Below are 55,783 nucleotides of genomic sequence, written 5' to 3'. Positions count from 1 at the left end.
CCATCCTCTGCGCCGCCCTGGCGATGCTTGCCGCCCAACGCCTGGAGCGCATGGCCAGCCTGAGTATCCTGGTCTCGGCCGGCATCCTCCTGTCGGCGGTGGGTTTTGCCCAGCCCAACCTGACCGCCGGCGCGCTGTTTTACCTGGTCAGCTCGACCCTGGCCCTGAGCGCGCTGTTCCTGCTGGCGGAACTGATCGAACGCTCGCGCTCGGCCAATGAGCTACCTCTGGACGATGAAATCGAAGTGTTGCCACCGCCGGTGGAATCCCTGCATCCACCCAGGGGCACCAACCTCGACGATGAGCAAAAGGCCGTAGTCGGCCAGGTCATCCCGTGGACCATGGCCTTCCTCGGCCTGAGCTTTATAGCCTGCGCCCTGCTGATCATCGGCATGCCGCCGCTGTCAGGCTTTATCGGCAAGCTCAGCCTGCTCAGTGCGCTGGTCAACCCCCTGGGCCTGGGCCATGCCGTGACGGAGCCGATCCGCCCGGCAGCCTGGGGCCTGTTCGCGCTGCTGATCTTCTCGGGCCTGGCCTCGCTGATCGCCTTTGCGCGGCTGGGCATCCAGCGCTTCTGGACCCCGGAAGAACGGCCTTCGCCGCTGCTGCGCCGCTTTGAGTGCATACCGATCTTCGTCTTGCTCGGCCTGGCGATTGGCCTGACCTTCAAGGCAGAAATGCTCATGCGCTTTACCCAGGACACCGCCAACAGCCTGAACAACCCCGAGCACTACGTGATGGCCGTCATGGCCACCCGCCCGGTGCCGGGCCCGCAAGCCCAGGCCGCCGCCGTGGAGGTGCAGCCATGAAACGCCTGTTTCCTGCCCCGTGGCTGTCATTGGCACTGTGGGTGCTGTGGCTGGTGCTGAACCTGTCGATCAGCCCCGGCAACCTGCTGCTGGGGGCGATCCTTGGCTTCCTCGCACCGCTGATGATGGCGCCGCTGCGCCCGCTGCCGGTACGGATCCGTCGCCCAGGGGTGATCATTCGCCTGTTCTTCCTGGTCGGCCGCGATGTCTTCATCTCCAACCTGCACGTGGCCTGGGGCGTCTTGACCTGCGGCTCGCGGCCGCCGCGCTCGCGCTTTGTAAAAATCCCCCTGGACCTGCGCGACGCCAACGGCCTGGCTGTGCTGTCGACGATCACCAGCGTGACCCCCGGTACCGTGTGGTCGGAACTGGCCCTGGACCGTAGCATCCTGTTGCTGCACGTGTTCGACCTGGATGACGACGCGCAGTTTATCGAGCACTTCAAGCAGGCCTACGAGCGGCCCCTGATGGAGATCTTCGAATGAGTGCCCTGCTCGCCAATGCGATCCTGCTCAGCCTGTTCCTGTTTTCCCTGGCCATGGTCCTGACCCTGGTGCGCCTGTTCAAGGGTCCTTCGGCCCAGGACCGGGTCCTGGCCCTGGATTACCTGTATATCCTGGCCATGTTGATGATGTTGGTGCTGGGCATACGCTATGCCAGTGACACCTACTTCGAAGCGGCACTGTTGATTGCGCTATTCGGCTTTGTCGGCTCGTTTGCCTTGGCCAAATTCCTGCTGCGTGGGGAGGTGATCGAATGATCAATGTCAGTGAACTGCCACTGTGGGTAGAAATCCTCGTGGCGATCCTGCTGGTGCTCAGCAGCCTGTTTGCGCTGATTGGCGCGCTAGGCCTGTTGCGCATGAAGGATTTTTTCCAGCGCATGCACCCGCCTGCACTGGCCTCGACCCTGGGCGCCTGGTGCGTGGCGCTGGCGTCGATTATCTACTTCTCGACCCTCAAGTCCGGGCCGGTGCTGCATGGCTGGCTGATCCCGATCCTGCTGTCGATCACCGTACCGGTGACCACCTTGTTGCTGGCGCGCACGTCGCTGTTCCGCAAGCGCATGGCGGGGGAAAATGTACCGGCCGAGGTCAGCAGCCGCAGGACTGACAGCGGTAGCTGATCCCTCTGAATATACGCGCCAAACAATGTGGGAGCGGGCTTGCTCGCTCCCACATTTGGCCCTGCATACCGTCAATCAGGCCCAGGCCACGACCAACAGCCCAGTCCCCAGCATCAGGCACAGCGGCGAATAGAAAAACGTATCCAGCCGCGCAAACCGCGACCCGCCGACTTTCTTGAAGAACCCCACCAGCTCCGAATCACCAATCGCCCGCGCAAACATGATCAAGGCAATCGCGCTGATCCCCCACTGCAGGGCCTGATGCCCCACCGGCTGGAAAAACAGCCCCGCCCGCAGGCTTACCAACAAGGCAATCAGCACCAACCCCACCGCCACCAGGAAGGTGCCCAGCGCTGACGGTTTGAACGCCGGTCGCGGCCCGCTGGCGAACTCGCCGGGCAGTTGCGGGATCGCCGCCGTACTGCCTAGCTTGCCGCCTGCGGCCCAGTACACATGGACCATGCTGATAAACGTAAAGACCCCGACGACCCACCTCGCAATAACAAAGCTCATGGCTGGACACCCCTGGAAAAGTGCGAAAGAGGATAGTCCCTTTCAGATTTTTTGCAGGGATTTTGTCGTCTGATGCTAAAGTGCCGGCCATGAAACTCGCCCGTGCCGACCGCTCGTTGATTGCCTGGATGCTCTATGGCTGCGTCCTGTTCAACGTGTTCGCCTGCAGTATTGGTCATGGGCAAATGGTCGGCATGCAGCTCAACGGCATTGGCGGCCAGTTCTGTACGGTAGACCCACGCACCCAGGCGCCAGCCCCCGTCAATACGGGCGATGAGTCGCTGCCCACGCTGTCCAAGGCCTTCGGTTGCCCGCTGTGTTCCACCGGCGGCATGGGCCCGGCGCTGAACTCCAGCCTTAACGTCGCGGTCCTTCCCCAGCCCCATGCGCCACCTCCGGCGGTGGTGCTCACCGCTGACATTCCCACCCGTTTTACCTGGCCTGCGGCTAATCCGCGCGCCCCGCCCGCCTACGCCTGATACCTGCGCTTTTTGATCCGCACACCGCGCAGCTTCCCCCCGGAAGCGCGGACGGCTGTGCGCTGCTTCCAAGCCCTGCTTTTCAGGATTTACCGATGAAACATTTACCTCTACTGGCGGGCCTGTTCGGCTGCCTGCCTTTCAGCGCCTGGGCCCTTGAGCTGGCCCCCACCACCATTGACGGCGCCGCCACCAACGAGCCTGGCCTGGCCCTGGACCAATCCAGCGGCATGGCCTCGCGCCTGGGCCTGAGCGTGCGGGAAACCCCGGCTTCGATCAGCATCGCCGACCGCCACGATATCGAACGCCGTGGCGCCAAAACCTTCCAGGATGCGGCCAACACCCTGCCTGGGGTCAACGCCAGTGCGCCGCCGGGGTTTGGCGGGTTTATCTCCTACCGGGGCTTTACCAGCAGCCAGATCACCCAGATGTTCAACGGCATCAACGTCGCCAGTGGCCTGGCGCGACCGGTGGATGCCTGGATTTATGACCGGGTGGAACTGGTGGGCGGCCCCTCCTCGCTGATCAACGGTGCCGGCTCCGTGGGCGGTTCGCTGAACTACGTGACCAAGCTGGCCAACCGCGAAGAACAGGCCGTCGAAGGCCAGATCAACTACGGCAGCTACGACACCACCGGCATCGCCCTGGGCCTCAACCACGCCCTAACCGAGCCCGGCGCCGAGGTCCAGCACTATGCGCGCCTGGATGTCAGCCGCAACACCAACCACACCCATATCGACCGCCAGCAACGGGAGTCCTGGAGCGTGGCGTTTTCCCTGCTCAGCGACCTGACGCCCAACCTGTCCCACACTCTGGCCCTGGAATACCAGGACGAACACGAAGACAGCCCGTACTGGGGCACCCCGGTGCTCAACCCCAAGGCCGGCGAGCTGAAGATCGACAAGCACAACCGTTTCAACAACTACAACGTCGCCGATGGCCGCTACGAACAACGCACGATCTGGGCCCGCTCGATCATCGACTATCGGATCAACGACAGCACCACCCTGCGCAACACCCTCTACCACCTGGACAGCCAGCGCGACTACCGCAACCTGGAGACCTACCAGTACAGCCCAGACAACCGCGTGGTGAACCGTTCGACGGCCTATCAGGTACGGCATCAGGGCGAACAGAACGGCAACCAGTTCGAGCTGCGCCATGACAGCAGTGTGTTCGGCCTGGCCACTACCTGGTCCGGCGGTTTCGAATACAAGGTCAACAGCACCACCAACAGCCCGTTGAACGTATCCCCCAAGAACGCGGTGGACCCTAACCACTACGATCCGGGGCATTTCTACGACCTGCCCGGCACCCGGCCCGGCTTTATCAAGGACAAGACCACCGACGTGACGACCAAGGCGCTGTTTGTCGAAAACCGCCTGGGCCTGACCGACACGCTGTCGCTGCTGACCGGCCTGCGTTATGACGCCATCGATCTGGACGTGACCAGCCACCGCGACAACCTGGGTAACGTCAAGCGCCGTTGGGAGCCGGTCACCGGGCGGGTGGGCCTGACCTACCAGTTCATCCCGTCGGCCAATGTCTACGTGCAATACAGCACCGCCGCCGAACAGCCCACCAGCACCACCCAGGTGTTTGATGTCTCCACCGGCAAGCAATGGGAAGTGGGCAGCAAGTTCGATTATCTGGACGGGCGTGGTTCAGCCACCGTGGCCGCTTACCACATCGAGCGCAAAGACTTTGCCGTGACCGATCCACAAGACCCCACCCGCAGCATTGCGGTGGGTGCGCAGTCGTCCAAGGGCATCGAGCTGGCCAGCTCATTGCGCATCACCCCCAAGCTATTGGCGGAAGGCAACTTCGCCTGGGTCGACGCGCAATACGATGACTTCAACGAGAAAACCGCCAGCGGCGCAGTGGTGTCGCGCAAGGGCAATACACCGACCAACGTACCGAAACGGGTGGGCAACCTGTGGCTGACCTATGACATCGCCCCCGCCTGGCAAGGTGGCGTAGACGCGCGGTACGTGGCGCAGGTGTATGCCGACAATGCCAATACCCTGACGGTGCCGGCGTATACCCTGTTTGGCACGTTCCTGACCTATAAGGTCGATCAACACACCTCGGTGACGGGCCGGGTGCGCAACCTGACCAATGAGGTGTATGCGCAGTTTGCCCATGTGTCGCCAGCGTATTACCTGGGCTCGCCGCGCACCTTTGAATTGGCCGTGCAGACCCAGTTCTAAGGCTGGAATGCAGTTAAAACTATAGGAGACCGGCTCTAAGGCTGGAATGCAGTTAAAACTGTGGGAGCGGGCTTGCCCGCGATGGCTGACTGTCAGTCAATACATTGGGCTGCTGAACCACCGCTATCGCGGGCAAGCCCGCTCCCACACAAGCCCGCGCCCACAGTTTGATCCTCATATGAAAGGTTATTTGAGGCTGGCCTCGACCTTTGCAGCCACCTCCTCCGTCAACCAGGCCTTCCACACCTGCGGGTGATCCTTGAGAAACGCCTGCGCCACTTCACGGGGCGGGGTGTGTTTCTCGCTCATCGTCGCCAGGGCCTGATTGAGCGGACCAATCGGAAAGTCGACTTTTTCAAAGAACTGCGCAATCTGCGGATACTGCTGCTGGAATGGCGTGGACACGCCAATGCTCAGCTTGGACGCCAACGAACGCGTGGGCTTGGGGTTGGGGTTGTCGGCATCGGTCAGGGTCTTCCAGGCCTCGGCGTCGAACGCCGGCTCCTCCAGCTGGACCAACTTGTAACGCCCCATCAAGGGGGTTGGCGACCAGTAGTAGAACAGGATCGGTTTGCCACGGCGGATCGACGAGGCAATCTCGGCATCCAGCGCCGCGCCTGAACCGCTGCGAAAGTTGACGTAGCTGTCGTCCAGGCCGTAAGCCTTGAGTTTTTGCTTATTGACCACTTCCGAGGTCCAGCCGATGGGGCTGTTGAGGAACCGCCCCTTGCCCGGGGCTTCCGGGTCCGCGAACACGTCCTTGTAGCGCGCCAGGTCCTTTACGCTGCGCAGCTCAGGTGCCAGCGGCGCAATGCCCTTGTCCGGGTCGCCCTTGACCACGTATTCCGGCACCCACCAGCCTTCGGTCGCACCCTTGACGGTATCTCCCAGGCCAACCACCTTGCCTTCGGCTTGCGCCTTGATCCACACCGGGCTGCGGCCCGCCCACTCCTCGCCAATCACCTGGATATCATTTTTCGCCAGGGCGGTTTCCAGGGTAATGGTGGTTCCGGGCAAGGTGTCGGTGGGTAAATCGTAGCCTTTCTCGACAATAAACCGCAGAACTTCGGTGATCAGGCTGCCACTTTCCCAATTCAGGTCGGCAAAGTGAATGGGCGCCTGGGCAGCCGCTACCGGTGCGGCCGCCATCGACAGGCCCAGGGTGGTAATGGACGCTGCCAACAGCGCGCGAATTGCTTTCATGCCTTTGAACCTCGTGTATGCATAGCCAGGGTGGATGGCTTTGCTGTCACGCCGCGAAAGCCTCTGAACAATTAAGTCCACTGAACTGTAGTAGAGGTTCAAACGGTTGCCGATATTCAGGGCTGCTGATGCAAACGCTGTAGTTCCCGGCGCACCATGCTGGCGTACTCGGCAGGCCGCAGGGCATACAGTTGGCTGGCCACCCAGTTCAACCAGGCACCTTGCAGATCATCTTTGCGGGCAAACAGTTCAGCAGCCTTGGCTTGGGCATCCGCCAGGTGTTGCTGGTGAAACTGTGCCCGGCCTTCGCTCATTATTCGCTGGCCTTGAACGTCACCAGCTCACCTTTGCGCCACTTGGCGGCTTTGCCGGTCACGGCCTTGAGGGTCTTGCTCAGGCCTTCCTGCAATTGTTCATTGGCGGCGAACACCAGCATTACGCTGTGACCTTCCTTGAACACAATGCCCTCGCCCTGCGCGGTGGACACAAATGCATAGTCGCCCAGGCCATAGACCGTCAACTTGATGTCGCGAAACTTCAGTTCGAACTTGCCACCTTCACGACTGGGCAGGACTGCCGCACGAAAATGATCGCCGACCTTGAGTTCCAGTCGAGGCTTGTCATCTACCACCAGCGCTGTTTCGGTATCTATTTCGGCAATGTAAATGCCTTCAGGGGTTTGTTCCGTGATGTAAACAAACCGCGACTGAAATTGTTTAACCAACTTCGCGCGCAAATCACCCAGCACGAACAATGCGTGCATATCCAGATTACTGACTGCCAAGGAAACGCCCCCACATCTAAAAAAGCGCTACCCGCCCGAGGCAGGCAGCACAAAAAAGGCCGATACGGCTCGACACATTGAAAAAACATACTGAAGTTGATTCCCGCCAGACTCGTGCAGCCGGGCATGACAGTCCTTGTACAAGGTCGTCAGGCTTTGCAGGAAATCACAGGTTTATCGGCCAGAGAATACTGGACGCCCCACTTCAGAGAATACCCCACTTGAAAGGGTGGTTTTCCGACAGCCAAAAACCAAGGAAAAACGTTGGATGGAACCGAACGTGAGCTGCCGACAACAATATTAGAACAGCAACACAGCTCAAAACCACCCGAAATGCTGCAAGCAGGTCAATAGATCGAAAGGAGCTGGTCATGCAACGAGTTCAACGCCAACCGACACAGACTTCCGGTGCCTTATCACGCAAGGATAGCGCGCTATTCTACAGCGTGTATGCCAATGGCGTGTGCGCAGATTTCGCCTTGTACCGCGTCGTCCCCGCGGGAAGGAATTTTTTCCATATCCTGGAAGTGCCCAGCGGCCGGATCAAAGGCTTTCGCAGTGATCACAACAAGGCCTGCGCCCTGGCCAAGGAATTGGAAGCCCTCCTCTGCCCCCCTGCCCGTTGAGGAGCGGCTACAGCCAAATCGAACTATGCGCGCTGGCACACCTCCCATACGAGTAGAAGCTCACTCTTTTGGAGAATGAAATGGACGCGCCAACGCACACCCTACACGACCTGTTCGAACAATTGGGCCTGGAAGCCTCGCCTGCAGCCATTGACAAATTTATCGGTGAACACCCCCTGCCAGAGGATGTGAAGCTGATCGACGCGCCTTTCTGGACCCCACAACAGGCGCAGTTCCTCAAGGAAGAGCTACGCGAAGATGCGGACTGGGCGATTGCCGTGGATGAGCTGAACCAGCGTCTGCATCAGAGCGCCTGACCGGCCCTCAGTGCAGGCGGTCTGATTGCTCGAGGTCCATCAGGGCCTGCCAGGCGGCGCGGCACTCCTGGGCTTCGTCGCGACTGGCGAAGGCCGTGCCGCGCTGTTCCCCGTTGAGCAACACCACCCAACAGGCGCGCAGGCCCAGCGCACGCAGGGTCTGTGGCACCCCACTGCCAATCATCACCGCCACATCGACTTTGTTTTGCATGGAAGCTCTCCGCCAGATTAGTTAGCCAGCTAACGATATGCCGCATCTTAAGCGGTTCCTTTCACCGGAAAAAGCGACCGGCGTAAAAGCTTCCTTGCATAACACGCAACAATCCTGGCCAGGGTCTAGCGCGCCCCAGCCTGCCCTTCAGGCTTATAGCCCAGGCGCAAACCGCCCCAATGCCGGCCGTTGACCATGATCGGCACGGACAGATCGTGCATCAACTCCCCGGTGTCGCGGGTATAGGTTTGCAACAACACAGCCTGCTGGTGGCTGCCACAGCGGATCCCGGTGCGGTCTTCAAACTTGCGCTTGGTGCGATTGTTCACGGCATCAACCTGGGCATCCCCGGTCAGTGCCTGGGAAAACGCCTTGTTGTGCGTCGGCACATAGCCCTGTGGTGTGCAGGCAATCGCGAACACCAGCCCTTCATGACGGGGCAGCAAGGCTTCCTGGATAGCGGGCAAGACCTGATCGGTGTAGCCGTCGAAGCGGCTGTGATATTTGGTCGGGTGGCTGTTGGCTATCGGCGTGTAGCTGCGATTGAACAGGTCATCGAGGCTGATGCGGTTCTGTTGGATATCCGCCTCGAACTGCGCGGCGATCTGGCTGGCGCCTTCGCGGGCGAGGTCGTAGATACGCTGGTGATAATCATCCAGACCGACTTCGGCCAGGCGCTCGCTGATGGTTTCGGCCTGCCCTTCCATTTGCACGGCGGCCTGGGCCAATTGCTGGGTCTGTTGGTCGCTGACGGTCAAGTCGCTGCGCATCTGCTCCACGGCATGGAACAGGCTGTCGAGTTGCGCACGGTTGGTCTCGGTGCCCTGGGCAATCTCGCTGACCTGGCCCTCCACACCCGCCGCCAACGTGGCAATGCTCTCCAGTTGCTCGCCGGCATGCTCCACTTGCTCGACGCCGGCCTGCAAATCCACGGACAGTTGGCGGATTTGCTCCACCACCTGGGCGGTACGCTGCTGGATGTCCGCGACCATCACCCCCACTTCATCGGTGGCGGTCGCCGTACGGCCCGCCAGGCCGCGCACTTCGTCGGCCACCACGGCAAACCCACGCCCATGCTCACCGGCGCGGGCGGCTTCAATGGCGGCATTCAAGGCCAACAGATTGGTCTGGCTGGCAATCGACTGAATCACCAGGGTCACCCGCTGGATTTCTTCGCTGCGCTGACTCAGGGCCTCGATCAATTGCCGGCTGTCGCTGGCACGCTGGCTGAGCTGATGCATGCGGCTGATGGATTCCCCCAGCACCGCACGCCCTTCGGTGCTGCGCTGATGGGCCTGGCCGGCCGCCCCCAGGGCCTCGCGGCTGAGCTGGGAAGTGACTTGCTCGGTGCCAATCATCACTTCGGCACTGCTGACGATCTGCTGGGCCGCGCTCAATTGCGATTGCAACCTGGCGGCCAGTTGCTTGACCGAATAGGCCACGCCAGCGGCCGACAGCGCATTATGGCTGGTGGTGTAGGACAGATCGCGAGTCAACGCGCCAATGGCATCCTCGCCAACATCAGGCGCTGGGCTGCGGGCCGGCCTTTTCAGGCACGGCAGCCAGATCAGCAACAGGGCCACGGGCAGGCAGAGGTAGATCGACAGGTTGGCGAACGCCAGGCCCAACAGTATCAGCACCAGGGCGATGCTTTGCAGCAGCGGAGTCACCCAGCCAGGCAGCCGGCGGTTCACCGCGTGCGGCACCACGACGGCGCCCATCAGAGATCCATCCCCGGCCATGTTTGTCACCCCACTGCTTGTCATTATTGTGTCTGCATTAAACGCCACTATCTGGCCATTATCTATGGGCCTTTGGTGTTAGGGCTTGCAGCAGATCAATAGACGGGGGGATGACACGCGGGGATCTGTAGGGGCCGGCTCGCCGGCGCCTACAACATCAAACAGATCAGGCCTGGCGCTGATGCTTGTCGATTTGCTCGTGGCGCTCTTGCGCTTCGATGCAGTACTTGGTGGTCGGGCTGATCAGCAGGCGCTTGAGGCCGATAGGCTCGCCGCTGTCGTCACACCAGCCAAAGGAATCTTCCTTGATACGGCCCAGGGCCTGTTCAAGTTGCGGCAGCATGCGCTGGTCGCGGTCGATGGCGTTGACCAACCAGGTGCGCTCTTCTTCAACCGAGGCGGCGTCAGCCGGGTCAGCCGGGGTGTCCAGGCTTTCAATGGCGATGCGGTTTTGCTCAATGCGCTCGTGGTGCTCGACTTTCATGTCTTGCAACAACTTCTCGAAAAAAGCGTGCTGCTCGGCATTCATGTAGTCATCCGCCGGCATGGCCAGCAACTTTTCCTTTGTCATTGATTTCTCTATAAAAAATACGTGCATTAAGGCGAATAAGGGAGCGTTCCGGCCAACCTCTGGAGGTCGGGGAAAGACGCCGTCCATTCCAAGCGCCACCCGGCACTCAATTTACGAGGGGCGGCAGTCTACGGCCGACTTGAGGGCGCAGCAACTGAAATGACAGGCAATTTGTCCGACATTCCCCTAAAAGGCACCAGGACGGGCTTGGCAGGCGGTTATCGGAGTGCGTTTATAGCAAGAAATTCAGTGTCATGGAGCTATATAGAAGACAAACGGTTATGTGGGAGCGGGCTTGCCCGCGATAGCGGAGGGTCAGTTGATAGAAATTTGACTGACCCATCGCTATCGCGGGCAAGCCCGCTCCCACACAAACAAGCCCCACTTTTTGATTCAAATCTCGCTCAGCGCTTGAGTTTGCGCTTGTTGCGATACTGGTCGATCACCACCGCCACCACAATGATCAGGCCCTTGATGATGTCCTGGATATAGGCATCCACCCCGACAAAGGTAAACCCACTGGCCATCACCCCGAGGATCAGCGCGCCAATCACCGTGCCGGTGATACGCCCCACCCCGCCCGCCAGGCTGGTGCCGCCGATGACCGCAGCCGCGATCGCGTCCAGCTCATAAGACATGCCCATCCCCGCCTGCCCGGTAGCCGCCCGTGCCGAGGCAACCACACCGGCCAGCCCGGCCAGCAGCCCGGCGATGCTGTAGACGATGATCAGGTGGCGCTTGACGTTGATCCCCGAGGTGCGCGCCGCCTGCATGTTGCCGCCGATGGCGTAGGTGTACTTGCCGTACTTGGTGTAGCGCAGGGCAATGTGGAAAATCACCGCCACCACCAGAAAGATGATCACCGGCATCGCGCCATGGCCGATGGCCGTGTAGGAATCCGAGAGCATGCTCACTGGCTGGCCTTCGGTGTAATAACGTGCCAGGCCACGGGCCGAGACCATCATGCCGAGGGTCGCAATAAACGGCGGGATGCCGGTTATGGCGATGATGCTGCCATTGATTGCCCCCGCCAGCAGGCCCACGCCCAGGCCGGCGACCACCGGGATCCACACCGGCAAGTCCGTCAACGATGGAAACACCGCCCGGGAAAAGTCCGAGGTCTGCGCCAGACTCGCGGCGATCATCGCCGACAACGCCAGCACCGAGCCCGAGGACAGGTCGATCCCCGTGGTGATGATCACCTGGGTCACGCCAATCGCCAGCAAACCGATGATCGACACTTGCAGGATCATCAGCACCAGGCGCTGGGAGTTCATCAAAAAGCTCTGGTCCCGTACGATCCAGCCAAACAGTTCGAACACCAGGCCGATACCGATCAGCACCAGGAAAATGCTCAGTTCGGTAGGGAACCGCCGCCGGCTCTTGACCGGTGCCGCGGCGGGCTTCTTTTCCTCGGGTTTGCTTTCCAGTATTGCGTTCATTGCCCGTCACCTTTTTATTCGTTAGTGGACTGCCGTCATACCGGAAGCCAACTGCATGACTTTTTCCTGGGTGGCCTCGGCCCGATCCAGGGTGCCCATCAAATCGCCTTCGTGCATGACCATCACCCGGTCGCTCATACCCAGCACCTCCGGCAGTTCCGAAGAAATCATGATCACCGCCATGCCTTCACTGGCCAGGAAGGCAATCAAGCGGTAGATCTCGGCCTTGGCGCCGACGTCGATACCACGGGTCGGTTCGTCAAGGATCAACAGCCGTGGATTGGTCATCAGCCAACGTGCCAGCAGGGCCTTCTGCTGATTGCCACCAGACAGGGTGTCGATGCACTGCTCAAGGGAGGGGGTTTTCACCCGCAGTTTCTTGCACATGTCTTCGCACAAGGCGCGCAGGGCTTTTTGCTGGATAAAGCCATTGCCCGAGTAATGGGGCAGCACGGCCATTTCCATGTTTTCCAGGACCGACAGGCACGGGAACAGGCCACTGAGCTTGCGGTCCTCGGTCAACAGTGCAAACCCCTGCTGGATGGCCATATGCGGGTCGCTGATACGCAACGCCTGGCCGTCGAGACGGATCTCGCCGCCGTCGCTGGGGGTAATGCCGAAGAGCGTTTCCGCCACGTTGGTGCGGCCCGAGCCCATCAGCCCGGCAATACCGAGGATTTCGCCGGCATGCAGATCAAAGGACACGCCCTGGAACACTCCGTCCAGGCGCAGGTCGCGCACCGACAGCAACAACTCGCCGATGGGCGTCTCGCGCACCGGGAACAACTGGCTCAATTCGCGCCCGACCATCATCGAGATCAGGCTGTCGCTGTCCATGCTGTCGGCCCGTTGCAGACCGATGTAGGCGCCATCGCGAAACACTGCCACTTCATCGGCGATGGCGAACACTTCATTCATTTTGTGGGTGATATAGATGATGCCTTTGCCCTGGGCCTTGAGGTCGGCAATGATCGAAAACAGGTGGGCCACTTCCTTGTCGGTAATCGCCGACGTCGGCTCATCCATGATCAGGATGTCCGAGTCGTAGGACACCGCCTTGGCAATCTCCACCATCTGCCGCTCGGCAATGCTCAGGTTGCCGACCTGCTCCTCTGGGTCCAGGTTGATCCGCAGGCGCGCCAGCAACTCGGCAGTGCGGCGATGCATGGCGCGGTGATTGACCAGGCGCAGGCCGTTGAGCTGTTCGCGGCCGATCCAGATGTTCTCGGCGATGCTCATATGGGGCATCAGGTTGAGCTCCTGGTGGATCATCGCGATGCCCGCCTGCAAAGCCGCCAGAGGCGTGTCAAACACCACCGGCTTGCCCCGCAGGCGGATTTCCCCGGCGTCGGGCTGGTAGATGCCGGCGATGATTTTCATCAGCGTCGACTTGCCGGCGCCGTTCTCTCCCATCAGTGCCAGGACCGAGCCGGGGCGCACCCGCAGTTGCACATCGGCCAGGGCCACGACGCCGGGAAAGCCTTTGCTGATATGGGCGATTTCCAACAGGTAGGGTTGTTCTACACCTGCGGGCTGCGCAGCAGTCGCTTGAGCAAGCATATCGGGGCTCCATCGGCAGGGCGGCTGTGGCCGCCCTGCCCGCTTATTGTTGTGATTGAACGCTACTTGAATGACGCGACGTTGTCCGGGGTGATCAGCTGGAAAGGCACCACGACGTTTTGCTCGACCGCCTCGCCCCTGGCCATTTTCACGGCCGCCTCCACCGAACCGATCGCCTGCCCCTTGGCATCCTGGAACACCGAGAGCGCCATCTCGCCCTTGGTGATCGCATTCAACCCGTCGGGTGTGCCATCGACGCCGCCAATCAACACGCTGCCGGGTTTCACCCCTGCGGTTTTCAAGGCCATGGCGGCGCCAATTGCCATTTCGTCGTTGTTGGCCACGACCGCATTGAACTCGCGGCCCTGGGTCAGCCAATCGTTCACCAGGGTCATGCCCTTGTCCCGCAGCCAGATCCCGGTCTGTTCCTGTTCAATCTTGATGTCCGGGTATTTGTCGAGGATCTCCTTGACGCCCTTGGTGCGATTGGTCGTCGAGTTGTTGGCCAGGTCACCCAGCAGAATCACGATTTTGCCTTTGCCGCCCAGCTTCTCGGCCACGTACTGCATTTGCAGTCTGCCGGCCTCGACGTCATTGGACGTCACCGTCACCACCCCTTTGGGCAAGTCGGCCTGATCCGGACGACGGTTGACGTAGACCAGCGGGATACCCGCCGCCACCGCCGCTTTAGTGATGCGCGCGGTGGAGGCCGTATCCACCGGGTTGACCACCATGGCATCGACTTTCTGGCTGATAAAGTTCTCGACCTGGCTCAGTTGCTTGACCACGTCGGCACGGGCGTCCTCGAATTGCAGTTGCACAGCATCGCCCTTGGGGTAGGACTTGGCTTGCTTGTCCATATCCTCACGCAGGTAGGTGAGGAAGGTGTCGTCGAACTGCGACATGCTGACGCCAATCTTGATATCGGCGGCTGAAGCCACGCCACTGCCGAGCATCATCGACAAGGCCAGCGAGGCGAAACGGATCTGGGTCTTCATGAACGGTCTGTCTCCACTTTCTTGTTGGTTTTCTGGACGTAGCGTTTATCAGAGCGAGGGGGCTGCGGCAGGCAGCCGGACCACCGGCGCTCCCGGAATGCAGCACACCAGGGCACCCTTGCTTTCCACGCAAAGGACATTGAGAAAAGAGAAATAGAAGGGCCGTGCGCGGGGCAGGAAGGCAGAACGTAACACTCGCAGTACAGCGCTGAAGATTTTCATCTGACGGTACCTGGTTGTTTTATCTTGTTTTTGTTGAGTCCCCCGGCCCCCTTATAAAGGAAGGTCGAGATGGACTTTCGGCAACCTGGAAATGACTTTATTGGAAAATAATTTCCATATCAACTCATTTTAGAATTTTATTCTATTTCCATTCTCCGCCCTCCACCGTCACCATCTCCACCACTTGCCGACGCTCGGCGCTGAGCCTGGCGGCATCCAGCACGCGCGTGGTTTCCCAAGCATCCATGGCCTGCACCGGCAGCGCGCCCTGGCCCTGGATTGCACTTTGCAACTGGCGATAGAACTGGTTCCAGGCGCCCTTTTCCGAGGGGATACGCTCGCGTTCCGCACCTTGCTCGAACCAGCCCCAGCGTCGATGTTCTTCGGCGCCCCAGTGCTCGCCTTCGGTCTTCGGACTTTTGCCGGCCAGCAGCGCTTGCTCCTGGCCGTCCAGGCCGTCGACGGTGTAGCAGCCCGCCGTGCCATTGACCCGAAAACGCGGGCCTTGGCAGTTTTGCAGGGCGCTGCCCCACAGGTGGGAAATCACCCCGTTGGCGTGGGTCAGGCTGACAAAAAAGCCATGATCGAGGGTGGGGTGCTCGGCGCTGTACTGCAATTGCGCATACACCCACTCCACCGGACCAAACAGCTGCAGGGCCTGGTCCACCAGGTGGCTGCCCAGGTCACGCAGGAACCCGCCACCGCTGGCGTTGCCCAGGGCCTGTGGGCTGTAGCGCTCCACCCGGGACTCAAAGCGGGTGATGCTGCCCAGGGCGCCGGCGTCGATCAGCTTGCGCAGGGTCAGGTAGTCCGAGTCCCAGCGCCGGTTCTGGTAGACGCTGAGTGCTACCCCCTCGCGTTCGGCGGCACTAATCAGCGCCAGGGCCTGCTCGGCATTGCTGGCGAAGGGTTTGTCGCTGACCACCGCCACACCGTACTCAATGGCCTCCAGCACCAGGGCCGGGCGCCCTTTGAGGGTGGTGGAAATCACCAGCACCTCCACCCCGGCTTCGACGATCTGCGCAATGCTGTCGAAGGCCGGCACCCCGGGATGCTCCGTCGCCAGTTGCTGGCGGCGCTCGGGGGAACGGGTCACCACGCCGACAAACGTCGCCCCGGGCAATGTGGCGATCAGCGGGGCATGAAAAAAACGGCCGCCATGGCCGTATCCAACCAGTCCGATTCGCATGAACCAACTCCTTCTTGGAATGGAAACCCAGTCAAAAAATGTGGGAGCTGGCGTGCCTGCGATAGCGGTGTTTCAGGCCCTACCTCTGTTGCTGATCCACCGCTATCGCAGGCAAGCCAGCGCCTACACTGACCGCGCTAGCCGTAGAATGCCGGGCGCTGCGACAGGCTGACCGCAACGATCTGCCCACTGCCCTGGGCCTCGATACACGCGTCCGCCGCCACCGCTGCGGCAAAGCCATCCCACGCCGAAGGCCCACCTACCTGGCCGGCCCGCACGCCATCAATAAAGGCCTGCAACTCGACGTCATAGGCCGCGATAAAGCGGTCTTTCCAATCCATCAGAATCGCATTCGACAGCTTGGCGCCGCTGCGCAATTGCACCTGGGACGGCTCTGGCAATTTGGCAATGCCGGTCTCACCCACCACCTCGCACTGGATGTCGTAGCCGTACTGGCAGTTCACAAACACTTCCACATCAATCCGCGTGCCCCTGGCGGTTTCCAGCAGCACGATCTGCGGGTCGCGCAAATGGCTCAGGGCCTTGCTGGTTTTACGCGGGAACACCACCTGCACCGACACATAGTCATCGGCCAGCAGCCAGCGCAACACGTCCAGCTCGTGGATCAAGGTGTCGGTGATGGCCATGCTGGTGTTGTAGTTCTCACCCACGCTCGGGTTGCGATGGGCGCAATGCAGCATCAACGGTTCGCCGATCTGGCCGCTGTCGAGCACCGCCTTGAGGGCCTGGTAGCCCTGGTCATACGGGCGCATAAAACCGACCTGGACCAGGCGTTTGCCGTGGGCCACTTCCGCCTCGACGATCTTGCGACAGCCCTCGGCGGTGACGGCCAGGGGTTTTTCACAGAACACCGGTTTGCCGGCCGCGATAGCCGCCAGCACAAATTCCTCATGGCTCGGCCCCCAGGAGGTGACCAGCACCGCCTCGACCTGCGCCGAATGGATCAGCGCATGACCGTCGGCGTACACCTCGGCGTTCAGTTGCAGGTCAGCCACCACCTGGGCCGCCTGCTCAAGGTTGATATCGGTGACCGCCACCACCTGGCTGTTGAGCAAGGTCTGGCTGCAGCGGCGGATATGGTCCCGGCCGATAGCGCCCGTACCGATCACACCCAGCTTCAAAGACATGGCAACACTCCTCTTATTGTCAGTACTGCCGGGCCTTGGCCAGGCGTTCATTAAGTTGTTTGGCGCAGGCGTTGGTGCGTTCGCTGGTGGAGACCTGCGCCACACCGACCCGCCACCACGACAGGTAGCCGTGAATCATGGTTTTGGGCAGCACCTTGATATCAATCAGCGTCGACACGCTTTGCGCGCGTGCATCGGCCAGCGCGGCGTGCAGTTGTTCCACGGTCGTGACCTTGTAGGTCTTGCAGCCATAGGCCGCCGCGCTCATGGCGAAATCCACCGGCACCAGGCCGCCATCGAGCTTGCCGCTGTCGGGGTTGCGGAAGCGGAACTCGGTGCCGAAGCTGTCCATGCCATTGCCCATCTGCAGGTTGTTGATGCAACCGAAGGCCATGTTGTCCAGCAGCACCACATTGATCTTGCGCCGCTCCTGGATCGAGGTCGCCAGCTCCGAATGCAGCATCATGTACGAGCCATCGCCGACCAGGGCATAGACCTCCCGCGCGGGCTCGGCCAGCTTCACGCCCAGGGCCGCATTGATCTCGTAGCCCATGCACGAATAACCGTACTCGACGTGGTAAGTGTTGACGCCCTTGCTGCGCCAGCTGCGCTGCAAATCCCCCGGCAGGCTGCCGGCGGCGGCGACAATCACCGCATCGTCGGCCAGGGTTGCGTTGAGCACGCCGAGCACCTGGCTCTGGGTCAGGCAGGAACCGGTCAGCTCGATGAATTCGCGCAGCACCGCCGGATCCATATGGTCGTTGACCTCTGGGGTGAAGTCGGCGTCGGTGTAGCGCGCCTGATGGACCCGGTCCACCTCGGCATCCCCCTGCGCACGGGCCTGGCGTGGCTGCTCGCCCCATTGCGTGGCGTAATCGCCCAGCGCGTCGGTCAATGCTTGCAGCCCGACCTTGGCATCTGCCAGAACCTGGACCCCGTCGAGTTTCAGTACATCGCCGGGGCTGATATTGAGGTTGAGAAACTGCACCTCGGGATGCTGGAACAGCGACTTGGAGGAGGTGGTGAAGTCGGTATAGCGCGTGCCAATGCCGATGATCAGGTCGGCGTCCCGAGCCAGCAGGTTGGCGGCCAGGCAGCCGGTTTCGCCGATACCGCCGACATTCAGCGGGTGGCTGGAGACGATGGCGCTCTTGCCGGCCTGGGTCTCGGCAAAGGGGATCTGAAAGCGCTCGGCAAAAGCCTGCAGTGCGGCATTCGCGCCGGAGTACTTGACCCCGCCACCGCAGATAATCAGCGGTTTGCCCTTGGACTTGAGCAGCGTGACAGCGTCGCGCAGCATCGCTTCGGTGGCCGGGCGGCGCTCCAGACGGTGCACGCGCTTTTGCAGGAAATAATCGGGGTAATCCCAGGCCTCGGCCTGCACGTCCTGGGGCAAGGCCAGGGTCACCGCGCCGGTTTCGGCCGGGTCGGTCAAGACACGCATGGCGTGGATCGCCGCACTCATCAACTGCTCGGGACGGTTGATGCGATCCCAGTACTTGCTCACCGCACGAAACGCGTCGTTGGTGCTGATGCTCAGGTCATGGAATTGTTCGATCTGCTGCAACACCGGGTCCGGCTGGCGGCAGGCATACACATCGCCGGGTAGCAGTAACAAAGGGATGCGGTTGGCCGTGGCGGTGGCGGCGGCGGTCAGCATATTCGCCGCGCCGGGGCCGACCGAAGCGGTGCAGGCGTAGACCTTGCGCCGCAAATGCTGCTTGGCAAAACCAATCGCGGCATGGGCCATGCCCTGCTCGTTGCGGCCCTGGTGCACCACCAGGTCGCCACTGTCTTGCTCCAGGGCCTGGCCCAGGCCCAGCACATTGCCGTGGCCGAAGATGGTGAACACCCCGGCGACAAACTTGCTCTGCACGCCATCGACTTCGATGTACTGGTTATCGAGGAACTTCACCAGGGCCTGGGCCATGGTCAATCGGGTGGTGGTCATGTTGGGTCCCCTCGGCGCCTACGGGTTAAAGGTCCAGCAGCCAACTGTGCTGCGGGTCATTGTGAAAGTGCCAGGCGCGCTTGGGGCCGGCCATCACATTCAAGTAATAGGACTCGTAGCCATAGGGCACGCTGACGGGGTGATAGCCCTTGGGCACCACCACCAGGTCGTGGTTTTCCACGGCCATGGCCTGGTCGATGCTGCGGTCGTCGGTGTACACCCGCTGGAACACAAAGCCCTGGGACGGGTTGATCTGGTGGTAATAGGTTTCTTCAAGAAAGCTCTGGTGCGGCAAGTCATCGGTATCGTGCTTGTGCGGCGGGTAGCTGGACGAATGTCCGGACGGCGTGCGCACCTCCACCACCAGCAGCGAATGGGCCGGCTCGCTGTCGGGCAGGATGTCGCAGACATAACGCGTGTTGGCGCCCTTGCCACGCACGCTACGCCGACACTGCTCAGGGCGGATCAGCCGGGGCGTGAAACCGCCGGCCGTGGCGCCCGGCGCGGCGCAGACGGCAATCTGCACATCGCTCAGGGCGGTCACCTGGGCAAGGGTGCCCGGTGGCAGGTAGGCGGCGAACGGCGATTTGTCTTCAAATACCGATTGGCGATCACCCAGGTTCTGCCAACTGAACCCTTCGCCCTCGATCGTGACCCGGCCACTGAGCAGCACCAGGCACAGCTCGTTGTCGTCGGCGCTGACCGGCAATGTTTGCCCCAGGCTCAGGCGGTAAGCGGCAAACCCTACATACTCCAGGCGCCCCTCTGGCAGTGCGACCATGGTTGGCCCGCGCGGGGTGCTTTTGACCAGCAGGCTCATTGTGCAGCCCTCGCATCCAGCAGCGCGCGCAAGGTATCGAAGCCTTTTTTCGCATAGATATAGCTGGGTGCCACGGCCGGATCCTGCTCGGCTTCCACCACCAGCCAGCCACGATAGCCGGCGCCCAGCAGCACATCCAGCAACTCGGCGAAGTCGATATCGCCATCGCCCGGCACGGTGAAGGTGCCATTGACGATGCAGTCGGGGAAGCTCCACAGCTGGTTGCGCGCCAGTTGCACCACCGCTTTGCGCACATCCTTGAAGTGCACATGGCACACACGCCCCAGATGCTTGCGTAGCACCTCGACCGGCTCGCCACCGCCCATATAGCAGTGCCCCGAATCGAACAGCAGGCCGACCTCCGGGCCGGTGAGGCGCATCAGGGTGTCGATGTCCTCCGGGGACTCGACGTACGCGCCCATATGATGGTGGTAGGCCAGGCGCACGCCCTGGGACAGGGTAAAACGCGCCAATTCGGTGAGTTTGTCGGCATAGGCTTGCCATGCCTGCTCGCTGTGAAAACGCGGGCGTTCGATCAGGCGGATCGGCGAGCCCTGGATCGAGTCGGCCACTTCGCCGTAGACCAGCACCGTGGCGCCGTTCTCGCGCAGCAGTTGCACATGGCTGGCGATGGCGTCGATTTCCTCGGCCACCGAGCGCCGGGCCAGGCGGCTGGAGTACCAGCCGGAGACCAGTGCCAGGTCGTAGGGGCGTAACACATCGCCCACGCCCTTGGCGTCCTTGGGGAACTTGCCGTTGAGTTCAAAACCTTCGTAGCCGATGGCCTTGCCTTCGCTGAGCGCGGTGCTCAAGGGCGTTTCGCCGCCCAGGGCCGGCAGGTCGTCGTTACTCCAGGAGATGGGGTTGATGCCAATACGGATTGCGGGCATGGCTGCACCTTTTATTGTTTTAACCTTAAGGCTGCTGATATCTGCTTCTGTGGGCGCTGGCTTGCCAGCTCCCACCTTTGAGCGTGTTTAAATTCTGGAGCTGCGCCAAGCCTGGATCAGTTGTTCGAAGGTTTGCTGCACCTGCTGGATCAGGGTTTCATCATCAATCTCCCCCGCCATCCACGCCCTGCTCGGCTCCTGGAAAATCGTCCGGCCCACGGCAAACCCGCGGCAGGTCCGGCTCTGGCTGGCCTGCTGGAATCCCTCGGCCAACGCTTGCGCCGAGGCATTCAGGCCCAGCAATACCACGCCCCGGCAATAAGGGTCGCGCTCCTCGATCAGCTCATCAAGCTGCCGCCACTGCTCGGCACTCTGCGCCTCGATCTTCCACCAGGCCGGGTAGATGCCCAGGTTGTACAGGCGCTTGAGGCTGCGATAGAGCACATCCGGGTAGTTCGAGGGATGATCCTTGGGCGGCACCACTTCCAGCAGCAGTTCATGGCCACTGGTTTGCGCGGCCTGATACAGGGCCTTGAGCTGCGCCTCCTGCTCCAGGCGCAGCAGCGGCTCGTCGTCGGGGTGAAACTGCACCAGGCACTTGATGATCTGCTCCTGGGGCCAGGCAATCAGGTTGCTGCCGATCGAGCGGCCATGTTCGAACGCCAGCGGCCGCGAACCCTGTACCTCTACCGGGCGCGCCACCCACCAATCACGGCCGGTGGCGGCGTTCAGCGCATCCTGGCCGAAACGCTGGTCGGCCAAAATGCCCACATCGGCCTCCACCCCCTGCTCGCCCAGCTTGCTCTCCACACGCTCCACTGCCTGGATAAACAGCTGCTTGATCGCGCTGACCCGCGCCGGGTCCTGGCCGCCTTTTTGCGCCAGTTCCAGCAATTGCCAGCGATGGTCAAAAGCGAACACAAACAGCTGCTTCCAGGTTTTGCGCGGCACACTGACCTGATGCAAACGCTGCAGTACCAAATCCTGATCCGGCCGGGTGATAGGCACCGGGCTGTTGAACAGATACTCAAGCTCCGCCGGAGTCGGCATTGCCGGGGCGCAGGCATGGCGCGACACCACCAACCCGCCGCAGGCATTGGCCAGTTGGCAGCAACGCGCGTCACCGGCGTCGTTCAACCAGCCACTGAGGAAGCCCGACATAAACGCATCGCCGGCGCCCAGCACATTCAGCACTTCGACGCGCACGCCGGGATAGATCGCACCGTCTTCGAGGCGCGCCGGTATATCCCCATGAATCACCGTGCACCCTTGCGGGCCGAGCTTGACCACCAGGGTCGCCGCCGTCAGTTGGCGCACGTTACGCAAAGCGCTGAGCAGGTCGTGGCTGGCACCGGCAATCAAAAATTCCTCTTCGGTGCCGACAATCAGGTCAAAGCGCGGCAGGATGCCTTGCAGGTGCTGGCTGACGTTCTGGTCGGCGACAAAACGCGTCTCGCCGTCAGCCTTGCCTGCCAGGCCCCAGAGCACTGGGCGGTAGTCGATATCCAGCACACGCTTGACGCCGTGCTGCTCGGCGTAATCCAGGGCCTGGAGGCTGGCCTGGTACACGCCGTCGGTGGAGAAATGGGTGCCGGTGATCAGCAGCGCCTTGCTGCTGGCGATAAAGGCTTCGCGAATGTCCTCGGCACGCAGGGCCATGTCGGCACAGTTTTCGCGGTAGAACACCAGGGGGAAGGTTTCGCGGTCCTTGAGGCCCAGCAGGACCATGGCAGTCAGGCGCTGCGGGTCGAGCGTGATACCGCTGACATCACAGCCCTCGCGCGCCAGGGACTCTACGAGGAAGCGCCCCATATGATCGTCGCCGACCCGGCTCAGCATCGCCGACTTAAGCCCCAGGCGCGCCGTACCGAAGGCAATATTGGCGGACGATCCACCCAGGTACTTGGCGAAACTGGTGACATCTTCCAGCCGCGCCCCGACTTGCTGCGCGTAAAGATCGACGCCCATGCGTCCAAGACAAATCAGATCCAATTGACGACCACTGGCAAAACGAGTCTGGCCCATGCTGGCTCCTGTTATTTTTATCAGCCCGCGCCTGCCATCGTGACGGCGACGCTCTTGGTGGATGCAGACTAGGACGTCCGGCGCCATCAATCAATATTTATTCTATAAATTTTTTATGTGGAATATATTTTCCATTAAGATATTTTTTGCCGCCTTCCCTGTAGACTTGTGCCCATTGACCTATTGTCAGGGGCGACGTGCCAGCCGCATGCTCCGTAAGAACAAGCCAGAAGGATTGCCTATGTCCCGCACCGATCAGCAGGCTCCCGCCGAGACCGAGGTCACCGAGGTTCTCGCCAGTCCTCCGATCAATGCCGAGCGTCTGTTGCAGTTGATCACCGATGAATACGAAAGCCTGCCCCGCCAGCTCAAGCGCATCGCCAGCTATATGAGCCAGCAGAGCGATCGGATCATGGTCGACCGCATCAGCGATATCGCCCGGGAATGCGAAGTTCACCCTTCGGCCATCGTGCGGTTTTCCCAGCGCTTTGGTTTCAGCGGCTTCAGCGAAATGCAGGCGCTGTTTCGCGAGGCGTATACCCACAAGACCACGCCGGTGCAGAACTACCAGCAGCGCATCCGCAGCATGATCGCCAACAAGTCGCAGAAAGCCAGCGGCGGCGACCTGGCCCGTGAATGCGTGAATGCCACGCTGTCGGGCATCGAGCGCCTGGGCCTGGAGCTGGACGACGCGGCCTTCGAGAAAGCCGTGGACCTGGTGGTCAACGCCGACAATATCTATGTGGTCGGCGTACGCCGCTCCTTTGCGGTGGCCGACTACCTGGTCTACAACCTGCAGCACACCAACAAGCGTATCCACCTGGTCTCGGGCCTGGGCGGCAGCTACCGCGAACAGATGCGCAGCGTGCGCGCCAATGACTTGGTGATCGCGATCAGCTTCACGCCCTACGGCAAGGAAACCCAGCACTGCCTGCGTATCGCCCAGCACCACCAGGCCAAGACGCTGATCATCACCGACAGCAACCTGTCACCGCTGGCCAAGCGCGCCAACACGGTGCTGCTGGTCAATGAAGGGTCGTCGTTCGCGTTCCGCTCGCTGAGTGCCACGCTGTGCCTGTGCCAGGCGCTGTTTATTGCGGTGGCGTACCGGCTGGAACTGAAGGTTGATGAGATTCACGAACAGGTAGGGTTTGACGACTAAAAAAGGCCGCCCTGCCATGCAGGAGCGGCCTTGATCAAGCGGGTACGCGGGTTAGTGCATGAAGATCGCGATCAGGATAATGACCGGGATCGGCACACCGAGGAACCACAGCAGTAATGAGCGCATGACGTTCTCCTTGAGTTAACGAATGGTTTCCAGATACACCACGGCGTCGCGGCGGCGACCGCCGAAGGTGGCGGCGAAACTGGCGAAGAAAGCACCGAGCAACAGTGCGACAAAGGTCCACAGCGAGGTCACGGCGGCGATTTTGCTGGCGGTGTCGGCGGCCTGCCTGGCTTTCAACTTGGCCTCTTCCAGGGCTTTGCGGGCGTCACCGTAGACCTGGTCGACACGCCGTTCGGCATCGGCCTGGCTGAGGTTGGTGCGCTGGCTGATCAACTGCGCCAGGTAGGCACGGTCCTGCGGGGCCAACTGGCCGTCATTGCCCAGGGTGCGGGCGAAGATCCGCGCCACCACACCATGCACTGCGTCATCACTGGCGGCTGCCGGGCGATCATCGCGGAACAGGCTGTCAACGTAATAGCCGAAATCGTCGCCATTGGCCGCATTGCCGGCGGCCTGGGTCAAGCCGCTGGCTGCGCCCGAGGCCACACTCGCACCGGCCTGCACCCCACCACCGACGATGCTGCTGACCGAGCCGACCACCAGGGTCGCGGTCACCAGCGTGGCCACGGCCCAGGCGAGAAAACCATGGGCGGTGTCGCGAAAGTACACCTCATCGCCATGCATATTGGCCCACTTGACCCGCAGCCGACCGGCGAGGTAACCGCCCAGTCCCGCCGCGACAATCTGGGTGAAGGCCAGCCAGACAATCGTGGAAATGCCCAGGCCCTTGGCGCTGATGCCACTGTCGGCCCACGGCGACACCGCCGAAAAGCCCAGGCCGAAGCCCAGCAGCACCAGGACCAGGGACAACGCAGCGGCGGCCGCAGCCCCGGCAAAGATCGCCCCCCAGGAAACCCCGGAGAGCGTGCTCGACTCTTGCAAAGTGGATGAGGATGTCATCATTGTTGTTGTGCTCCAGGCATTGAAAAATGGTGTTACATCTGTCGAAACGGACAGTGCAGACGCCGTGCCAGTCGCCTTGAAAATAAAAACCCATTAATTTCAATCAGATAAGCAAGTTGAACTTCCAAGAATCATGCAACTTGCAAGAACCAGGCATAGAGGGCGGGCGTTATGCACTCCCAGGACCGGCACCGCCAACCCCTGTGGGAGCGGGCTTGCCCGCGATGGCGGCGTGTCAGTCACCGAATGCTTGGGCTGATCTACCGCTATCGCGAGCACGCCGGCTCCCACATTTGACCGAGGTGACCTGGAGAATGGCCTACATGAATTTTCTTTTAGAAACCTCGCTGGCATTTCTTGGCAAAATGCCCCACTCCCGTGTGACCAGGTAACCTGTATGACCCGCATTTTGACCATCGAAGACGACGCCGTGACGGCCCGCGAGATCGTCGCTGAGTTAAGCAGTCATGGACTGGACGTGGACTGGGTCGACAACGGCCGCGAAGGTCTGACGCGGGCAGTCAGTGGCGATTACGACCTGATCACCCTCGATCGCATGCTCCCGGAGCTCGATGGCCTGGCCATTGTCACCACCTTGCGCACCCTCGGCGTGTCGACGCCGATCCTGATGATCAGCGCCCTCTCCGACGTGGATGAACGGGTACGCGGCCTGCGCGCCGGTGGCGATGACTACCTGACCAAACCCTTTGCCTCCGACGAGATGGCTGCGCGGGTCGAGGTGCTGCTGCGCCGCAACAACGCAGTCAAGGCCGCGCAAACCGCCCTGCGCGTGGCAGACCTGGAACTGAACCTGATCAGCCGCGAGGCCAGCCGTGCCGACCAGCCGCTGAGCCTGCTGCCGACCGAGTACAAGTTGCTGGAATTCCTGATGCGCAACACCGGGCAGATCCTCTCGCGGATGATGATCTTCGAGGAAGTCTGGGGTTATCACTTCGACCCGGGGACCAACCTGATCGACGTGCACATTGGCCGCCTGCGCAAGAAAATCGACCCGCCAGGCCTGACGCCGCTGATCCGCACGGTACGAGGTTCGGGCTATGTCATTGCTGAACCCGTCTAACGGCTGGCGCTCGTCCAGCAGCCGTCTGCTGGCACTGTACAGCTCGCTGTTCGTGGCCTGGAGCTGCATCCTCATGGGGGTGCTGTATTACGAGGTCTCGGGTTATCTGGGCAACCTGTCGCGCCACTCGCTGATGCAGCGCCAGCATCTGTTCCAGCGTTTCAACGGCGCGCAACTGGATGAAGCCCTGGCCACCAGCATGACCTTCGATATGAAGGGCATGGATGCCTATGGCCTGTTCGATGGGCAACAGCGCCCCCTCAGCGGCCCGCTCCAGCAGATCCCCGCAGGCTTGCCCCTGGACGGGCGCATCCATGCCTTGGCCAACTGCATCGAATCGGATGACCCGAAACTGCCCCGGGGCAGCTGCGACGCCGTGGCGACCCACACCCAGGATGGCCGCTGGCTGGTGCTGGTGCGCGACAACGGCTCGTTGCTGGGCGTGACGCGGATCATCCTGCAGGCCCTGCTCTGGGCGATCTCCCTGACCATCATCCCCGGCGTCGCCGGCTGGCATCTGCTGCGCCGGCGCCCTTTGCGGCGGATTCGCGGGATCCAGGCCAGCGCCGAAGCCATCGTCGCCGGCGACCTGACCCACCGCCTGCCGCTGTCCAACCGCCGCGATGAACTGGACATGCTCGCGGCCATCGTCAATGCCATGCTTGAGCGTATTGAAAAGCTGATGAACGAGGTCAAGGGCGTGTGCGACAACATTGCCCACGATCTGCGCACCCCACTGACCCGCTTGCGTGCGCAGCTGTACCGGATCAAGCAGCAGACCGATGAAGGTTCGCCGCAGGCCCTGCAGCTTGATGAAGTCATCAGCGAGACCGACACCCTGATGGCGCGCTTTCGCGGCCTGTTGCGCATCTCCGAGCTGGAAGACCGTCAACGACGCTCCGGTTTCCTGGTCTTCGATCCCCTGCCCTTGCTCCAGGAACTGCATGATTTCTACCTGCCACTGGCGGAAGAAGGCCAGTTGGAGCTGCTGCTGCAAGTCCCCGAATCATTGCCGCCGATCACCGGTGACCGCGCACTGTTGTTCGAGGCCCTGGCCAACCTGCTGAGCAATTCGATCAAGTTCACCCCGCCGGGCGGCGAAGTGATTCTGCGCGGGCTCGACCAGGCAGGCAGTGCGCGCATCGAGGTACTGGACTCCGGCCCGGGAATCCCGGAAACGGAACGCGCGGTGGTATTCCAGCGGTTTTACCGGGTCGACGGTGGTCAGCAGGGCAGCTTTGGCCTGGGCCTGTCGATTGTGGCGGCGATCGTCAACCTGCATGGCTTCGGCCTGGAAGTCGGCAGTAGCGAGCGTGGGGGCGCGCGGTTGACCCTGGAGTGCCGCACACAACAGCCGCTGTAGGAGCCGGCTTGCCGGCGATAGTGGCGGATCAGGCCGGGAAGTTTTTGCGCAGGGCCTCGACGCCGCCGGTGTAGACGCCGCTGAACAGCTCTTCCACCTCGGCATCCGTCACACCGGCAATCGGAGTGAACACACCGGACCAAGTGACTTTGGCCGAATGCTCACCCAACGCTTCAACCTGCAATGTCGCCAAATAGGCACTGACCGGAAACGGCGATTCGCTGATGGTGTAGCTGTAGGTGCGCGCAACGTTGTCAAAGGTCTGCAAGTGCTCGACCACCACGGCGCCATCCGCCGTTTGCAGGTGACGCACGCGCCCGCCTTCACCCGGCTCGCTCTTGGCAATCAATGGCAGCCAGTCAGGCAACGAGTTGAACCCGCCGACCAATTGCCAGACTTGATCGGCCGAGACCGGGATTTCAATGACAGCAGCTGCTTTGGCCACGATAAAACTCCACGACAGGGGAAAAAGCCAGGCAGCTTACGCTGCCTGGTGGTGTTGGCGCTATTGGCCGATCAGCCATGGGCCGACTTGGCACACTCGCAGCCGGTCGCCGATTCGCACGGCTCGCCATGGGCATGGTGCTCGGCACAACCCTGGCAGCAATAGCCCTTGCCGTCTTTGATCACAGCGTTCGGCCCCAATACACATTTGCAATGCGGGCAAGCACAGGTTGGATCTGGCATGTTAAGACTCCTTTTTCATGGTCGTCCTGGTGCAGCGAATGCTGGCACCTTAAGCAGTGACTCCCGCCCGCCACCCAAGGTTCAGCGCCGTTAATCAGCCTGGCGTGCACTGCTGCGGTACATGAACACCAGTGCCAACGCCAGGCACAGCATCGCCAGCACCCGGCTGCCGGACAGTTCGATGGCGGTGTTGCCCAGCCAGCCGAAGTTGTCGATCAGCATGCCCATGGCCAATTGGCCGACGATCACCGCGACCGTCGCCACCGCCGTGCCCACGATCGGCACCGCACCGACCATCACCATCATGTACACCACACCGAACAACGCCCCGGTCAGTTGCCACTTGGGCACCTCCAACAGGCTGACGGCCTGGGCCGGTTCGAAGAACAGGATCAGCAGGCCAGTCACCAGCGTGCCCACCGAGAACGTCACCAGGCTGCTGCGCAGCACACCGACGGTTTGCCCCAGGCGCCCATTGATCGCCGCCTGCACACTCAACACCGCGCCGGCGGCAACCACCAGCACCAACAATAGAAGCAGATTCATCGCCTTAACCCCGCGCAATCAAAACAAGAGCCACCACAATCAACAGCAGCGCAATCCAGCGTTCACCGTTGACCCGCTTGCGGGCAGTGCCGAACCAGCCAAAGTGGTCGATCAGTACACTCTTGCCGACCTGCCCGGAGAGGATCGCGATCATGGTCATGGCAATGCCGATATGGGGCGTGGCCAGGGTCAGCACCACCACATACATCGGCCCCAGGAACCCACCGATCAGCTGCCAGCGCGGCAGCTCGTTGAGGGCCGGACCTTGTTGTGGGCCGCTGAACAGCAGCAGCAACAGGAGGATCGCCGTGCCCACCGCGAAGATGCTCAAGGTCGCCCATAAGTGCCCCACCTGGGCACCCAACGGCCCCAGCAACCCGGCCTCCACCGACAGGCCCATGCCTGCCAGGATCACCAGCGGCAACAGCAGCAGCCCCAGGCGGTTTTTCGGTCGGGCCTGGGCCGCGGCCTCAAGAGAAGAACTTTGCATACAGCACCTACAGGTCAGAAGAACAATGACGCGCATTATCCGGTGGCACACCTGTGCGATAAATGGGAGCATGCCGACAACACCTTTGCGCAATACGCACAGCATGGAGTGACGATGCAGGGCTTCAACGAGCTAAGTTTCAAGGCGCTACGCCTGTTTGTCGCGGTGCTGGACCACGGCAGCTTCTCTGAAGTCGCACGCCGCGAAGGCCTGGCGCCCTCTTCCATCTCCCGGCAGATCCAGTTGATGGAACAGGCCCTGAGCCAGCAATTGCTGTATCGGCATACCCGTGCGGTCAGCCCCACGGAAGCCGGGCGCTTGCTCGGGCATCATGCGCGCTTGATGCTGCAACAGCTGGAAGAAGCCGGGCAGGCCCTGCAGGAACAGGAAAGCGAGCCCAGCGGCCTGGTGCGCATCAATGCGCCCATGGTGTTCGGCCAGCGCCACCTGTCACCCTGGCTGGCCGAGTTGTGCCAGCGATACCCCAAGCTGCAACTGGATATCCAGCAGACCGACACCTACGTCGATCCCCTGCAGGAAGGCGCCGACTTGTTGTTCCGTATCGGCGTGCTCAACGATTCCGGAATGCAGGCGCGTATTTTCGCGCCCCAGCGCTACCGGATCGCCGCCAGCCCCGACTACCTGGCGCGCTTTGGCACCCCACGCCATCCCGATGAACTGCTCAATCACCAGTGCCTGGCGTACAAGGGCGTGAACGGCCAGCAACGTTGGTTCTTCCGCCGCGCCCAGGACGACTGGACGCCCTATACAGTCAAGGGCCCGATCACCGGCAACCACGCCGACACCCTGGCGCGCGCCGCCGAACAGGGCCTGGGGTTCGTGGTGTTCCCTTCGTGGCTGATCGGCGACAGCCTGCGCGCCGGACGCTTGCAGGCGGTGCTGACCGAATATGAAGTGGCCACCACCCTGGAGCCGCAGCAGATTGCCGCGCTGTGGCCCGGCAGCCGGCGGTTGTCGGTGAAGGTGCGCACGGTCATCGACTTCTTTGTCGAACGCTTCGGCAACGTGCCCTACTGGGACCGCTGACTCAGAACAGCCACTGGCCGATCAGCCAGGCGTTGGCGCCGCTGATCACACTAAACAGGCTCCAGGCCAGGATCCTGGTGGGCAGGCGATTGACGAACGGCCCCATCAATTGCCGGTCGCCGGTCATGCGGATCAACGGGTACAGGGCAAAGGGCAACTGCAGGCTGAGCACCACCTGGCTGAGGATCAGCAACTTGCCAATGGCATCATCGCCCATCAACCACACCCCGAGAAACGCCGGGATCAGCGCCAGGCCACGGGTGATCAGGCGGCGTTGCCAGCAAGGAATGCGCAGGTTGAGGTAACCCTCCATGATCACCTGGCCGGCGATGGTGCCGGTGAAGGTCGAGCTTTGCCCGGACGCCAGCAAGGCAATGCCGAACAGGATACTGGCAAAGGCGCCGCCCACCAGCGGGTCCAGCAGATGGTAGGCGTCCTGGATTTCCACGACCTCGGTATGACCGCTCTGGTGGAATGCCGCGGCGGCCAGCACCAGGATCGCCGAGTTGACCAGCAAGGCCAGGGCCAGGGAACCGATGGTGTCGATACGCGCCAGCTTGACCGCGTCCTGGCGGCTGGCCAGGTCTTTGCCGAACAGGCGGGTTTGCACGATGGACGTGTGCAGATACAGGTTATGTGGCATCACGGTGGCCCCGAGGATGCCGATGGCCAGGTACAACGGCGCCGCATCGCTGATCGCCGAGAGCGACGGCGTGAAGCCACGCATGACATCCGGCCAATAGGGCTTGATCAACACCAGTTCGACAAAGAAACACACACCGATGGTCGCCACCAGCGCCAGCATGATCGCTTCCAGGCGCCGGAAGCCGCGGTTTTGCAGGGCCAGGATCAGCAGCGTGTCAAACGCGGTAATGACAATACCGGTGGTCAGCGATACCCCCAGCAACAGGTGGAATGCCAGGGCGCAGCCGAGGACTTCGGCCAGGTCGGTGGCGATAATCGAGATTTCCGCCAGCACCCATTGCGTGCGCGCTGAACGCCGGCTGTAGCGCTCGCGGCACAGCTGCGCCAGGTCCTTGCCGGTGGCGATGCCCAGCCGCGAACACAGGCACTGCACCGCCATCCCGGCCAGGCTGGCGAGCAACACCACAAACAGCAGGTTATAGCCATAGCGCGACCCGGCCTCGATGGCCGTGGCCCAGTTGCCGGGGTCCATGTAGCCGATGGAAATCAGCAGGCCGGGACCGGCAAACTGCAGCACCCGTTTGAAAAACGGCGCACGGGGATCGACGGGGATGGTGCCCGCCACTTCCGGAGGGCAAAACGGGGCGGTCGCAATTTTCGGCAGGCTGAATTTCACGCGGGGTACCCGGCAGACACACAAGACAAGGACGCAGCTTAGCAGTCAGGCGAGACCGTGCGCATCAGCGTTTCCCGGGGCAGATCAAGCGCCTCGACCACCTGCACCACCAGGTCCATTTCCTGATTCAACGCCTCGCGCTCCATGCGCTGGCGAATCACCCCCAGCACCAGCACCGCCAGGGTCGTGATGGAATACGCCGGCCCGGAAAACGCCCGTACCCCGCTCACCAGCAGCATGGCCGCCGCCAGCGCCTGCCCCACCACCGGAATCGCCGTGGCCGCACCGCGCCGCAGGATAAACCCGGTCAACCCGGCCAGCGCCGTTCCGCTCAAGGCGGTGGTGGCCGAGCGGCCGACATCGAAACGGTGGAAAAACCCCTGTTCCTTTTGCGCGGCGGCCCGGAGTTCGGCCTCGAACACCTGGCGGTCGGCCAGGCTGAGCTTGTCCTTGTACTGTTCGATCAGGGTCTCGGCGACCCGCTCTTCCAGGCTCACCAGGGCCACGCTGTCGATGGGCTGGTCAAACTTGATACCGACGCGCAGGGCCACGTCCTGGGCCAATTGGCGGTAACTCACGCCGTGCCCACGGGCCAGGTTCATAAAGCTGTCACCGCCCATGCGCTGCAACTCGATGGCCAACTGCAGTGGGTCGCGCACATCCGCAGCGATGGTCGCACTGCGCTTGGCGGCCATCAGCTCGGCGAGGAACTGCAACTCTGGCGCCCGGGCCTGGAGCAGCACCGGATACAGGTCCACATCCTCTTCGGCAAAGCGCACTTCGGCACTGCGCTGGTCCGCACGGATCATGCCCCGGCGCTCTTGCAGCAAGTCGGTGTACTGCACCACGGTCTGCAACTGCGGCCAGTAGGCAGCGTGGTCGAACGTGACCAGATGCACATTGGTCACTTTGCCCTTGAGGGATGGCGTCAGGGGGATGGCATAGCGGCCAATACAGCGCTCGGTATCCGGCTTGAGCGCCAGGGCCCAGTCCTTGCTGGAGTGGCAATTGATCACGCGCCCCTTGAGCGGTGCCGACACCTGCTCCCAGGGGCTGGACGTGCAAATCGCTCCGCCCATCAACAACAGGTGATTGAGGGGCAGTTCCCGGGCCAGCTCCGGGCTGGCCAACAGGCTCTTGACCAGCAGGCGTGCGCCCAGGGAGTGGCCGATCAAGTTGATCTGACGGACCTCGATCGACTCGGCGTGCAGGTAGTTGGCCAGCTCCGCCAACAGCGTCCTGGCCACCTCGTCCACCCGCGCCTCGACACTTTTGTAGTGATCGAGAAAATAACCCACCGCCTTGCCCAGACCCACGGTCGCCGCGCCCAGGCTGCCGCCGCCGAGCATCGAGGTAATGATGTCCTTGAAGGGGGCGAAGAGGTTTTCCAGGAAATGCCCGGCCGGCCAGAACAGCATCAGGTTGGTCGAACCCTCGATCCCCGCCAGCTGCGCCTGGAAACTGGCCAGTTGTTGCTGGTTGAAAAACGCAGAATAACCATGGACATAGAGATTGAGCACCTGCCCCTGGGGCTCGCCGCACAGCACGAACGAGGGCTTGCGGGTGCGGTGCATTTCATCCCACTGGTGTTGCATGAGGCGTTGGCTCCTGGTGAAAACGCAGGGCGATAGTAACAAGAATTGGCGCAGGACCTGGCCCTGTAAAGGACTGCATCCAGCACAATAGGTGGCGAAGTTGTCGATCTTGACCTGCCCGTCCGGGAACGTCGCCACAATCTCCAGCTCCCCACCCATAGCCCGGATGTAGTTGCGCAAGGTGCTGATGTACCTATCGGTACGACGCTCCATCTTGGAAACCGCCGCCTGGTTGATATCTAATGCCTTGGCCAGGCTTTCCTGGCTCAACAGGCGCTGGCGCAATGCGTCGTGCCTTGGCAAAAATTCAGATTCAACAGCGTAAAAGCGCGCTCTAATAGCGCCCTGTCGATTCGCCTCAAAGATTCTGGAGTAAGCGATGCCCCATGAAGGCAACCTGTTACAAGCGGCCGTAGTTTTCCTGTTGGCGGCGGTGCTGACCGTGCCTCTGGCCAAGCGCCTGCAATTGGGCGCGGTGCTGGGCTATCTGTTCGCCGGTGTGATCATCGGCCCCTCGGTGCTGGGGCTGGTGGGCAATCCGCAAAGTGTCGCGCAGTTCTCCGAGCTGGGGGTGGTGTTGTTGCTGTTCATCATCGGCCTGGAACTGTCGCCAAAACGCCTGTGGGTGATGCGCAAGGCGGTGTTTGGCGTGGGCCTGGCGCAGGTGCTGCTGACCGCGATGGTGATAGGTGCAGTAGCGCTCTGGGCCTTTGGTCAGTCGTGGAATAGCGCGATTGTGCTGGGCCTGGGCCTGGCGCTGTCCTCCACCGCCTTCGGCCTGCAAAGCCTGGCCGAACGCAAGGAACTGAACAGCCCCCACGGGCGCCTGGCCTTTGCGATCCTGCTGTTCCAGGACATCGCGGCAATCCCGCTGATCGCCATGGTGCCGCTGCTGGCCGGCAGCGACCACACCACCACTGCCGCCCAGGACCTGAACCACGGTTTGCAGGTACTGGGCAGCATCGCCGTGGTGATCATCGGCGGTCGCTACCTGTTGCGGCCGGTGTTTCGTATTGTCGCCAAGACCGGCCTGCGCGAAGTGTCCACCGCCACCGCGCTGCTGGTGGTGATCGGCACCGCCTGGCTGATGGAGCTGGTGGGCGTGTCCATGGCCCTCGGCGCATTCCTCGCCGGCCTGCTGCTGGCCGACTCAGAATACCGCCACGAACTGGAATCGCAGATCGAACCGTTCAAGGGCCTGCTGCTGGGGTTGTTCTTTATCAGCGTGGGCATGGGCGCCAATATCGGCCTGTTGTTCAGCACGCCCTTCGTGGTGCTGGGCCTGACCCTGCTGCTGATCGCCATCAAGTTGCCGCTGCTGTACGCAGTCGGGCAGATGGTCGGCGAGTTGAACCGCGAGAGCGCGGTGCGCCTGGGCGTGGTCCTGGCGGCCGGCGGTGAGTTTGCCTTTGTGGTGTTCAAGATCGGCCGCGACCAGGGCCTGTTTGCCCCGCACCTGTACGATGTGCTGGTACTGACCATCACCCTGTCCATGGCCCTCACCCCGCTCCTGCTATTGCTGTGCCCGAAGCTGTTCCGGCCCAAGACCAAGCCGGTGGACGTGCCGGAAGAATACCGCGCGATCGAGAGCGATGCGCCGCGCGTGGTGATCGCCGGGATGGGCCGGATGGGGCAGATCGTGGCGCGGATCCTGCGGGCGCAGAACATTTCGTTTATCGCCCTCGACACCTCGGTGGAAACCATCGATCTGACCCGCAGTTTCGGCGGCATGCCGGTGTTCTACGGCGATCCCCAGCGCCCAGAGATCCTGCACGCGGCCAAGGTCGACCAGGCCGAGTACTTCGTGATTGCCATGGATGATCCGGAAATCAACATCAAGACCGCCGAGCTGGTGCGCAATCTGTACCCGCACATGAAGATCATCGCCCGCGCCCGTAACCGCCAGCACGTACACCGCCTGGTGGACCTGGACGCGTCACCGGTGCGCGAAACCTTCTATTCCAGCCTGGAAATGAGCCGCCGCACCCTGGTCGGCCTGGGCCTGAGCGAGACCCAGGCCGATGCGCGGATCAACCGCTTCAAGCACCACGACCTGCAATTGCTGGCGGCCCAGCACGCGGTGTACGACGACGCGGCCAAGGTGATGCAGTCGGCCCAGGAAGCCCGTGCGGAACTGGCGCGGTTGTTTGAAATGGACCGCCTCGAAGAGGAGTCCGCAAAGGTCTGAGGATGGATCCGAACGAAATTGCGAATTTTCTGACAGAATATGGCGCAATTTCGTTCATCCATTGGAAGACCTCATGCTCACCCTCAGCAAAATCGCCACCCGCCTGGCCCTGGCGCTGACCGTCAGCCTGGGCGCCAGCCCGCTGTTCGCGGCAGCCAAGCCGGCCGCCGCGCCGCCGGACGACTTCCAGATCGTCTCGACCCTGGACGGCAAATTCACCTTCACCCTGCCCAAGGGCTATGTCGCCGACGCCCTGCCTGCCGGCGCGCAAGCCCAGGGCACCGCTGGCGCCAACGGCACGATGTATATCAACCAGGCCTCAAAAAGCGTGGTGGTGGTGGCCCAGACCCTGCGCAATGACGGGATCGACTTGAAGGACGACGAACCGCTGTTTCTCGACAGCGCGGTCGAGGGTTTCCTCAAGGACGTCGGCACCAGCCTGCCGGACTACAAGAAACTGGCGCAGAAGAAACTGCTGATCAAAGGCGTGGGCCTGCGCCAGATTGATGGCACGGCCACCATGGGCGGCGGCAAGACCTTGAACTCGACCTTCCTCGCAGGCTCCGGCAACCGGTTGCTGGTGATCCAGGCTATTTCCCGGGCCGAGGATGTGACCGGGCATGGGCTGCTGGTCAGGCAGATCACCAGCGGCAAGTGACATCCCCCTAAGCACCACACATCCAATGTGGGAGCGGGTTTGCCCGCGATCGCGGTGTATCAGCCAATACATAGGCTGACTGACACGCCGCCATCGCGGGCAAACCCGCTCCCACTTTGTTTATTGCATTCCCCCCTACGGCTTGCGTAGCAGGTAGGTATCCATGATCCAGCCATTGGCCTGGCGCGCCGCCTTGCGCACGCGCTCGATTTCCTCGGCCACCTCGGCCACCTTGCCGCTGATCAGGATTTCATCCGGCGTGCCCAGGTACGCGCCCCAGTAAATCTCCAGGTCCTGGTCCGCGACGCTGCGGTAGGAGTCCTCGGCGTCGAGCATCACCACCAGGGTATCGGCATCGCTGGCCTGCCCCGCCGCGAGCCGGCGCCCGGTGGTGATCTCGATGGACCGGCCAATGCGGTTCAACGGCACTTTGTGCTGGGCCGCCAGGGCCTGGACGCTGGTAATCCCGGGGATAACCTCGAACTCAAACTCACTGCCGCCACTGGCCAGGATCGCCTGCAGGATGCGGATGGTGCTGTCGTACAACGCCGGGTCGCCCCAGGCCAGGAAAGCGCCCACTTCGCCGTCGGCCATTTCCTGGTTGATCATGCGCTCGAACGTCTGTTGCTTGTCGCGATTCAGATCCTGCACGGCCGTGGTGTAGTCGACCTCGCCACGCACACGCTCGGGGCAGTCGGCTTCGACAAAGCGATAGGTGCGGTCGGCGTCGATATAGGTCTGGCAGATTTCCCGGCGCAGGTCGATCAGCTTGTCCTTGCTCTGGCCCTTGTCCATCAGGAAAAACACGTCGGTGCGGTTAAGCGCCTTCACCGCCTGCATCGTGATGTAGTCGGGGTTGCCGGCGCCAATGCCGATGATCAGGATCTTTTTCATGAAGGGGTTCTCAGTGCGGGGCTGCGATTTTGCCATGTTCGCGCGGCTCAGGTCTCGCGTGTTTCCAGGCGCAGGCGCCACACACCGTTGAAACGCAGTTCGGTGGAGGACAACGGCTCCACATCTATCCGGTTGAACATAGCCAGCGGGCCTTGCATGACGTAGAGCAACGCGGCGCGGATCACAAAGGGGTGGGTCACCGCCACGACATGGCCCGGGATCTGCTCCAGGGTGTGCAGCCACTGCCCGACCCGTTCACACACTTGTGCAACGGATTCGCCGCCATGGGGAGCGGCCGTGCTGTCCGTCAACCAGGCCTGCAAAGCCTCGGGTTCGGCTTGCTCTATCTCATCCAGGCGCTGCCCTCGCCATCGCCCGAAATCACAGTCGCGCAGGGCCTCGTCTACCTGCGGGTGCTCGCCAAACAGCAGGGCCGTCTGCCGGGCGCGCAGCTCGGGGCCGCACAGCAAACGGGGGGCGCGCTTGAAGCGCTTTGCCTGGGCCAACGGCATCTGCTGCTCCTCCGTCTCCAACGGTTCATCCAAGGCAAAACGCGAGCGTTTGCGGGCCTGGGTGCTGGCGTGGGCAATCAGGGTCAAGCGAGTGGCCGGCATACAAAGCTCCACGGGTTAAGTGATTTCTAGATGTCACAGCGATCCAGGCAAGTCGCGCCACTGTAGGCCGCCCACACGCCGTAAACCAGCCCCTGTGGATCGCACTTGAAGGCGCTTACAACCTGCAGCGGAACTGATGCTTGTCGCTCATCACCCAGTCATTGCCCTGGCCGCTGAATCACTGCGTTCAAAGAATCATCTCCCCCTTCTTTCCAAGGACGTGTCCATGAATTCTATCGAATCACGCCTACCTAGTTTTTCCAATGCCACACGCTCCTTCGCAGAACCCCCGCCGGAATCGGGCGCAGCCCGCACGTCAAGTCGATCCCGGCGCGACCCCGTGGATGTGACTGCCCACGAACTGGAGAATGCCCGGCAACTTGTGCAAGACAGTGACCGCGAACTGGCGAAACAGTACGCCCTGACCCTGGCCTTTCACGAGACATCCAACGAGCCTGCTGCAGACTTCGACCCGAGCAAAATGACCGTTAACAACATCCCGCCCTACTCCACATTCGGCAGGGCCTGGAAAAAATTCAACGACGCCTTGAAAGCAGAGCCTTTTGCAACATTTGCCAAAAACAACACCATCAATACGCAAAACTTTACCTGGACCCCCAGCTCAGCGTCGCTGGACTTCGAAATTCGCGGTGCGTCTGGCCACTTCTCGAAATACACCCCCGGGTGGGAAGCGGCATCCGCAGACGTTGCCGCTGCAGCAAGAGCACTGGAACCCAGCGCTGAGCACTCCTTCGCGCATACCGGGGAACACAGTGCTCCGCTGGCGCTGATCGGCGACTTCTACGGCCATGACGCCTACAGCACCAAAAGCCAGCGGTCAGCCTCAATCGAGCAGTTGCTGACCCAGCAATCGTTTCCCTCCCTCCTGCCGGCAAACACCAATAGCCTGCAAGCTGCACATATCGTCGAACAGCAACGCCAAACCGCAGAGGTCCTCGCCAAAGAACCCGCCTCAGTGCCTCTTGAGCAAACGCCGTCCGCGCAGGTTGATGAGGCTGACCGGGAGTTGGCGCAGAACACCGCGACAGCCCTGCTGACGCTGCGCAAAGAAACGCGCCCCGCTGCTGCCCTGCCCCCTGCCAGGCGCCTGTTTCTGGAACTGTCGCCCCTTTCGACACTGGCCCAAACATTCAAGGCATTTAACGAAGCCCTCTCCAGTGAGGCTTTTTTGGATTTCGTCGAAAAAAACAACCTGGTCGTTGCCAACCTCAGGGTGGACCCGACCACCGGCAACCTGCTGGTCCGCAGCCCCAAAGGCTCCGATGCGCCGCCCAAGATGTTCACGCACGATGACTCGTCAGGCTGGGCGCAGGTGGCCCCGGCCATAGTGGCGCTGGCGAAAAAACTGAGTGCCGGAACCGGGGCGCTCGTACCGTGCTTCAACGTTGAAACCGCAAGCCTGGGCCAGGTTCTGAGTTTCTATGGCGAGCCGCCAGCGGATCCCAGCCTGCAAGGCGTGCTCAAGCAGAGCTCGGCCCTCAATCGCAACGGTTTCAGCGCGTTGACCAACGCTGCGCACGACCCGCGATCACGGGAGGTCAAGCAAAACCAACTGGTCGTCAAACAACAACTCGATCAGCAAGCTGCCGCCGATAAACCCATCACCATCCCTCCCCGCCGCTCCCCGACCGCCGAGATTGCCAGGCAACAGTTTGCCGGCGAGCCCGGTTTGCAAGCGGTCGTGGGACGGCTGCTGACGGACGCCATAAAGAGTGCATCACCCGGGCTGGACTTCGACATCAATCAGGTCGACTTGGCCCAGCCCGACCCGGACAACCCGGGTCAGTTCAAACGCAAGCCGCTGACGACGCTGGCCCTGGAATACCTGGTAGACGGTGCGGTCCCCGACTTGCCCGCCAACAGCAAACTGGTCGACACCCGCCCAGACGTCCTGACCCATACCGGCAACACCCCGGACACCCCACTCGCCGTTGACATGGGGGCGATCCAAAGCGCATTCCGTGCGCTGCCAGGCCAACTGGCGCAGGCGTTGACAACCGACGTATCCAACTATTGGGACCAGCCCGCCTTCGGCGCCCCCACCCGTGCAAGCCTCAGCCCGTTTGCCGGCAGTCGCCGGACACTGATCAGTAACCTGTTACGGGACAACCTGCGACTGGCCCTACTCAAGCAGCCGGGCCTGGACGATCTGCAGCGCGAAACCCTGGACCTGGTGGTGCGCTACCCCAACGGATCGACGCGCCCAAGCTCCAACGACAGTGCCGAGGTGACGGTATTCAACCTCGGCAGCATTTCAGAGCCCAACCAGGGCGCGATAGAGTCCACTTCAGCCAACCTGCTGATTCAGCGCCATGTCGGCGAGCGCACGATTCTGCTGCTGTGCGAACCCAGCGGCAAAGTCACCCCCTATGACTCCTACGCGGCGTTCAACGCGGCACGGGAGCGACAGCTCAAAGCGCAGGCCCCTGAACAACGGCTTCTCAACACCTTGCGTAAGGTCGACGGCAATGCTTTCCAGACCCAGGCCGAGACGGTGATCACTCAGCGTCTGGATAACAGCCTTGCTCCCGACCCCAGCTGGCTGAACCTGGACACACTGGATCAGCCTTCACGCAAGATGCCCAGTTGGGTCAGTAACGCCACCGAGGCCGAACGTGTTGTCTTGCGTGAACTGAGCCTGCAACTGGCGAGTATCACCCAGCGCAATAAAGGGCGGACCTACAACAGCGATATCCCGGATATCCGGCCCTTTGCCGAACAGGCTTTCGATCAACTGAAGGCGGTGAGCCACCCGGCGAAAAACCTGGAGGTGGTGTTCAAGGTGCCCGTCGGCGGCAACTCGCCAGGTGGGGTGGTCAGCGGCAGTCTCCATCGCGAACGCATGAGCATGACCGATGTGCTCCTGAAAAACCTGTCGGGGCTGCCCAGCCGCGACGTGGAGGTTTATCTCAAACCGGGTAACACGCGGGTTCCGGAGCTGGAAAAGGATGGCGAACTGCAGAAACTGATCGAGAAGGTCGACGTGGGTAAAAGCTACCCCGAGCTGCTCAAACGCGAACTGCTGGACGATCCCGTCAAAAAAGCCCAACGCCAGTCCCTGTTTGCCCAGCAAGTCCCCGTGGAACTGCAGATCAAGGCCCTGGAGCTGGCGGTTAACAAACAATCGGGGGTCGATACCACAGGGTTGCGCTACGTGCAGGCGGCCATCAACCCGCAACCCGGTGCGCAGACCGTCGATGGCAAAGAGATCGTCGTCCGCCCGCTGGCGTTCATTGCCGGGCCAGGCGCCACACCCGAGGTGGTCGACAACATGTACCTGATCGAACCCGAGGACAGCAGCGGCGGCCCGCATATTCTCTACCGCCCATTGATCGCCGACGCACCGCTGCTGCAATTCCCCACCCGCCAGGCCTTGCTGGAGGCCATCCAGCAACCGGGGCGCCTGCAAAACGACATCCTGGCCTGGTTTCCCGACAACGCGACCCGCGACTACTACAAGGCATGGAGTTTCAAGGAGCCCTCCACCCAGACCACCAGCCTGTTTGGCGTGGGCGACGGAGAAACCGTTCCCGCTGCGCCCACACTGGCGGTGGGCGGCTATGCCGCTGCCGATGCCCTGAAGGCCAAACTGCAAACCGGGCAATTGATGAACCACCTGTACGACGCCAATGCCCAGGGCGTGATCAGCATGGCCGAACAACAATCTGTCTCCGACGCCGAAAGCCGCTGGGCAACGCTCAAGGAAGGCGGCTATCTGTTGCTCAACGCGGTACTGCCGGCCCTGCGCGGCCCCGGCGCTGCCATTGGCACGGCGCTGCAGTTCCAGGGCATTCTCAGCGACCTGCAAACGCTGGCGGACAACGCCACGCCGGACAAAGAAACGGCCATGGCGGATTTGCTGCTCAACTTTGCAATGCTGGTGACCCACTCTCGAGCACGCTCCTCACGCAGGCCGGTCGATCCCCCACCGACGCCGGAGGTGACCCAGGCAGCGCTGCGCAGTGGCAGCCACAACAGCATCATCGAGGCGCCGAATGGCGAAAAGGTCCGGCGCCTGATCGTGATGAAGGGCAACATGCAAAAGATGCAACTGATCAAAGGCAACCTGTTCAGCTTTGAAGATGAATACAAAGGCAAACCTCGGCTCAACATCAACGCTCATGGTCGCGACCTCAGCTTCAGGGAACAACTGTCCGGTAAAAGCTCGACCATCCTGTATGACGGTGCTGAGCATACCGCCGAGCAACTGCATGCCCACTTGCTCGCCAAAGGCATTGATCCCAGCCAGTTCGACAACGTTCGCTTGCTTGTCTGCTACTCCGGCAATGGCGCCGAGAACTCCTTCGCCGCCGAGTTCCAGCGGCTGATCAACAAGCCGGTAAAGGCCTTCGTGGGCACCGTGACCGTGACCCCAAGCCCCGAGCTGGTCACCGCCGAGTTCAAGACCGGCATCCAGATGCATGGGACGCAGAAAGGCCCAAAACTGGTGAGTGACACCTACGCCCAATACGACAGCGTGGACACGGTCAAGGACCGCACGGGTATTTCCCTGATCCGCAACCCGCTCGAATATGTGCTCTTCTCCTACTACCCCGTGTATTTCCCGCCCCGCACCGGCGCCACCGCGGCAAACCGCTGAGCATCAGCACACTGGCGGCACTGCACAATCGCTGCGCCAGATTGACGAAAGGGCCTGCGAATGTTCAGATGCCGCCCTGTTTCAGGTGCCTTATGCCGCCGTGCATAGGGTGAAACGGGAAACCGGTACGCTCGTTCGAGCAAGTCCGGTGCTGCCCCCGCAACGGTATTCGCGTGGCCCCTTCGACACACCACTGTGGCCAGAGCGCCATGGGAAGGTGAAGGGTTCGATACGCGAGAGCCCGGAGACCGGCCTGGAATTTCTGTTTGGCATAATCCTGCGGTGGGCGGGCATGGGCCGGTATCGGTGTGTGCCCGGTGCCTTCTCCTGCGTGCTTCTGCGAAGATACTTTCGAGAAGACTATGATTTTCCAACGTTCCTCTACCTCTGGCCCGACCCTGCTCCTGGGTTGCCTGTTCAGCCCGCTGCTGCTCGCCGATGACACAGCCCTGGTGCTCAACCAGCAGATCGTCTCTGCGCCGTCGGTGGAATCCACCACCGTGGCCGATATGGCCCAGTACGGCAGCAAAGTCGAGATTGTCAGCCGCGAACAGATCGAACGCGCCGGCCCCAGCGCCGATATCACCCGGGCGATGCAGATGTTTATTCCCGGCTTTTATGTCGCGCCGAAAAACGGCCCCTTCGACTACGGCACCTATTCCCTGCTGGGCGGGCGCAATGACGACACCCTGATCCTGCTCGATGGCGTGCGCCTGAACAACCGCCTGTACGGCGGCCTGTACCTGGACACCCTGCCGGCCAACGCCGTGGAGCGCATCGAAGTGCTCAAGGGCGGCCAGAGCCTGTTGTTCGGTACCCAGGCGGTGGCGGGTGTGATCAATATCGTCACGCGCAGCCCGCAGACCCGTGACGTGTCCGGCGAAACCAACCTGGGCGTCGATACCTTTGGCGGCACCACCGGCGATGCCCGGGCCGAGCGGATTTTCACTAACGGCCTGGGCGACCTGGGCCTGCTGGCGTACGTCAGCCACAACGTGTCCGAGGGTTACCAGCCGTTTCGCAACCGTGACATGAGCAACGTCAGCGACAAGAAACGCTCCTACGAAGTCACCACCTTCGGCGCCAAGGCCATCCAGTCCCTGGGCGATGATTCGCGCCTGGAGCTGTTCTACCAGTACTCCGACGCCAACCTGGACTTCGCCGGCGCCACCAACAACCGCAAGACCACCAACGACCGCGTGCAACAGATCGCCACGGCGACCTTCGAGCAACGCCTCAATGAACGGCTGAGTTACTTCGTCAAGGGCCATATCAACGATTGGGACACGCGTTACTCGCGGGTCAACAACACCGCCGACGGTGGCACCGTGGTGCGTAACCGCGATGACTACTGGGGGTTCACCGACTGGGGCGTGCAAGCCGAAGGCAAGGCTGAGCTTGAAGGCGGCCATGTGCTGGTGTTCGGCTCCGACAACCAGTGGTTCAAGGGCCAGGACGATGTACTGATCATCGACAACAACAAGGCCGAAGCCCACGCCCTGTACAGCCAACTGCGCCCGCAGATCGACGCCCTGCCCGACTGGCACCCGAGCATCGGCCTGCGCCACGAAACCATGAGCGGCGGCGACAGTGCCACGGTCGGCATGCTCACCTCGCTCTACGACCTCAATGCCAACTGGGCCCTGCGCGGCCAGTACGGCAGCGCCTACAAGCTGCCGAATGCCGAGCAATTGTTTGTCAATGAACCCGGCGACGAGATCGGCAACCGTAACCTCAAGCCGGAAAAAAGCCGCAACGCCGAGCTGGGCCTGGACTACAAGGGCCTGCTGGCCGACCGCGAGTTCAGCGCCAGCGTGACCCTGTTCAAGCGCAAGATCACCGACCTGATCACCCTCGACGATAGCCACTGGGTCAACGGCCAGGGGCAGATCCAGGTGCGTGGCTTCGAGGCCGACGCCAAGCTGGCGCTCAACCAGCAGTGGAGCCTGCAGGCGGACATGACCCGCAACCTGACCGAGTCGCGCGCCGGCGTCACTCTCAATGATGTGCCAAGCTTCTTCGCCCGTTCACGGGTGGGTTTCGAGTCGCAGAATCGCCTGTGGGGCGCCGGCGCGGCCATCCGCTATATCCACGATGTGATCAGCTCGAAAAGAGTCGAATACGGCCACTATTCGGTGGTGGACGCCGACGCCTACCGCTACCTCGACAACGCCCACCAACACCGCGTGAGCCTGCTGGTAGAGAACCTGTTCGACCGCGACTATGTCACCAGCCGCTCCAGCAATGTCGACAACCTGGGCCGACCGTTCACCACGGAGGTGCGTTACACGTATCGCTTCTGATGACTGAAATCACACAAATCGACGGGGTGGACAGCCACCCCGACTGGTCCCATATCCCCGAGCATGCCCGCCATGTGCTGCTGTGCACCGGCCCGCGCTGCACCCAGCGCGGCGCCCTGCAGCTCTGGAAAACCCTGCGCCGACGGCTGCTGGAACACCAGCACATCGAAGTGCCCGGCGGCGTGCTGCTGACCCGCACCCATTGCCAGTTCCCCTGCAACCTGGGGCCGGTGCTCACGGTGTACCCGGAGCGCTGCTGGTACGGAGTGCGCAGCAAGGCCGATGCCGTACGCCTGGTGGATGTGCACCTGGTGGGCGGCGAGGTGCTCGAAGAGTTATTGATCCGGGAGCGCCCATGAAACGCTTGGGAGGATTTGCCATCGCCCTGGTGTGCAGCGCCTCGGCCCTGGCGGACAGTTATCGCAATTGCCAACAGGAGTGGCACCTGCCCCATACGCCGCCGGCGCGGATTGTCGCCCTCAACCAGCACGCCGCCGATATGCTGCTGGCCCTGGAGGCCGGCCCGGCGCTGGTGGGCGTGGCGTACCTGGATGACAACGGCGCCGCGCATAAGCAGGGCACATATTTCGCTGTGCCGGTGATTGCTCCGCGCTACCCGGCCAGCGAGGTGCTGTACGGGCAACAGCCGGACCTGGTAGTGGGCGGCTTTGCCACGGCTTTTGGCAGCGGCATTACTTCACGCACCGGGCTGGCGGGTAATGGCGTGGCTTCGTATCTGCTGGAGTCGGCGTGTGCCGGGCATTCCCTGGATTACTTCGGGCACATTCGCAATGACCTGCTGACCCTGGGCAAGCTGCTGCATACACCGCAGCGGGCCCGCGAGCTGATTGACGCCCTGGACGCCGACCTGGCCAGCGCCCAGGCATTGGCCAAGCCCGCCAAGCCGCTGTCGGTGTTTTACCTCGACAGTGAAGTCAACGGCCTGGACAGCGAAGGACGGCAAGGTTTCGTCACCACCCTGCTGGCGGCTGCCGGAGCGCACAATATATTGGCTGGGATCAACCAGTACCGGGTCACGGTCAGCAGTGAGACGTTATTGATGAGCGACCCGGATGTGATCCTGCTGGCCGACGCCGTGTGGTCCCCTGCCAGCCGCAAACGCCAGTTGCTGACCCGCGACCCGGTGCTGTCGCGCCTGCGGGCGGTGCGGGAAAACCGCATGATCGATATCCCGTTTACGCACCTGGTGCCCACTGTCGGCAGCGGCAAAGTGGTGCTGGAGTTGGCCCACGAGCTCAACACCCTGTAGGCGCGGGCCACTCATGACTTCTGGTCAAGAGTCATTTGAACAAGCATGGGTGTTTCGCCTGGCGCCGGCAGCCGATACTCAACGCCATTGTCCATGCCACAACAGGAGTCACACATGTCTATTCCCGCATTCGGCCTTGGCACTTTCCGCCTGCAGGGCCAGGTGGTCATCGATTCCGTCAGCACCGGCCTCGATCTCGGCTACCGGGTCATCGACACCGCGCAGATCTACGACAATGAAGCCGAGGTCGGCCAGGCCATCGCTGCCAGCGGTATCCCACGCGATGAACTGTTCATCACCAGCAAGATCTGGATCGCCAATTTTGCCGAAGGCCAGTTGATCCCCAGCCTCAATGAAAGCCTGCGCAAGCTCCAGACCGACTACCTGGACCTGACCCTGATCCATTGGCCGTCGCCAGAAAACCAGGTACCCGTCGCCGAGTTCATGGGGCAGTTGCTGGAAGCCAAGCGCCTGGGCCTGACCCGGCAGATCGGCATCTCCAACTTCACCGTAGCGCTGATGGAAGAAGCCATCGCCGCCGTCGGTGCCGAGAATATCGCCACCCACCAGATCGAGCTGCACCCCTACCTGCAAAACCGTAAGGTGGTGGATTTCGCCACGCGTCACGGTATCCAGATTACGTCCTACATGACCCTGGCCTACGGCGAAGTGCTGAAAGACCCGGTGATCCAGGCAATCGCCACACGCCACCAGGCCACACCGGCACAGGTCGCCCTGGCCTGGGCCATGCAGCTGGGGTATGCGGTGATTCCGTCCTCGACCCAGCGCGCCAACCTGCAGAGCAACCTCAAGGCTGTGCAACTGACGTTGAGCCAAGCCGATATGGCGCAAATCGAAGGCCTTGAGCGCGGCCATCGCCTGACCAGCCCCAAGGGTATTGCGCCGCAGTGGGACTGAGCTAAACCGCCGGGTTGCGCGCCAACTCCCGCAGCCAGGGCAAGACCCGCAAGCCACTGGCCGGTGACGGCGGGTCGACGATGTCCATAAAGTGTTCCAGGGTGATGCTGTCGGGCGCTCCCGGCAAACGCACCAGGGCCAGGGGCACCACGCAAGCAGGCGGCCCCAGGTCCTGGTCGTCATACACCAGCACATGGCGCACCTGCGGATGTTGCTGCTGGAACGCCAATGCGCCGCCCGCGGCGGCGGCCAGGCCGGCATGGATAATCAACACGTCAAATGGCTCAGCCGGGATATCCGTCAGGATCAGCACTTCATCGAAGGTCTGCACCGGGACGATCCGGTAATAGCCCAGTTGGTTGAGCATTTTTTCGATGTGCAACCGTTGCAGGTGCCGTTCATCGGCAATCAGGATGGTCAGTGCTTTGGTTGGCATCGCAAGTCCCTGAGCAGGCATCGCTCGCGGAAGGAAGGAGCGGCCTACTTTTCCAGACATATTTCGACGAAAAAATCAGCGTAGTTCCCTCTACATGTAGGAGTTCTCCCAAATTCCCTGCGCCGGACCTGCCTCTATGCCTGGTTGCAGTAATCCGTCAGGGCTTGATGCAATTGATCAATGGCCTCTTGCACAGCCGCCACTGCACAAACCAGTGCCTCGGGATCGCGCTGTTCACAAGCCGCTTCCAGCGCTTCGCAGTGGTTCACCAAGGTCTGCGCCTCGACCAGACGCGCCCCGCCCTTGGTCCTGTGGGCCAGGTCGTGTAGCTGGGCGTAGTCGTGCTTTTCAAGCAATGCCTGAAGTTGCGTACGGTCTGCAGCAAGGCTGTCGAGCAGTTGTGCCAGCAGTTCCTTGACGGCCCCCGTGTCGGAGCCGGTCAGCTTCAACAAGCGGCTCAAGTCGAGGGCCTTGACCGGGTCCGCCTGCACCGGCTCATTGACCGAAGGCATGGCCGTGCGAGAAGCCAGTGCGGCATGCAGGTCCTCAAGCCCGGTGGGTTTGAACAGGCAGCCGTCCATCCCCGCCGCCAGGCAACGCTCGGTTTCCTCCGGCTGCGCATTGGCGGTAAACCCCAGCAACAGGCAAGGGGCCAAGCCGCGGGCCCGCTCATCGGCACGGATGTCTCGGGCCAGCTCATAGCCATTTTTCAGCGGCATGTTGCAGTCGGTGATCACCCCGTCAAAACGCTCGGTCTGCCAACGCTCCAGGCCCTGCACACCATCGTTGGCGGTAGTGATCCGGTGCCCCAGGAAACTCAGTTGGCGGGTCAGCAATTGACGATTGGCGGGGTAGTCGTCCACCACCAGGATATTCAACGCATGGGCTGGCGGCGCCTCCAGGGCAACCGGTTCGGACGGTGCGCTGGCCGAGGTGGCCACCGCCAATGGCAGTGTGACCTCGACCCGTGTGCCCTGCCCCAGCACGCTGCTCAATTTCAGCTGGCCCCCCATCATTTCACACAGGCTGCGGCTGATCACCAACCCAAGCCCTGAGCCACTACGCGCCGACTGGTCAGTGTTACGCCCTTGAATAAACGGGTTGAACAGGCGCATCTGGTCCTCGACGCTGATCCCGATGCCGCTGTCCTCTATCACCAGCCGCAGGCTCAGGTAACCATTGGCAACTGCCGGCGAGCCACTGGCACTCAAGCGCACATGGCCCTGGGCGGTGAACTTGATGGCATTGCTCAACAGGTTAGAGACCACTTGCTTGAAGCGCAGCGGATCAATCAACACGTAGCGATCGACCAGCGGGTCCAGCTCCACCTGCAACACCAGGCCCTTGGTGCGCGCCAGCCCTTCGAAGATTCGCCCCACCGAAACCAGCAGCTCGCGCAGGTTCGACGGCTCCAGGGTCAGGGACAAGTGGCCGGATTCAATCCGCGCGATATCGAGAATATCGCCGATCAATTCCAGCATGCCGCGCGAAGCGTCGGAAGCCACTGCCAGGGCGTCATGGTCGATACGCCCTTGCTCGGCATTTTTCAAGGCCAGTTCGATCATGCCGATCACCGCATTCATCGGCGTGCGGATCTCATGGCTCATGGTCGCCAGGAAGGTGGTCTTGGCGCGGTTGGCGGCGTCGGCCCCTTCCTTGGCCTCCTGCAACTGCCCCAGCAAACGCTGGCGCTCGCTGACATCGACCCAGCCGGCAATCATGCCCACGACCCTTTCGTCCCCGTCACGGTACGGCAGCATCCAGTGATAAATGGTCAGGGTCGCGCCGCCGGGCACCTTGAGTACCCGGTCGTGAATCTGCGGTTCGCCGCGCTCCATCAAGCGCAAGTAGTCTTCATGGTAGGACTGGGCCTGGGGCTGGTTCCCCGTGTCGGTCTCCATCACGGTCTTACCGATCACGTCTTCAAGGCGGAAGCCGAAAACATTGAGATAGGCGCTGTTACAGGCCATCAACCGCCCCAGGCGATCACGCACGTAGATCGGGTGCGGCGTACCGTCGATCAGCACGCTCATAAAGCGCATCTGGTCGCTCAGGGCGCGCTCGGCCTGGGCACGTTTGCGGATCAGGCTGCGCAGGTAAATGGCCCAGCCCAGGGTGATCAGCAACAACACGGCGGCCAGGGAGAAGCCCTGGATAATCGTGTTGCGGTGGCGTAGCCAATAGCTGTCATCGATCAACAACTCGCTGCGCCAGCGGTTGGTCAACTCATCCATCTCCTGGGGGGTGATGCTCAATAGCGCCTTGTCCAGGATCGAATACAACTCCAATTGGCCGCGCCCCACGCCAAAGGCGATTCGCGCCGGCTGCGAGCCCACCGTACTGGTGATGCGCAGGCGGTCACGGTATTGATGGGCAATCATGTAGCGCGCAATGATCAGTGCGTTGACCGTGGCATCGACACCCCCGCTGGCGACCAAAGCCATGCCCTGCGCGGAATTCTCCACGTTCACCAACAGAACGTTGGGGTAGTCGCGGCTGATGATTTCCCGCTGCACGCTACTGCCAATGACCGCCAGGCGCTTGCCCGCCATATCGTCGAGTGTGACCGGTGTGCTGCCATCGTCACGCGTGATCAGCACGAATGGGTTGCTCAAATAGGGCCGGGAAAAACGAACCTTTTCCTCGCGAGCCACACTCGGTGTGATGAACGCGATCATCTCTGCCTCGCCATCGCTGACCTGCTGGATTTGACGGGGCAACGAACCTGCGCGCACCACATCGAACTTCAAGCCCGTACGCAGGCTGATCTGGGCCAGGACATCGGCACTCAAGCCCCGGAATTGCCCTCGATCATTGAAAAACGACAACGGCAGGAACTTGTCCAGTGCCGTCACCCTGACCCTTGGATGCTTGTCCAGCCAGCGCTGTTCACTGTCGCTCAGACGCAGGCGTTCACGGCCAACGATCCCCAGATTACCGGCACTCCAGCGGCGCAGGATCTCCATCTGTTCATCGGCCGGAATCACCGCCAGTGCCGCATTGATGATATGCAGCAGCCGGATATTGTCCCGGGCAAGCGCGAACGCGAAAGGGTTGACCTCCAAGCTGGAAAAGTCCGCCATCCGCACGTTGTTGAGGTTGTTCTTGTTAATCAGATAGTTGGTGCTGATTGCATCGCCCAGATAGACATCCGCCTGGCTAAAGGCCACGGCCCCAATCGCCTCGAAAGTCGACGGGTAGGTCTGCAAGGAGGCATTGGGATAAAAGGCCGCTACCACCTCGGGCTGCATGTAGTGGGAGAGCATGGCCAGGCGTTTACCGTCGAGATCGGCACTCAGCGCCTGACTGTCATCAATACGCGTCACCAGGGTTGGCTGGTCGTTGGCGTACGAGCGCGAAAGCGCCAACTGAGGGTCCGCCGCCTCATAGCCATTGGCCGTGCCTACAAAGTCCACCTCGCCGCGTTTAAGGGCTGCAATGAGTCGATCCCGGTGCTCGTAACACTGCACCTGGATCGGGATGCCGAGTAGCTCAGCGAGCAGCGCCGCATAATCAGCGGTGATCCCCTCCAGTTCGCCGTTGCTGCCCGTCACATCGAAGGGGACATAGTCGGGGGCGGAAACCCCCATCACCAATGTGCGGCGCTCGCGCAGCCAGCGCCAGTCCGCCTCATCCAGGTTCACTTGCAGCGTGTCAAGGGTGGAGTGCCCCAGCAAACGCAGTGGGTGTGGCTCACCCTGAGCCACACTGACGGTGAGCGCCAGACCCACCAGCCAGAGTGCGGTGAGCCATTTCCCCAGAGATCTCGACATGTCAGATCAGATGATTACGCTGGGCGAACTTGGATAAGTGCACCACCGACGACATACGCAGTTTCTCCTTCAACCGGGTTTTATAAGTACTGATGGTCTTGTGACTCAACAGCATGTCCTTGGCGATTTCATTGTTGCCCAAACCCAGGGCCAACTTCTGTAGCACCATCAACTCCCGGTCAGAGAGTGCTTCTACCAGTTGCTGTTCCGTGGTTTGCAAGTCGTCCTTGCGTACGGAACTGGTGGGCAGGCTGGGGAAGCAGCTGTAGTTGGACATGACGGCCTTGATGGCTTTTTGTAGCTCATCCAGCTCGCCGGTTTTCGCGACAAACCCCATCGCCCCGGCCCGCATGCAACGCGTCGAAAAAAACACCGCCAGATAGGAGGTCAGGACCAGTATTTTGCAGGGCAGGCCCAAGGCCTTGATCCGGCTGATCACTTCCAGCCCGCCCAGCTTGGGCATGGCCAGGTCGAGAATGACCAGGTCTGGCCGTTCCTCCCTGGCAATCTGTAATGCATCGGCACCATTGGCAGCCTCGAAAATCTTCTCGAAGCCCTCCTGGCGCAACAGGTACTTGACGGTTGCACGAATGAACGGATGATCATCCACAATTAGCGCTTTGCTCATGCGACTCCCTGGCAGAACACCACGACTGTTTAGTTGCTTCATTGGCGACCACTCATTTCAGGGCGCCAATACCCTTACACATCACACGAAACCCCTGTACCTGTGAGAAGTACCAGTTCCGACCAGCGGTACTGTCTACACAGAACGTTTCAACGGAATTTGGTTAGGTGCAACGGCTCAACATTAACAACGGAATGATGTTTCGCCCGAAGGGAAAATCCGGCGCATATGTAGGATTAATCCTCACTAAAGCGTAGTCAAAATCACCGAAAAAAACCGCCCCCCATGACGGGGGCAGCTTTTCCAGCCGAACAGAGAGGGATTGTCAATCAGTGGTGCTGGGACTCCAGAAGGCTTGCACCACCAGGGTCGACTGGGAGATCCGCGCCACCAGGGCATCCAGTTCGTCACCATCGACGGAGTTGGCCGCCAGGGTGGCCTCGATCTCCACTTCCTCACTGCCAAAGGGCCGCACATCGACATCGCTGGCCGGGTAGTTACAGCGCGCCAGTTCCGACTCCAGCAAAGCCATTACCGCCTGCTGCTGGGCACGCCGCGCAATCACGTAGAGGATATTGGTGACCTCCGCCGACACCACGTCCAGGGGCTGGCGGTTGATGTTGTTGACGATCGGCCGCAGCAAGGTGTTGGCCGCCAGCACAAAACAGGTGCCCAGGAACGCCTCGAGGATCAGGTCGGCACCGGCGCAGGCGCCCACGGCGGCAGAAGTCCACAGCGTCGCGGCGGTATTGAGCCCGCGTACGTTGCCCTCCTCGCGCATGATCACCCCGGCGCCGAGAAAGCCAATCCCGGACACCACATACGCCACTACCCGCACGGCCCCTTCGGCCCCGGCCAGGCGGTTGGCCATGTCGACAAAGATCGCCGCCCCCACCGCCACCAGTACATTGGTGCGCAGCCCCGCCGTGCGCTGGCGGAACTGGCGCTCAAAGCCGATCAGCCCACCCAGGATAAAGGCCGCACTGAGGCTGACCACGGTGTCGATCAAGGAATCCAGATTGATATTGTTGAGGGCTTGCATGGTAAATCTCCCTTTGATTGCCCGCAGAATCAGCGTCGAAAAAAGGGGGATCAGGCAGGAACCAGGACGGTTCGCTACCGAAAGGCCGCTTCTCGCTTGATCGGCGAGGCAACGGCATGGAGATGCGCGTCAGCTGGCCAAGCCTGGTCGACAACTGTCACTCGAAAGTCTGTTCACGAAGGTCTGCGCTATGGTTGAAAACCGGCGCAGCTTACGCCTGCAGTCTGCAGGAGGAAAGTGACAGCGCGGCGAATCGGCGGGTTCTTCAGCAAGGGTTCAGCCAGGGTCGCCCCCGCAGGCGCGGGAGCGACCGGCAGCCGGTATCAGCTCGCGGTGGCCAGCAGCACGTCACGCACCGAACGGTCCTGGCCGCGGCTGCGATCATGTTCATGCAGCGACGCGGCAATCTCGTCGGCGCGAATCGGCAGGATCGACAGCAAGGTATCGCTCAAACCATGGCTGGCCTGGCTGAAGCCCTGCATGTAGATACCCGCCTTGCAACGCTCGTCGGTGACCACGCGGTAGTCGCGGTTCACTTCAAAGTCACCCATATAGGCCTCGAGCGGCGCCAGCAACTGGCGATGCATCTGGCGCTCATAGCCGGTGGCCAGGACCACCGCATCGTAGTGATTGAGCACCGTCTCACCGGTGGCGTTATGGCGCACCAGCAACTCGATGCCCAGGGGCCCGGCGCTGGCTTTTTCCACGGTGGTCAGGGTGCGGAAGGCGTGACGGGCGATGCCGGAGACTTTCTGGCGGTAGAAAATCCCGTAGATGCGCTCGATCAGGTCCAGGTCCACCACCGAATAGTTGGTGTTGTGGTACTCGTTGACCAGGCGCTCGCGCTCGCTGCTGGGCTGCTGGAACACCAGGTCGGTGAACTCCGGGGAGAACACTTCATTGACGAACGGGCTGTCGTCGGCAGGCTTGAGGGCCGAACCGCGCAGGATGATATCCACCTGCACCGAGGGGAAGCTGTCATTCAGATCAATAAACGCCTCGGCCGCGCTCTGCCCGCCACCGATGATTGCAATGCGCATCGGCTTGCCCTCGACACACGGCTGCTGGGCCATGCGCGCCAGGTACTGGGAATGGTGGAACACCCGTCCATCGTCCTTGAGCGCCTTGAACGCCTCGGGAATCCGTGGCGTACCACCGGCGCTGACCACCACCGAGCGCGCGGTGCGTACCAGTTGCTCGCCCTGGGCATCACGGGAGATCACCCGCAGCGCCTCGACCTGCTGCTGATGCAGGATCGGCTCGATGGCCAGCACTTCCTCGCCATAGCGGCTCTGCGCGGTAAATTGCCCGGCGACCCAGCGCAGGTAGTCGTTGTACTCCATGCGGCACGGGTAGAACGTGCCCAGGTTGATGAAGTCCACCAGACGCCCATGGACCTTGAGGTAGTTGACGAAGGAATAAGGGCTGGTGGGGTTGCGCAGGGTCACCAGGTCCTTGAGGAAGGAAATCTGCAGTTCGCTCTGGCTCACCAGGGTATTGCCGTGCCAGCGGTAGTCGGCCTGCTTGTCGAGAAACAGCACATCGAGCTTGCCCTGGGCTTTCTCGCGCTCTTGCAGGGCGATGGCCAGCGCCAGGTTCGAAGGACCGAAACCAATACCGATCAGGTCGTGAACCGCGGGCGATGCAATTGCCTGTGTCATTCCAGTGTCCTCTGGATAAGCCCCGTGGCAGTGGGGCGGAAAGCCTGGGCGACCTGCTGAACAACAGGCCATGTGTTGATAGGAAACGAGGACAATGAAAAAAAATTTAAGCCCGGTGCAGGATTCGTCCGGGCAGGCGTGGCGGCGACGGCTGTGGCAATGCAGTAATGGCAGTTTGAAGTCATCTAACTTAGAATTATTCTCATGTGGCTTTAAACAGACTGGTAAACGCGCTCGAATACTGGCGTTTCGCCCAGCTGTAACGCCGTATGTAAGCACTTAAATTTCAGGGCAAATACCTCGTTTACCTGACAGCTTCCCGCTTCTGTCTCTGCCCTCAAGGGCGTTTGAGCAGCGGTCCGAACTTTCCTGGCTGGAACCCGTGCATGAACCGTCCTCGACACACCCGGCGCGCGCTGCTGGCAGCACTTTGCCTGATCCCCGTGGTCGCCTTCGCCGCCTGGCAACTGATCCCGCCCGGCCGCGATCAGTTCGCCACCCTGGAAGTGCGCCGGGGCGATATCGAAAGCAGCGTGACCGCCCTCGGCACCCTGCAACCACGGCGTTACGTGGATGTCGGCGCGCAGGCGTCCGGGCAGATCCGCAAGATTCACGTTGAAGCCGGCGCCCAGGTCAAGCAAGGCGATCTGCTGGTAGAGATCGATCCGGCCACCCAACAGGCCAAGCTCGACGCCACCCGTTATTCCATCGCCAATCTGCAGGCGCAACTGCAGGAGCAGCACGCGCAAAACCGCCTGGCACAGCAGAAATACCAGCGCCAGCAACGCCTGGCCGCCGGTGGCGCGACCCGCGATGAAGACGTGCAGACCGCCCAGGCCGAACTGGACGCCACCCAGGCGCGCATCAACATGTTCAAGGCGCAGATCAGCCAGGCCCAGGCCACGCTGCGGGTTGATCAGGCCGAGCTGGGCTACACGCGCATCTATGCACCGATTTCCGGCACGGTAGTCGCCGTGGATGCCCGCGAAGGCCAGACCCTCAACAGCCAGCAGCAGACGCCGCTGATTTTGCGCATCGCCAACCTGTCACCCATGACCGTCTGGGCGGAAGTTTCGGAAGCCGATATCGGCCATGTCAAACCGGGCATGCAGGCGTATTTCACCACCCTGAGCGGTGGCAACCGGCGCTGGACCAGCACTGTGCGCCAGATCCTGCCGGTGCCACCCAAGCCCCTCAACGAAACCAGCCAGGGCGGCGGCAGCCCCAGCAGCTCGAGCAAAAGCGGCAGCGGCCGGGTGGTGCTGTACACCGTGCTGCTGGATGTGGATAACGCCGATAACGCACTGATGGCGGAAATGACCGCCCAGGTGTTTTTCGTCGCCAGCCGCGTCACCGATGCGCTGACTGCGCCCGTCGCGGCCCTGCAAGGCAGCACCCGGCCCGACACGCAACTGGCGCGAGTGGTGGCCAAGGACGGCAGCATCGAAGACCGTGAAGTACGGGTGGGGATCAGCGACCGCCTGCGCATCCAGATCCTCGATGGCCTCAACGAAGGCGATCACCTGCTGATCGGCCCCGCCGAAAGCAGCGGAGGCTGAATGTTGACGCCGCTGATCGAACTTCGGGATATCCGCAAATCCTACGGTGGCGGTGATACGCC

General features: G+C 61.8%; 51 protein-coding genes, 1 pseudogene and 1 riboswitch (2 of these 53 cut by a window edge). Of the genes and pseudogenes, 21 read left to right on the top strand and 31 right to left on the bottom strand.

Going from position 1 to position 55,783, the window contains the following annotated elements:
* The 4 genes in view from K1X80_RS11610 to K1X80_RS11595 are tightly spaced (each overlapping or abutting the next) and all read left to right on the top strand, a layout consistent with a single transcriptional unit that may run on beyond the window.
* Positions 1-809, top strand: the 3' end of a protein-coding gene (locus K1X80_RS11610; protein WP_057959209.1) for a monovalent cation/H+ antiporter subunit D. Its footprint begins 874 nt before the window's first position; only the last 809 of its 1,683 coding nucleotides appear in the window; its start codon lies off the left edge, out of view; the stop codon is at positions 807-809.
* Positions 806-1,294, top strand: coding sequence for a Na+/H+ antiporter subunit E (locus K1X80_RS11605; RefSeq protein WP_169990019.1), 489 nt, complete (start codon positions 806-808; stop codon positions 1,292-1,294). Before K1X80_RS11610 ends, K1X80_RS11605 begins: the two co-directional genes overlap by 4 nt.
* Entirely contained in the window at positions 1,291-1,569 is a 279-nt protein-coding gene (locus K1X80_RS11600; RefSeq protein ID WP_038440496.1) for a K+/H+ antiporter subunit F, read from the top strand. Before K1X80_RS11605 ends, K1X80_RS11600 begins: the two co-directional genes overlap by 4 nt.
* Complete coding sequence (locus K1X80_RS11595; protein WP_057959207.1) at positions 1,566-1,934, top strand: Na+/H+ antiporter subunit G; 369 nt, start codon at positions 1,566-1,568, stop codon at positions 1,932-1,934. The genes K1X80_RS11600 and K1X80_RS11595 overlap by 4 nt, the downstream gene beginning before the upstream one ends.
* Before the next feature lie 75 nt (positions 1,935-2,009).
* On the opposite strand, the gene K1X80_RS11590 is transcribed toward K1X80_RS11595, so the two are convergent.
* Positions 2,010-2,447: a DUF3995 domain-containing protein gene (locus K1X80_RS11590; protein WP_057959206.1), complete on the bottom strand. Its 438-nt coding sequence runs from the start codon at positions 2,445-2,447 to the stop codon at positions 2,010-2,012.
* 89 nt (positions 2,448-2,536) lie between these two features.
* On the opposite strand from K1X80_RS11590, the gene K1X80_RS11585 reads away from it, so the two are divergent.
* Together K1X80_RS11585 and K1X80_RS11580 are read left to right on the top strand one after the other, a co-directional pair.
* On the top strand, positions 2,537-2,926 hold the full coding sequence (locus tag K1X80_RS11585) for a DUF2946 family protein (protein ID WP_057439055.1): 390 nt from the start codon (positions 2,537-2,539) through the stop codon (positions 2,924-2,926).
* Between the two features lie 95 nt (positions 2,927-3,021).
* Positions 3,022-5,136, top strand: a complete 2,115-nt coding sequence (locus K1X80_RS11580; protein WP_057959205.1) for a TonB-dependent siderophore receptor — start codon at positions 3,022-3,024, stop codon at positions 5,134-5,136.
* Positions 5,137-5,322: 186 nt separating this feature from the next.
* On the opposite strand, the gene K1X80_RS11575 is transcribed toward K1X80_RS11580, so the two are convergent.
* From K1X80_RS11575 to K1X80_RS11565, 3 genes are all read right to left on the bottom strand, one after another.
* Positions 5,323-6,339 (bottom strand): ABC transporter substrate-binding protein, encoded by a 1,017-nt coding sequence (locus K1X80_RS11575; RefSeq protein ID WP_128593418.1) that lies wholly within the window; start codon positions 6,337-6,339, stop codon positions 5,323-5,325.
* A gap of 116 nt (positions 6,340-6,455) precedes the next feature.
* Positions 6,456-6,653 (bottom strand): hypothetical protein, encoded by a 198-nt coding sequence (locus K1X80_RS11570; RefSeq protein WP_057439058.1) that lies wholly within the window; start codon positions 6,651-6,653, stop codon positions 6,456-6,458.
* Positions 6,653-7,102 carry a hypothetical protein gene (locus K1X80_RS11565; protein WP_057439059.1) on the bottom strand — a complete coding sequence of 150 codons (450 nt, stop codon included), beginning with the start codon at positions 7,100-7,102 and terminating at the stop codon, positions 6,653-6,655. Before K1X80_RS11565 ends, K1X80_RS11570 begins: the two co-directional genes overlap by 1 nt.
* Before the next feature lie 392 nt (positions 7,103-7,494).
* Here K1X80_RS11565 and K1X80_RS11560 point away from each other — a divergent pair, with 392 nt between their 5' ends.
* Positions 7,495-7,749 (top strand): hypothetical protein, encoded by a 255-nt coding sequence (locus K1X80_RS11560; RefSeq protein ID WP_057959202.1) that lies wholly within the window; start codon positions 7,495-7,497, stop codon positions 7,747-7,749.
* A gap of 80 nt (positions 7,750-7,829) precedes the next feature.
* A complete protein-coding gene (locus K1X80_RS11555) occupies positions 7,830-8,066 on the top strand; it encodes a DUF2789 domain-containing protein (RefSeq protein ID WP_057439060.1) in 237 nt (78 codons plus the stop codon).
* 7 nt (positions 8,067-8,073) lie between these two features.
* Here the strand turns inward: K1X80_RS11555 and K1X80_RS11550 are convergent, their stop codons facing one another.
* The 12 genes from K1X80_RS11550 to iolC form a co-directional block, all read right to left on the bottom strand.
* The gene (locus K1X80_RS11550; protein WP_057439061.1) at positions 8,074-8,277 is read right to left on the bottom strand and encodes a hypothetical protein; all 204 of its coding nucleotides are present in this window, start codon (positions 8,275-8,277) and stop codon (positions 8,074-8,076) included.
* 125 nt (positions 8,278-8,402) lie between these two features.
* Positions 8,403-9,635 (bottom strand): methyl-accepting chemotaxis protein, encoded by a 1,233-nt coding sequence (locus K1X80_RS11545; protein ID WP_370693734.1) that lies wholly within the window; start codon positions 9,633-9,635, stop codon positions 8,403-8,405.
* Between the two features lie 550 nt (positions 9,636-10,185).
* Complete coding sequence (locus K1X80_RS11540) at positions 10,186-10,590, bottom strand: TraR/DksA C4-type zinc finger protein (protein WP_003214706.1); 405 nt, start codon at positions 10,588-10,590, stop codon at positions 10,186-10,188.
* Between the two features lie 404 nt (positions 10,591-10,994).
* On the bottom strand, positions 10,995-12,032 hold the full coding sequence (locus K1X80_RS11535; protein WP_057439063.1) for an ABC transporter permease: 1,038 nt from the start codon (positions 12,030-12,032) through the stop codon (positions 10,995-10,997).
* A 21-nt stretch (positions 12,033-12,053) separates the two neighbouring features.
* Positions 12,054-13,592: a sugar ABC transporter ATP-binding protein gene (locus K1X80_RS11530; RefSeq protein ID WP_057959200.1), complete on the bottom strand. Its 1,539-nt coding sequence runs from the start codon at positions 13,590-13,592 to the stop codon at positions 12,054-12,056.
* 62 nt (positions 13,593-13,654) lie between these two features.
* Positions 13,655-14,590 carry a sugar ABC transporter substrate-binding protein gene (locus K1X80_RS11525; RefSeq protein WP_057439065.1) on the bottom strand — a complete coding sequence of 312 codons (936 nt, stop codon included), beginning with the start codon at positions 14,588-14,590 and terminating at the stop codon, positions 13,655-13,657.
* Positions 14,591-14,954: 364 nt separating this feature from the next.
* Positions 14,955-16,001 carry a Gfo/Idh/MocA family oxidoreductase gene (locus K1X80_RS11520; RefSeq protein WP_076964287.1) on the bottom strand — a complete coding sequence of 349 codons (1,047 nt, stop codon included), beginning with the start codon at positions 15,999-16,001 and terminating at the stop codon, positions 14,955-14,957.
* A gap of 137 nt (positions 16,002-16,138) precedes the next feature.
* Positions 16,139-17,149, bottom strand: a complete 1,011-nt coding sequence (locus tag K1X80_RS11515) for a Gfo/Idh/MocA family protein (RefSeq protein WP_057959198.1) — start codon at positions 17,147-17,149, stop codon at positions 16,139-16,141.
* A 19-nt stretch (positions 17,150-17,168) separates the two neighbouring features.
* Positions 17,169-19,100, bottom strand: coding sequence for a 3D-(3,5/4)-trihydroxycyclohexane-1,2-dione acylhydrolase (decyclizing) (gene iolD / locus K1X80_RS11510; RefSeq protein ID WP_057959197.1), 1,932 nt, complete (start codon positions 19,098-19,100; stop codon positions 17,169-17,171).
* A gap of 25 nt (positions 19,101-19,125) precedes the next feature.
* Positions 19,126-19,920 carry a 5-deoxy-glucuronate isomerase gene (iolB, locus tag K1X80_RS11505; protein ID WP_057959196.1) on the bottom strand — a complete coding sequence of 265 codons (795 nt, stop codon included), beginning with the start codon at positions 19,918-19,920 and terminating at the stop codon, positions 19,126-19,128.
* Positions 19,917-20,810 (bottom strand): myo-inosose-2 dehydratase, encoded by an 894-nt coding sequence (gene iolE / locus K1X80_RS11500; protein WP_057439070.1) that lies wholly within the window; start codon positions 20,808-20,810, stop codon positions 19,917-19,919. Before iolE ends, iolB begins: the two co-directional genes overlap by 4 nt.
* An 87-nt stretch (positions 20,811-20,897) precedes the next feature.
* A complete protein-coding gene (gene iolC / locus K1X80_RS11495; protein ID WP_057959195.1) occupies positions 20,898-22,835 on the bottom strand; it encodes a bifunctional 5-dehydro-2-deoxygluconokinase/5-dehydro-2-deoxyphosphogluconate aldolase in 1,938 nt (645 codons plus the stop codon).
* 241 nt (positions 22,836-23,076) lie between these two features.
* Here iolC and K1X80_RS11490 point away from each other — a divergent pair, with 241 nt between their 5' ends.
* Complete coding sequence (locus tag K1X80_RS11490) at positions 23,077-23,997, top strand: MurR/RpiR family transcriptional regulator (RefSeq protein ID WP_057444762.1); 921 nt, start codon at positions 23,077-23,079, stop codon at positions 23,995-23,997.
* Between the two features lie 141 nt (positions 23,998-24,138).
* Here the strand turns inward: K1X80_RS11490 and K1X80_RS11485 are convergent, their stop codons facing one another.
* Positions 24,139-25,026, bottom strand: coding sequence for a hypothetical protein (locus K1X80_RS11485; protein WP_057959194.1), 888 nt, complete (start codon positions 25,024-25,026; stop codon positions 24,139-24,141).
* 397 nt (positions 25,027-25,423) lie between these two features.
* On the opposite strand from K1X80_RS11485, the gene K1X80_RS11480 reads away from it, so the two are divergent.
* Entirely contained in the window at positions 25,424-26,107 is a 684-nt protein-coding gene (locus tag K1X80_RS11480; protein ID WP_057439073.1) for a response regulator transcription factor, read from the top strand.
* A complete protein-coding gene (locus K1X80_RS11475; RefSeq protein WP_169990022.1) occupies positions 26,085-27,470 on the top strand; it encodes a HAMP domain-containing sensor histidine kinase in 1,386 nt (461 codons plus the stop codon). The genes K1X80_RS11480 and K1X80_RS11475 overlap by 23 nt, the downstream gene beginning before the upstream one ends.
* Positions 27,471-27,498: 28 nt before the next feature.
* Here K1X80_RS11475 and K1X80_RS11470 read toward each other — a convergent pair whose 3' ends face one another.
* The 4 genes from K1X80_RS11470 to K1X80_RS11455 form a co-directional block, all read right to left on the bottom strand.
* Entirely contained in the window at positions 27,499-27,915 is a 417-nt protein-coding gene (locus K1X80_RS11470) for an SRPBCC family protein (protein ID WP_057439074.1), read from the bottom strand.
* Positions 27,916-27,986: 71 nt separating this feature from the next.
* A complete protein-coding gene (locus K1X80_RS11465; RefSeq protein WP_081044213.1) occupies positions 27,987-28,157 on the bottom strand; it encodes a metallothionein in 171 nt (56 codons plus the stop codon).
* 90 nt (positions 28,158-28,247) lie between these two features.
* A complete protein-coding gene (locus K1X80_RS11460) occupies positions 28,248-28,703 on the bottom strand; it encodes a DMT family transporter (protein ID WP_057439075.1) in 456 nt (151 codons plus the stop codon).
* A 4-nt stretch (positions 28,704-28,707) separates the two neighbouring features.
* Entirely contained in the window at positions 28,708-29,193 is a 486-nt protein-coding gene (locus K1X80_RS11455; protein ID WP_057439076.1) for a DMT family transporter, read from the bottom strand.
* Between the two features lie 114 nt (positions 29,194-29,307).
* Between K1X80_RS11455 and K1X80_RS11450 the strand changes: the two genes are divergently transcribed.
* A complete protein-coding gene (locus tag K1X80_RS11450) occupies positions 29,308-30,240 on the top strand; it encodes a LysR family transcriptional regulator (RefSeq protein WP_200656891.1) in 933 nt (310 codons plus the stop codon).
* Position 30,241: 1 nt separating this feature from the next.
* On the opposite strand, the gene K1X80_RS11445 is transcribed toward K1X80_RS11450, so the two are convergent.
* The 3 genes and pseudogenes from K1X80_RS11445 to K1X80_RS28530 all read right to left on the bottom strand — a co-directional run.
* Positions 30,242-31,561, bottom strand: a complete 1,320-nt coding sequence (locus K1X80_RS11445) for an Nramp family divalent metal transporter (protein ID WP_057444760.1) — start codon at positions 31,559-31,561, stop codon at positions 30,242-30,244.
* Positions 31,562-31,599: 38 nt separating this feature from the next.
* The gene (locus K1X80_RS11440) at positions 31,600-33,156 is read right to left on the bottom strand and encodes a DUF726 domain-containing protein (protein ID WP_115127944.1); all 1,557 of its coding nucleotides are present in this window, start codon (positions 33,154-33,156) and stop codon (positions 31,600-31,602) included.
* Positions 33,157-33,249: 93 nt separating this feature from the next.
* A pseudogene (locus tag K1X80_RS28530) lies at positions 33,250-33,429 on the bottom strand (XRE family transcriptional regulator); the annotation flags it as partial.
* Between the two features lie 106 nt (positions 33,430-33,535).
* Here K1X80_RS28530 and K1X80_RS11430 point away from each other — a divergent pair.
* Positions 33,536-35,344 (top strand): monovalent cation:proton antiporter-2 (CPA2) family protein, encoded by a 1,809-nt coding sequence (locus tag K1X80_RS11430; protein ID WP_057959191.1) that lies wholly within the window; start codon positions 33,536-33,538, stop codon positions 35,342-35,344.
* A 73-nt stretch (positions 35,345-35,417) separates the two neighbouring features.
* A complete protein-coding gene (locus K1X80_RS11425) occupies positions 35,418-36,002 on the top strand; it encodes a hypothetical protein (RefSeq protein WP_057439079.1) in 585 nt (194 codons plus the stop codon).
* A 135-nt stretch (positions 36,003-36,137) separates the two neighbouring features.
* On the opposite strand, the gene cobF is transcribed toward K1X80_RS11425, so the two are convergent.
* The gene (gene cobF, locus K1X80_RS11420; RefSeq protein ID WP_057959189.1) at positions 36,138-36,896 is read right to left on the bottom strand and encodes a precorrin-6A synthase (deacetylating); all 759 of its coding nucleotides are present in this window, start codon (positions 36,894-36,896) and stop codon (positions 36,138-36,140) included.
* A gap of 47 nt (positions 36,897-36,943) precedes the next feature.
* Complete coding sequence (locus K1X80_RS11415; protein WP_128593409.1) at positions 36,944-37,510, bottom strand: histidine phosphatase family protein; 567 nt, start codon at positions 37,508-37,510, stop codon at positions 36,944-36,946.
* A gap of 340 nt (positions 37,511-37,850) precedes the next feature.
* Here K1X80_RS11415 and K1X80_RS11410 point away from each other — a divergent pair, with 340 nt between their 5' ends.
* From K1X80_RS11410 to dkgB, 5 genes are all read left to right on the top strand, one after another.
* Positions 37,851-42,131, top strand: a complete 4,281-nt coding sequence (locus tag K1X80_RS11410) for a hypothetical protein (RefSeq protein WP_220172902.1) — start codon at positions 37,851-37,853, stop codon at positions 42,129-42,131.
* A 66-nt stretch (positions 42,132-42,197) separates the two neighbouring features.
* A riboswitch (cobalamin riboswitch) is annotated at positions 42,198-42,403 on the top strand.
* Between the two features lie 90 nt (positions 42,404-42,493).
* Entirely contained in the window at positions 42,494-44,434 is a 1,941-nt protein-coding gene (locus K1X80_RS11405; RefSeq protein WP_120732526.1) for a TonB-dependent siderophore receptor, read from the top strand.
* Positions 44,434-44,793: a ferredoxin gene (locus K1X80_RS11400; RefSeq protein WP_057959185.1), complete on the top strand. Its 360-nt coding sequence runs from the start codon at positions 44,434-44,436 to the stop codon at positions 44,791-44,793. Before K1X80_RS11405 ends, K1X80_RS11400 begins: the two co-directional genes overlap by 1 nt.
* Positions 44,790-45,704 carry an ABC transporter substrate-binding protein gene (locus tag K1X80_RS11395; protein ID WP_120732524.1) on the top strand — a complete coding sequence of 305 codons (915 nt, stop codon included), beginning with the start codon at positions 44,790-44,792 and terminating at the stop codon, positions 45,702-45,704. The genes K1X80_RS11400 and K1X80_RS11395 overlap by 4 nt, the downstream gene beginning before the upstream one ends.
* Positions 45,705-45,818: 114 nt before the next feature.
* Complete coding sequence (gene dkgB / locus K1X80_RS11390) at positions 45,819-46,622, top strand: 2,5-didehydrogluconate reductase DkgB (protein ID WP_120732522.1); 804 nt, start codon at positions 45,819-45,821, stop codon at positions 46,620-46,622.
* A 1-nt stretch (position 46,623) separates the two neighbouring features.
* Here the strand turns inward: dkgB and K1X80_RS11385 are convergent, their stop codons facing one another.
* The 5 genes from K1X80_RS11385 to K1X80_RS11365 all read right to left on the bottom strand — a co-directional run bounded on the left by K1X80_RS11385 (position 46,624) and on the right by K1X80_RS11365 (position 54,162).
* Entirely contained in the window at positions 46,624-47,058 is a 435-nt protein-coding gene (locus K1X80_RS11385) for a chemotaxis protein CheY (protein WP_120732520.1), read from the bottom strand.
* 134 nt (positions 47,059-47,192) lie between these two features.
* The gene (locus K1X80_RS11380; protein ID WP_057959181.1) at positions 47,193-50,831 is read right to left on the bottom strand and encodes a transporter substrate-binding domain-containing protein; all 3,639 of its coding nucleotides are present in this window, start codon (positions 50,829-50,831) and stop codon (positions 47,193-47,195) included.
* Position 50,832: 1 nt separating this feature from the next.
* Positions 50,833-51,459 carry a response regulator transcription factor gene (locus K1X80_RS11375; RefSeq protein ID WP_057439085.1) on the bottom strand — a complete coding sequence of 209 codons (627 nt, stop codon included), beginning with the start codon at positions 51,457-51,459 and terminating at the stop codon, positions 50,833-50,835.
* Positions 51,460-51,784: 325 nt separating this feature from the next.
* Positions 51,785-52,501, bottom strand: coding sequence for an MgtC/SapB family protein (locus tag K1X80_RS11370; RefSeq protein ID WP_057444753.1), 717 nt, complete (start codon positions 52,499-52,501; stop codon positions 51,785-51,787).
* Between the two features lie 323 nt (positions 52,502-52,824).
* Positions 52,825-54,162, bottom strand: a complete 1,338-nt coding sequence (locus K1X80_RS11365; RefSeq protein WP_057439138.1) for a lysine N(6)-hydroxylase/L-ornithine N(5)-oxygenase family protein — start codon at positions 54,160-54,162, stop codon at positions 52,825-52,827.
* 386 nt (positions 54,163-54,548) lie between these two features.
* Here K1X80_RS11365 and K1X80_RS11360 point away from each other — a divergent pair, with 386 nt between their 5' ends.
* Both K1X80_RS11360 and K1X80_RS11355 read left to right on the top strand, forming a co-directional pair.
* Positions 54,549-55,721: an efflux RND transporter periplasmic adaptor subunit gene (locus tag K1X80_RS11360; protein WP_128593405.1), complete on the top strand. Its 1,173-nt coding sequence runs from the start codon at positions 54,549-54,551 to the stop codon at positions 55,719-55,721.
* Positions 55,722-55,783, top strand: partial view of a MacB family efflux pump subunit gene (locus K1X80_RS11355; protein ID WP_198792332.1) — the 5' portion only. Its footprint extends 1,906 nt past the window's final position; only the first 62 of its 1,968 coding nucleotides appear in the window; it begins with the start codon at positions 55,722-55,724; its stop codon lies off the right edge, out of view.

The organism is Pseudomonas sp. So3.2b (assembly GCF_019464415.1).
Taxonomy (GTDB): domain Bacteria; phylum Pseudomonadota; class Gammaproteobacteria; order Pseudomonadales; family Pseudomonadaceae; genus Aquipseudomonas; species Aquipseudomonas shahriarae.
The sequence above is the reverse complement of the archived record's forward strand: the minus strand, read 5'-3'. Positions and strand labels throughout refer to the sequence as shown.

What these genes read in the sequence shown, in the direction of transcription:
- K1X80_RS11605 (WP_169990019.1), top strand. Translation starts at nt 806, where the DNA reads ATGAAACGCCTGTTTCCTGCCCCGTGGCTGTCATTGGCACTGTGGGTG.
- K1X80_RS11600 (WP_038440496.1), top strand. Translation starts at nt 1,291, where the DNA reads ATGAGTGCCCTGCTCGCCAATGCGATCCTGCTCAGCCTGTTCCTGTTT.
- K1X80_RS11595 (WP_057959207.1), top strand. Translation starts at nt 1,566, where the DNA reads ATGATCAATGTCAGTGAACTGCCACTGTGGGTAGAAATCCTCGTGGCG.
- K1X80_RS11590 (WP_057959206.1), bottom strand. Translation starts at nt 2,447, where the DNA reads ATGAGCTTTGTTATTGCGAGGTGGGTCGTCGGGGTCTTTACGTTTATC.
- K1X80_RS11585 (WP_057439055.1), top strand. Translation starts at nt 2,537, where the DNA reads ATGAAACTCGCCCGTGCCGACCGCTCGTTGATTGCCTGGATGCTCTAT.
- K1X80_RS11580 (WP_057959205.1), top strand. Translation starts at nt 3,022, where the DNA reads ATGAAACATTTACCTCTACTGGCGGGCCTGTTCGGCTGCCTGCCTTTC.
- K1X80_RS11575 (WP_128593418.1), bottom strand. Translation starts at nt 6,339, where the DNA reads ATGAAAGCAATTCGCGCGCTGTTGGCAGCGTCCATTACCACCCTGGGC.
- K1X80_RS11570 (WP_057439058.1), bottom strand. Translation starts at nt 6,653, where the DNA reads ATGAGCGAAGGCCGGGCACAGTTTCACCAGCAACACCTGGCGGATGCC.
- K1X80_RS11565 (WP_057439059.1), bottom strand. Translation starts at nt 7,102, where the DNA reads ATGCACGCATTGTTCGTGCTGGGTGATTTGCGCGCGAAGTTGGTTAAA.
- K1X80_RS11560 (WP_057959202.1), top strand. Translation starts at nt 7,495, where the DNA reads ATGCAACGAGTTCAACGCCAACCGACACAGACTTCCGGTGCCTTATCA.
- K1X80_RS11555 (WP_057439060.1), top strand. Translation starts at nt 7,830, where the DNA reads ATGGACGCGCCAACGCACACCCTACACGACCTGTTCGAACAATTGGGC.
- K1X80_RS11550 (WP_057439061.1), bottom strand. Translation starts at nt 8,277, where the DNA reads ATGCAAAACAAAGTCGATGTGGCGGTGATGATTGGCAGTGGGGTGCCA.
- K1X80_RS11545 (WP_370693734.1), bottom strand. Translation starts at nt 9,635, where the DNA reads ATGATTGGCACCGAGCAAGTCACTTCCCAGCTCAGCCGCGAGGCCCTG.
- K1X80_RS11540 (WP_003214706.1), bottom strand. Translation starts at nt 10,590, where the DNA reads ATGACAAAGGAAAAGTTGCTGGCCATGCCGGCGGATGACTACATGAAT.
- K1X80_RS11535 (WP_057439063.1), bottom strand. Translation starts at nt 12,032, where the DNA reads ATGAACGCAATACTGGAAAGCAAACCCGAGGAAAAGAAGCCCGCCGCG.
- K1X80_RS11530 (WP_057959200.1), bottom strand. Translation starts at nt 13,592, where the DNA reads ATGCTTGCTCAAGCGACTGCTGCGCAGCCCGCAGGTGTAGAACAACCC.
- K1X80_RS11525 (WP_057439065.1), bottom strand. Translation starts at nt 14,590, where the DNA reads ATGAAGACCCAGATCCGTTTCGCCTCGCTGGCCTTGTCGATGATGCTC.
- K1X80_RS11520 (WP_076964287.1), bottom strand. Translation starts at nt 16,001, where the DNA reads ATGCGAATCGGACTGGTTGGATACGGCCATGGCGGCCGTTTTTTTCAT.
- K1X80_RS11515 (WP_057959198.1), bottom strand. Translation starts at nt 17,149, where the DNA reads ATGTCTTTGAAGCTGGGTGTGATCGGTACGGGCGCTATCGGCCGGGAC.
- iolD (WP_057959197.1), bottom strand. Translation starts at nt 19,100, where the DNA reads ATGACCACCACCCGATTGACCATGGCCCAGGCCCTGGTGAAGTTCCTC.
- iolB (WP_057959196.1), bottom strand. Translation starts at nt 19,920, where the DNA reads ATGAGCCTGCTGGTCAAAAGCACCCCGCGCGGGCCAACCATGGTCGCA.
- iolE (WP_057439070.1), bottom strand. Translation starts at nt 20,810, where the DNA reads ATGCCCGCAATCCGTATTGGCATCAACCCCATCTCCTGGAGTAACGAC.
- iolC (WP_057959195.1), bottom strand. Translation starts at nt 22,835, where the DNA reads ATGGGCCAGACTCGTTTTGCCAGTGGTCGTCAATTGGATCTGATTTGT.
- K1X80_RS11490 (WP_057444762.1), top strand. Translation starts at nt 23,077, where the DNA reads ATGTCCCGCACCGATCAGCAGGCTCCCGCCGAGACCGAGGTCACCGAG.
- K1X80_RS11485 (WP_057959194.1), bottom strand. Translation starts at nt 25,026, where the DNA reads ATGATGACATCCTCATCCACTTTGCAAGAGTCGAGCACGCTCTCCGGG.
- K1X80_RS11480 (WP_057439073.1), top strand. Translation starts at nt 25,424, where the DNA reads ATGACCCGCATTTTGACCATCGAAGACGACGCCGTGACGGCCCGCGAG.
- K1X80_RS11475 (WP_169990022.1), top strand. Translation starts at nt 26,085, where the DNA reads ATGTCATTGCTGAACCCGTCTAACGGCTGGCGCTCGTCCAGCAGCCGT.
- K1X80_RS11465 (WP_081044213.1), bottom strand. Translation starts at nt 28,157, where the DNA reads ATGCCAGATCCAACCTGTGCTTGCCCGCATTGCAAATGTGTATTGGGG.
- K1X80_RS11460 (WP_057439075.1), bottom strand. Translation starts at nt 28,703, where the DNA reads ATGAATCTGCTTCTATTGTTGGTGCTGGTGGTTGCCGCCGGCGCGGTG.
- K1X80_RS11455 (WP_057439076.1), bottom strand. Translation starts at nt 29,193, where the DNA reads ATGCAAAGTTCTTCTCTTGAGGCCGCGGCCCAGGCCCGACCGAAAAAC.
- K1X80_RS11450 (WP_200656891.1), top strand. Translation starts at nt 29,308, where the DNA reads ATGCAGGGCTTCAACGAGCTAAGTTTCAAGGCGCTACGCCTGTTTGTC.
- K1X80_RS11440 (WP_115127944.1), bottom strand. Translation starts at nt 33,156, where the DNA reads ATGCAACACCAGTGGGATGAAATGCACCGCACCCGCAAGCCCTCGTTC.
- K1X80_RS11430 (WP_057959191.1), top strand. Translation starts at nt 33,536, where the DNA reads ATGCCCCATGAAGGCAACCTGTTACAAGCGGCCGTAGTTTTCCTGTTG.
- K1X80_RS11425 (WP_057439079.1), top strand. Translation starts at nt 35,418, where the DNA reads ATGCTCACCCTCAGCAAAATCGCCACCCGCCTGGCCCTGGCGCTGACC.
- cobF (WP_057959189.1), bottom strand. Translation starts at nt 36,896, where the DNA reads ATGAAAAAGATCCTGATCATCGGCATTGGCGCCGGCAACCCCGACTAC.
- K1X80_RS11415 (WP_128593409.1), bottom strand. Translation starts at nt 37,510, where the DNA reads ATGCCGGCCACTCGCTTGACCCTGATTGCCCACGCCAGCACCCAGGCC.
- K1X80_RS11405 (WP_120732526.1), top strand. Translation starts at nt 42,494, where the DNA reads ATGATTTTCCAACGTTCCTCTACCTCTGGCCCGACCCTGCTCCTGGGT.
- K1X80_RS11400 (WP_057959185.1), top strand. Translation starts at nt 44,434, where the DNA reads ATGACTGAAATCACACAAATCGACGGGGTGGACAGCCACCCCGACTGG.
- K1X80_RS11395 (WP_120732524.1), top strand. Translation starts at nt 44,790, where the DNA reads ATGAAACGCTTGGGAGGATTTGCCATCGCCCTGGTGTGCAGCGCCTCG.
- dkgB (WP_120732522.1), top strand. Translation starts at nt 45,819, where the DNA reads ATGTCTATTCCCGCATTCGGCCTTGGCACTTTCCGCCTGCAGGGCCAG.
- K1X80_RS11385 (WP_120732520.1), bottom strand. Translation starts at nt 47,058, where the DNA reads ATGCCAACCAAAGCACTGACCATCCTGATTGCCGATGAACGGCACCTG.
- K1X80_RS11380 (WP_057959181.1), bottom strand. Translation starts at nt 50,831, where the DNA reads ATGTCGAGATCTCTGGGGAAATGGCTCACCGCACTCTGGCTGGTGGGT.
- K1X80_RS11375 (WP_057439085.1), bottom strand. Translation starts at nt 51,459, where the DNA reads ATGAGCAAAGCGCTAATTGTGGATGATCATCCGTTCATTCGTGCAACC.
- K1X80_RS11370 (WP_057444753.1), bottom strand. Translation starts at nt 52,501, where the DNA reads ATGCAAGCCCTCAACAATATCAATCTGGATTCCTTGATCGACACCGTG.
- K1X80_RS11365 (WP_057439138.1), bottom strand. Translation starts at nt 54,162, where the DNA reads ATGACACAGGCAATTGCATCGCCCGCGGTTCACGACCTGATCGGTATT.
- K1X80_RS11360 (WP_128593405.1), top strand. Translation starts at nt 54,549, where the DNA reads ATGAACCGTCCTCGACACACCCGGCGCGCGCTGCTGGCAGCACTTTGC.